Below are 57,671 nucleotides of genomic sequence, written 5' to 3' on the forward strand. Positions count from 1 at the left end.
ATGGGGGAATAGTAGAGGAGATTAAGCCAGAATCGGTCAAGATTGCAGGTAAAATTTTTATGAGAGACCAGCTTGAGTTTCGGGTAGACTTGGTAGCGGAAGAAAACCCTGAATGATTTAATAACTCCGGCTCAATTTCGAAATTGGATTCGTATGAGACGTTGAACTTCGATATTCATAATGACCTGTTATATCCCATATGACTAAGTAAGTACTTTTTTGCTCATTTAGAGGAGGGATATCATTGGATGCATTTGTTTCACGCTCATTAGATGAAATACGTTTTTGGTCCAGGATTATGAAGGAGCATTCCTTTTTTCTGGGGTTAGGCTTTAGAGCGGAAGATACTCAACTTAAAACAGAAGCCAATCGGTTTTACGCTATCTTTGAGGATATTGAGAAAAGATCGTATGAATTTAATATCAATACAGATCCTTATACAATCAAAGAGTTTAATACGGAAGTACAGAATGCGGCGACAAATATTTGGGCATTTAAGAGGATGGTATTGGGGCTTATATTACAATGCAAACTTCCTGGACAAACCAATTTTCCCTTACTGGTAGACCATGTAAGCCGGGAAGCGAATTATTTCAGAAATCGTTTAGGGGAACTCAATTCAGGAACGCTTGAACCATTACCCGATGCTATTATTGATGAAAATATTTTTTTCTTAAAGATCATGGCCGATCACGCAAAATTCATAGGCCATTTGCTGGATCCATCCGAACGCAAACTGGTTGAACAAGCTAGGGAGTTTAGTAATGACTTTGATACACTGATGTTTCAGGCGATTGATTTAAGTTATATGCGTCCACAGTCGCAGACCGTTCCACTTCTGAGTCAATTTGTGGACGAAAACCGTATCTCTGTTAAGTCCTTGCGAGATTTTAAGAAAACAGCGCGTGATTTGATTGACGAGTGCCGAATAAAAAGCATTATCCATCCTCTATTAGCTGATCATGTATTTCGTGAAGCTGAGCGCTTCCTCTTTATTCTCGAAATGTTTGATCAGTCCTTATCCGGCGTTAAGGTGAATAAGAAAGAAATCATGCACTGAGATTCCCAGCAAAACGAATATAGTTTCTGTAAAATGTGCATTGGAAATAAAGTTTTAGATTGAGCAAAAATTCAAACAGCGGCAGAACAAGACTTAAAAAGTAAAGTCTTAGACTGTCGCTGTTGTCATTCAACTAACGCATTCTAATAGGTTGTCATAACTTTTCTTTTCCATTAACTTTCAAGACCAATATTCATTAAACTTAGATATCCTCTGATGGATTGATAATCGCCAGAACCTGATGGTCCTCCCACTTTCCATTAATTTTTACGTTGCTTCGAGAAATGCCTTCTTTGTGAAAGCCAGCCTTCTCAAGCACACGGATGGACCCTGGATTCCGAGGAGAGGCTTCTCCGACGATCCGATGAAATTTTAGTTCATCGAAAGCGTAGCGAACCACCTGCTTCACCGCCTCCGTCATATAACCCTTGCCGTTATAGGCTTGGTCTAGGCTGTATCCGATCATACAGCTCTGAAGTGGTCCCCTTACTACAAAAGATAGACCTATGCTGCCTATAATCTGGTCGTCCTCCTTGTGGCACACCACGAAGGAATATTTCCGATCCTCTACCATGTCAGCCTTACTCTTAATAATCGTTTGGAGCTGGTGCTCCTCCGTATAGTGCTCTTCTTGGTGGTTTGGCGAAAACGTATCAAAGAACTCCCGATTGCGTTTGTACATTGCTGTCAATTCTGTGACGTCCACTTCTTCTGGGAACCGGACGTATACTTGCTGCTCCGACATCTGCACCATCCTTCCATACAATGATATTGAAGGAATTATATCACAGGATGAAGATGTAGAATTGATTGGATGAGTGGTGTATGTCAGGTAGCATTTCTCTAGATTTCAACTAAAAATATATAGCGAAATGATCATATTGGATATAGTATTTTCTAAAAAGGGAGGCTAGAAAGTATGAATAGTGCCTACGAAATGCTCGAAGCGCGTATATCCGAATGGGGAATTTCTAATGATGAAATTATTGCTATTTATATCGTAGGGTCCCGGGCAAGAGAGAATAAGCCCTTTGATGAGTTTTCTGACTCGATAAGACGGGAAATGGAAACCAAAATCATCCCTCAGACCACAACAATCTCAGGTACTCCTCCGATATCTGAAGAGGCTTATCTACAGGTTGTTAATATAAGAGTATAAATATACGTATCCGGTTGGATTGTTTTCCCATATTCAAACCTAGGGGGGCAACATGATAAGCATAGATAAGAAGTCGGACACCCTCATTGTCGTGCTGCATGAGATTTATGGAATTAACCAGCATATACAAAATTATTGCAGCTTATTATCAGATGAGGGTTATGACGTGATTTGTCCAAATTTAATAGGCAAAGAAACGCCTTTTGACTATTCGCAAGAGGAAGCTGCCTATGCCCATTTTATGAAAAATATAGGATTTGAATACGCTTCCTATCATATTGAAAGTTTATTATTAAGTATTCGAGCTCGCTATAAAAAGGTATTTATCGTTGGATTTAGCATCGGGGCAACGATTGCCTGGCTGTGTAGCAAAGAAAAATATGTTGATGGAATCGTAGGATACTACGGCTCTCGTATTCGAAATTATTTGGAAATAACTCCACATTGTCCAACACTACTTTTTTTCCCACAGGAAGAAATATCATTTAATGTGGATGAGCTCATTTCAGCTTTAGACAACCATAATATCCGGGTACATAAATTCAGCGGAAAGCACGGATTCAGTGATCCGTACTCTCCCCGATATCACGTACATTCAGCTCAGCAATCATTTATCGAAATGGTAGAGTTCTTTAGGAAGACTGATCAATAAAAGCAGTCGTTTGCTTCCAGCCCACACCTTTTTCACTGTTCTGGGGAAACGCACAGTCATAATGTGTGGATTAGTCATATGTATATACATCATTGACTATGAAAAGGAGATGTATGTGGCTGTGGCTACCTTTTATCAAGCCTTCAAGCTGAAGAGTCGGATATGGCGAACGATGCTCAAACGGAACGGAGTAACAGGGATTGGAGTAGGTTATGCTGATCCCAATAGACCGGCAAAGGGCGCGGCGATTGTGGTATACACCTTGAGAAATCTTTCGGCTGTGACGCAAACCAAATTGCAGGCAGTAACCCATAATATAAGTCAGGCTTCTGCGGTACCTATCCGAATTTTAGGTGTGGGTTCTTTCAAAAGGGAAGCGGCGACTCCTACCCAAACGAACCCACGCCAAAGATGGCGCCCCGTGCCCGGTGCGGTCAGTGTAGGAACGACGGTTCCCACCACTGCAGGAGGAACCGGAGGACTCATTGTTATTAAGAATAATACTTTGTTTATTTTGAGTAATGCCCATGTCCTAGTCCCAACGAATACAAACCAATTTCACAATACCATTCAGCCTTCTCCGGCAGATGGTGGCAGAACGGCGGATCAGATCGGGAGAGCCTTTCAATTTGTCCCGCTTACTACGACAGGTGTTAACTTTCAGGACTCTGCCATAGCTATTGCCAATTCAAATAGTCTGCTTAATCCGAGGTATCTGATTAACCAAAGTGGTGGTCTCATTACCGTACCTGGGCACTTATTGAGTTATCGTCTGGGGATGACGTTTAAAAGAATGGCTAAAACAAACGGCTTCGCCAGAGGAGTCGTGGAGGCGATTGGCGTGGAACAAAGAGTGAGGGGCGATTCGGGAATCGAGATTTTCCGTGATCAAACCGTCATTCGTTTTACCCAGGGACGAACTGGACCTGGAGATTCGGGTTCCGTATGGCTGAATGACAGTAACGATCGGCTGAACAATTATGCAGCCGCAGTTCATTTTGCCGGATCTACCGATGGAATGCGTTCTGTATCTTTCCCAATTGAACGGGCGATGAGAACCTATGGAACCTTGGTTGCCATTCCGGCTGCTGCTGGAGGATATAAAGCAGGTGTGGCAAAAGGAAAGGCTCCAAAAAACAATTATGCCTATGTCCGGCCATTGACGAGGAAACAAAGGTCCTTGTCCCCAGTCATAACATTCAATGCGGGACAAAAAAAGCATTAGAACTATGATTATCTAGCTGATCTCTATCGAAAATACCTCTTTAAAACCTCTTTTACCCTCGGCTGTAATGCGTATCGCTCGGGTTGTGGGCAGATGCTCGACCCAATGTAATTCGAATAATCTGTCCAGAAGAGCACTTCCTAAAGCACCGGCAAGATGATGGCGTCGTTCACTCCAATCCAGGCATTTATGTGAGAAGGAGCGACGCTTTTGTCTTGTATTCTTGAGGTTGATCTGAAAGTCAGCGAAGAAAATCTCTCCTTGTTGGGTGATATGAAGTCCGTCTTGATCCTCGGAAAGAATCCCCTTTTGCATGAAAAAACTCATGATCTGTACGCCTAAATGACCCGCAACATGGTCGTAGCAAGTTCTTGCCAACCGTATGGCCTCGTTTTCGGAGGCTTGCTTGAATGACTTGATTGGAACAGGTGGAGCTATGGACAAAAGTGACTCCATCACCTGGGCAACCTCGGGGTCTTGAATGCCATAGTAACGGTGCCGCCCTTGTTTTTCTACAGTAATGACTTGTGCTTCGGTCATTTTAGCCAGATGGAAGCTGGCGGTTTGCGGTTTGATACCTGCCATATGGGCTAATTCACTTGCCGTGTGGAATCTGCCGTCTAATAGAGCGGTGAGAATGGCTGCACGGGAAGGCTCGCTGACAAGAGAAGCAATCATGGCTACATTCGATTGGGTGCTCATGGCACGGTTATCCCCCTTTGTAATCCATACTTCGATGAAGGTTGAAATGTTTACATTTTACAATAAGGAGGCAGATCTGAACAGAAGGAGAATAAAACATGGACTCAATGAATCAAATAAATCAATCGAATGTCAGCCCAAGCATACAAACGATAACCCCTAGCATTTTATATTACGGAACCCCTGTGATTTTACTCAACACGCTGAATGAGGATGGAACGACCAATATTAGCCCTATTTCCTCCTCGTGGGCATTAGGAGATTGTGTGGTGTTAGGTATTGGAACAGGTGGCAAAGCATTAGAAAATATGGAGCGGCATCCCGAATGTGTAATCAATGTTCCTGGGCCTTCCATGTGGGAAAATGTAGAGCGTTTGGCTCCTTTTACAGGCAAGAATCCCGTTCCAGCGGAAAAAGAGAAAAATGGATTTTCATATCAAAAAGATAAGTATGAGATCAGCGGACTGACTGCGATTGAATCGAATAGGGTCAAGCCCACCCGAATCAGGGAGTGCCCTATTCAAATCGAAGCCACAGTGAAGGAGATACGGATTCCTGACCATTCTCCTTATTTTGCGATCGTCGAAACTCAAGCCATACAGGTGCATGTTCATCAGGATATGATCCTCGGAGAGAATCATATTGATCCAGCAAAGTGGAGTCCGCTCATCTATAATTTCCGCCATTATTTTGGTCTGGGTGAGCATTTGGGCAAAACCTTCCGAGCGGAAACCTGATTATTCAATAAAATAATAATATCCTACCTGAATAATGAGAATTATCTTCCCAAATCGTTCTTTTTGTGCGAGAATAGTTGGAAAATCATCCAAGACTACGCATACAGGAAGAGACGATTCATACAGCACGTATAACAAGGGAGGCAATAATCATGTCAGAAGAACGCAAGCTGTCATTCGAAACCCTCGCTGTCCATGCCGGACAAGAGATTGATCCTAATACCTTTGCCCGCGCCGTTCCGTTGTACCAGACCACTTCATATGGATTTCGGGATGCCGAGCATGCGGCTGATTTGTTCTCGCTGAAAGAATTCGGCAACATTTATACGCGTCTGATGAATCCGACTACGGATGTATTCGAGCAACGAATTGCCGCACTGGAAGGCGGAGCTGGCGCGTTGGCCACAGCTTCTGGAATGGCGGCGATTTCCTTCTCCATTCTGAACATTGCGGGAGCTGGAGATGAAATTGTATCTGCCTCCAGCCTGTATGGCGGTACATATAATCTGTTTTCTACTACACTACCGAAATTGGGTATTAAGGTGCATTTTGTCGATTCGGATGATCCGGAGAATTTCCGCCAAGCCATCACGGATAAAACGAAGGCCATATTTGCCGAAACGATTGGCAATCCACAGGGCAATGTGCTGGATGTAGAAGCTGTAGCAGCGATCGCACACGAATATGGTATTCCGCTGATTGTGGATAACACGTTCCCAAGCCCCTATTTATTACGCCCTATCGAACATGGAGCGGACATTGTTGTGCATTCGGCAACCAAGTTTATTGGCGGACACGGTACGTCTCTTGGTGGGGTAATCGTGGACAGTGGCAAGTTTGACTGGAAAGCGAGTGGTCGTTTCCCCGGACTGACTGAGCCGGACCCAAGCTACCATGGAGTTGTATACACCGAGGCGGTGGGACCTATCGCGTACATTATCAAGGCACGGGTGCAATTGCTGCGTGACTTGGGAGCAGCCATTTCTCCGTTCAATTCATGGCTACTGCTTCAAGGCTTGGAAACATTGCATCTGCGGCTGGAAAGACATAGTCAGAATGCCCTGAAAGTAGCGCAATACCTCGAAAGTCACAAGGATGTGGAGTGGGTCAGCTACTCTGGATTGCCGAGCCATCCATCCTATGAGTTGGCCCAAAAATATTTGCCAAAAGGACAAGGGGCAATCTTGACCTTTGGTATCAAAGGCGGGAGTCAGGCGGGAAGCAAGCTGATTGCGAATGTAAAGCTGTTTTCTCATCTGGCGAATGTGGGCGATTCCAAGTCTTTGATTATTCATCCGGCAAGCACAACCCATCAGCAGCTGAGCGCAGAAGAACAGGTGGCTGCTGGAGTAAAACCGGAGCTGTTACGTTTATCTGTCGGGACCGAAGCGATAGACGATATTTTGTATGATCTGGAGCAGGCAATCGCGGCCAGTCAACAGTAATAAACAGTAGTTGGCGGCTTGTTAGCCCAGTGAGATAGGGCATTTTTGCAGCAGTCGCAAGTGATTTGTGATTCCAATCGGGTTTTGTTTAGGGTTTGAGCAGGCGGGGGGTAACCTCTGCCTTTTTTGTTTGTTGACATCATACCCCCATAGGTATATATTATACCCCATAGGGTATATGAGGAGGGGAAGAAATGGGTAAGAGGATAGTTATTATTGGCGGGGTAGCAGGTGGAGCTTCTGCTGCGGCGAGATTGCGTAGATGGAATGAGGAAGACGAGATTATTCTGTTTGAACGCGGTGAGCATGTTTCTTTTGCAAACTGTGGTCTTCCCTACTATATTGGGGGGACAATCCAGGCACGGGAGAAGCTGTTTCTCCAGACGCCTCAAGGCATTAGAGACCGATTTAATATAGATGTTCGGGTGCTGAAAGAAGTAATACAAATAGACCGCGAGCATAAGCTTGTCCGTTACCGCGATATGATCACAGGAGAGATGGATGAGCAGCCGTACGATATTGTGGTATTGTCGCCGGGAGCCAAACCGATGATACCAGACATTCCCGGACTACATGAAGCTACAAATGTATTTACGTTAAGAAACATTCATGACACCGACCTTATTAAGGCATATGTAGATGAAAGGCAACCCAAGCATGCCACGATAATTGGTGCTGGATTTGTTGGGCTGGAGATGGCTGAAAATTTGCGGGAGCGTGGACTTGCAGTAACCGTTATGGATAAAGGACAACAAGTGTTGAATCCGCTTGACCCTGAAATGGCCAAACTGGTGAAACAGCATATGCAGCTGAACGGGGTGGAGGTGCGTTTAGAGGAAGGAGTCGCAGCTTTTGAAGAACAGGGTACACGGCTACGTTTGACCTCTGAGGAGATGCTTCAGACGGATATGGTTATTTTGGCGATTGGCGTGGTGCCTGAAAATGAGTTGGCCAAGCAATGCGGATTGGAACTAGGTTTTCGCGGCGCTATTCAGGTGAATGCACAGCTGCAAACCAGTGATCCGTCCATTTATGCGGTAGGTGATGCCATCCAGGTCAAAGACCGCAATCATGGGTTTGCAACGATGGTATCGCTGGCCTGGGGAGCCAATCGGCAGGGGCGTTTGGCAGCGGATCATATTAATGGTCAGCCGATTTCCTATGATGGTGCGCTCGGAACATCCGTAATTAAGACCTTTGCATTGACCGCAGCTTCTACAGGTAACAATGAAAAAACATTGCAGCGGCTAGCTGTTCCTTATCAGGCTATTCATATTCATCCTGGTTCACATGCCGGTTATTATCCCGGCGCATCACCCATTTCGATGAAGCTGCTCTTTCATCCGAAGACCGGGATGATCTACGGAGCGCAAGCTGTTGGTGCTGATGGCGCAGACAAAAGGATCGATGTTATTGCGACGGCGATTCGCGGCCATTTAACCGTCCGTGAGCTGGCAGATATCGAGCTTGCTTATGCACCTCCTTATTCTTCAGCTAAAGATCCAGTGAATATGGCGGGTTACGTAGCTTCGAACATCCTGGATGGGCTGGTCCAGACGATACAGTGGCATGAAGTTGACGATTTTTACCGCAATGGTGGTCTTGTTATTGATGTCCGGGATGCGATGGAGCTACAGGGAGGAGCGATTCCAGGTTCTATTCATATTCCTCTGGCCGAGATCAGAGAGCGGATGTCGGAAATTCCCCGTGATCTAGAGATCGCGGTATCCTGCCAAGTCGGGCTACGCGGCTATCTAGCGGCCAGAATTCTAACCCAATCCGGATATCGGGTGAGAAACGTTGATGGCGGCTACAAGACGTATTCAGTTATGGCTAAACGTGATCATCTTTTAAAATAGTTCATCACCCATCCAATTTGATTCAGATGATCCGTTACTTCGCCGTGTAGCGCACCAAAGAAGGTATCTTGTAGTTCTACAGTGATGGTGCCTTTTTCGGATAGTGCATGGTAAGCCTGTTTAAGCTCATCCTCACTCTCACAGTCGAGAATGATTTGGACATGCTGTGCTTTCAGTGGTTTACCATAGGAATCGGAAAAATGGATATGGCTGCTGCCCAGGTGCAGTTCGGCATGTAAGAGCCTGCCGTCCTGCTTGTTCAGTACTTTGATTTTCCCGCCTAAAACAGATTGGTAGTAGTCAACCGACTGCTGCACATCGTTCACAATGACAAAAGGACTTGCACTTCTCATAAGATCAATTCCTTTCATTTCTTCTATGTAGGGTTGTCTGCTACTATACATTATTTACATTGTCGGCAGGGTTTAGCCCTTTTCTAATCAAATTATGGCTTGGTTCACTGTGTGACGTCTGTTACAATAGAAGAGGTATATATGATGGATAGAAAAGAGGTCGAACAGGTGGGCACTTCAGCGATTTGGGAAGCAGTTATCTATTGGGTGATCTTGGTGATTTCTGCTCTGTGTGTGATTGCAGTATCTGGTAGTCGTAAGACCGCAAGCACAATTATTTTGGCACCCGTTGTTTTGTTCTGTACCATATTTATGATGCAGGGCTCGGTGTTTACTGCTATGAAGCACCCGACCATGGGGGCTAATGTCGGCTTGGGTATGGCGTTTCTGACCACATGGGTAGTCAGCGGAATATTGTTTGCTATAGCGCTTGTGATTGCTTTTATTAAATATAGCAAAAAGAACAAGGCGTAGTTCAGCCTTAACCTCAGATGAACAAAGGCTTTCGGTGATGTACCGAAAGCCCTTTTTGTATTCTCAGTTAACCATAGAGGATGTCTTCGTTCATCTGCGTCTTCTCATGAGCAAAACAACGATCAGCGCAATGATGATCACGATCAATAGAAACTTCATATTCGATAACCTCCTTGATCTGTCTCCTATTTGATATTAACCATTTTTGATAAGTGTGCACCGATGCATCCTAAGCAAGTATCTATTGTCAAATGTTTGGCGAAAATGTGATTGTGGGATCAAAAAGAGGTTTACAGGCTTAGCCGGAAAGTGTATACATAAAGTAAGGAGGCGATTGCCATGAGTGATCGTACATTTCATTTGTTTTATATTATTTTCTTGACGGTTTTGGCGCTTGGAAGCGTTGGAGGAATCTCTTGGTGGTTGCGCTCTATCGGTCGTCAGGAAAAGGAAAAAAACTAAATTCAGCATGGGCATACAAGCCCGTATGCATCTTCCAGTAGGAGGGTGCATTTTTATGTGTTATAATAGGAACATATGTTCTTTGGGAGGGGTAACGATGTTGCCGGATTTGGAACGGAAGCTACTACGTATTTTGTATAATTATTTTGCTCAGCATCGCCATATGCCTACAATGGCTGAATTGTCAGCAAAAACGGGTAGGCGAGACCCTGAAATTACAGCTGCATTGCGACATATGGAACAAGAACGCTATATCACATGGGAAACTAACACAGGTACCCAGCATATTGTTTTACTGGAAGGATGGGAGCGTCCTTCCAGCTACAAGCCTGCCCAAGTGGAAGCTGGACGCCCTACTACCCAAAAGATACAGTCCGGTAGTATGGAATATTGGACGAATTATTAGTAGCCATATAAAGCTGGAAAATTAATGAGTTTTTAAGGTGCATATCATTTTGTTTTAAGAAAGCAAGACTATAATGACCCTATTAACCCCTTTTTGATCAAGCTATAGGCCCTGTCGATGTATCGGCAGGGTCACTTTTTTGTTCATAGATGCGTTTTCCGTATATGAAAAATCCCCCGGGGATCATCCGGAGGATCTGCGCAGCTTGCGTATACTGCACGGCCTGCTCAAACTTCATCGTTTGACGGCATAATATATATTTAACCCCTGCTACCTTGTATTATATGGTCAGCATGTTCATAAGGGGCAGTCTGATTCCTCTGTTTATTTTCCAAACGACAAAAGCCCTACCTCTCTTTCGTCCTTGCGGCTCCGATGACCGCGCCAGTGTGAATGTGAAAATCTTCGGCAAAAGCTCAAAATTCTACATTAGGGTTATACATAAAATTTGGAGAAGCTCCATGCGGTGATAGGAGTATAGCTTCTTGCGTGGAATCCTATGGGGTTAATACATACTAATACAGTATAACAATAATGATTCTAAAACACAAGGGATTTTTGGTTTTTTTGATTGTAGACTGGAAATAATGCACTTTCTGCAATGGATTAGACTTATTTTCATTTGCAGAGAATAGAGGCTGTGATAAATTGCCCTGACAGAGCGTGCGAATTTTGAAATAGTGTAGTTACACGAAAGATGGAAGGAAACAAGAACTATGACTGCCTCAAGGAAAGACAAAAAAACATCACAGAATAACTCGCCCTCAGTCTGCACATGCATTAATCTGCGTCGTGCCTCGATGGCTGTAACAGGGCTGTATGACCAGTATCTGGCTCCAAGTGGACTCCATATCAGCCAGTTTTCGCTGCTCAAGCACTTAACGGTACTGGGACCCGTAAGCGTAAGCGAATTAGCATCGGAGATGCGACTCGACCGAACCACGCTTGTGCGCAATTTGAAGGCCCTGGAGCAAAGTGGGTATGTGGAGGATACATCCGCTGAGGGAAGCCGGAACCGCTGCCTTACCCTGACAGAGAGAGGAAAAGCGTTATATAACGATGCAGCAGAGCTCTGGGAGGAGGCGCAGTTATTTTTACAGGAGTCACTGGGAAGCGCCGATTTGCAGATATTGACCGCACTGTTATCCAAAATTGAAAAATTGAGACTGTGATTAGCCTTCGCCTAATAAGGGAGGCCATGCTGTCCTATTCGTGTATATACACGTATAGGGGGTTCAGATATGTAACGCAGTCACTCATCGGTCACCGGGTATCCGCCAGGAATTCGAGAGAATCACAATAACTTAAGAAGAGGGATGTGGATAGGATGGTAACGCCCGTACCAGACATGAAAGAACTTATCGCAGCCGAGATGAAGACCTATGTGAGCGAAGACAAGTGCAATTTCTGCGAAGAATTACAGAGCCCTTACTACGAGGAACCGATTATTCAATTTGCAGAGGCCAATGATCCTTTGTTTGAGGATTATAAAAGAGTGGTGGGCCCCGACCATGCTACGCCGCAGGAAGCCTTCGAACGGACCTTCGGCACAGGAAGTTTTGGTGGAGGCACCGTTGTCAGTGTTGTGCTGCCGATCAGTGAGACGATTCGCAAGGCCAATCGTGCGCAAAAAGCAAGAGCCTCCAGAGAGTGGGCGCTACTACGGACCTTTGGCGATGAATATTTTGTGCGGTCGGCAAGGCACCATTTGGCGGGATATCTGACTGGACTTGGCTATCGAGCTGTGGCGCCGCTGGATACGGATTGGTACAACATCCACGGTGCCACAGGTGGTCCGGTCTCTAATTGGTCGGAACGGCATATCGCGTATGCAGCCGGTCTCGGCACCTTCAGTATCAACGATGGCTTCATCACCGAGAAAGGAATTGCCATCCGCCTGCTGTCTGTAGTAACGGATCTGCAGGTGCCGCCTGATGTCAGAGTATCCTCGAACCTGAGCCATACCGGTAACTGTCTGCTGTGCAGCAAAGGCATTTGCGGTGTGTGCATTACCCGCTGTCCTGTGCAGGCCATCAGCAAGGAAGGCGGTCATGACAAAATCGCCTGCATGAAATTTGTGTACGGCGAGGAATCTCGAAAGTGGGCCGTTTTAAACGGCGGTGAGGCTGAATCGGGTGCCGGCTGCGGACTTTGCCAGACCAAGGTGCCCTGCGAAAGCCGCAATCCGATGCGGACCGCTCGCTAGTGTTATTTTCCTAGGATTCATGCAAATTGCTCATGGAAGAAGGTTAACTTTTGACGGCTGGACTCCGATATTGAATACAAAGATATTTTATGAGCGTACGGATGAAAAGAGGGGTAGCATTTTGCCGATCTATAAGCGCTTTATTCAGCATGTTATCCTGAACTATATTATAGGTTCATTTATTGCTGTACTACTGGTATGTATGATTTTTGTGTTTTCCACGTTAAATGTAGCCCACTATGAGCTTCTGGGTCTTGTCAAAATTGTTGCATTTTCCAGCGTCATTATGATTGTCTGTGAAACCATAGTGTTTCGAATGCACTTAAGACCCGTTCATCGTTTTTTTCAAGGCAATCAGGAGACGCTCAAGGATGTAGAAGCGGTGTATATCCGGGTTCATCATCTGCCTAATTTGTCAGTTTTACGTATTGTTGGACCGCATTTGCTAGGCTTCTCTATCCCGGCAGCCGTCATTGCACTATGGATGATACATACTGGACAACTTACCTTTCCCTTTTATTATGTAGGAATCGCCTGTATAGGAGCTTGTTTGGTCGCTTCCATGCATGCACTGGTTGAATTTTTTCTGACCATGAGAGCAATCAAACCGTTGCTGGAGGAGATTCGGGATCGAACCTATCAGCAATATGGATTGAACCTGTCCCTGCGAGGTCGAGTTCTGCTGTCACTTCGGCATAAATTTCAGTTAAGTGCAACGTTAATTGGTGCTTTTCCACTATTTCTGTTTTGTTTAGCTACGCAGATTCGGCTGGAACGTTTGGAGGCGGCGGATTCCGGCTCCTATTGGGCATGGGCGGGTACGATTTTAATATCTGGTGTAGCCTTTGCCTATTTGGGAGGCAGGCTGCTAACCCGTGAGATCGAACAGCCGATCCATCACTTGTTGGAAAAAATGAATGAAGTGAAGGAAGGCCGCCTGAACAGTAACGCCAGTGACTTGTATTCGGACGAGTTTGCGGAGCTGGTCGAAGGATTTAACATGATGATCGAGGGCCTGAAGGAACGAGAGGAAAAGAACGGTCAGCTATTAGACAGTTACTTTGCCACTTTGGCTGCAGCGTTGGATGCGCGGGATGCCTATACCGCAGGACATTCGTTGCGCGTGGCCGAATACTCTGTACTCATTGGGCGAAAGGGCGGCTTGGGCGAGACGGATCTTGACTTGCTGCGTAAAACAGCCTTGCTGCATGATATCGGTAAAATCGGTGTGGCTGACGCTGTGTTGTTTAAGGATGGCAAGCTGACGGACGAGGAGTTTGACCAGATTAAAATGCACCCGGTTATGGGGGAGAGTATTCTTCGGCAAGTGGAGCCGGCTTATGCTATGGCCCCTTATCTGCCCGGCGTGCGCTCGCACCATGAGCGTTATGATGGCAAGGGATACCCTGACCAGCTCTCCGGGGAAGACATCCCACTATTTGGGCGCATCATAGCCGTAGCAGATGCCTATGATGCGATGACGTCGGATCGTCCCTATCGGAAAGGTATGAAGGAAGAGAAGGCGGTTATGATATTGGAAGAGGGTAAAGGAACCCAGTGGGATCCTTACTTTGCCGAATTATTTGTCAAGGAGTGGCGCCGGAACAAAGGCATTCCAAGCTGACTCTATAGATACTCCCACTAGGGCGAGCCGTTGCGGTTCGCTTTTTTTATACACACACGCAAGCCTCTTGGATATGTCGAAAGATGGGGCTTCATGTTATGATGTACGAGTAAGGCAAAATCGGCTAGCATAGGCCTGGCATCCAATTTCTCGCGCAATGGGAGTGTGAATCCATGCAATTTTCAACGATGTTTATAATGAATTTGGGGATGCTGATTGCCGTTGCCTATGTGGCGAACGTGATTTATAAATATGGCTTGAGTCGTACGTCTACGCGGTTCAAATATGTCAGCTCAGTGTTGCTGGTGGTATTTGGCGGATGGGTCAGTTCTTGCTTTGGCTTTAATTTCAATGAAACGGTTATTTTCGATCTGCGTTTTGTTCCGCTCATTATCGCAGCATTGGTGTATCCCCGTTCCTACACGCTGATTATTATTGGGGTAGCAATCGGTCTTACGAGATTTACTTTCGGCCTGAATATGGCGGCGTGGGTCGGTTTTCTGAATATGAGCATTTTGGGCGTATTATGCGCCGGTTTGAACTACTGGATGCGCCGCTCCACTTGGCGCTTGATTATTAAGGCATCTGTAACCATTTTAGTGGTTAATATTGTAAATACGTTAAATATTGCCTTTCTGGGCGTCATTCCCTGGCGCTATTATGTAGTAGAGGTCGTTCCTCTTACACTGCCTATCGGCGTTATCCTCAGCTTTTTATTTGCACTGATATTACGTGATTTTCAGATGGAGCAGCAGCGAAACTATCAGATTCAGCAGGCGAATGAGTTGTTGTCAGAGCAGCGTGATCAGCTGCAAAAGGCAAAGATTATTTTAGAGGAACGCGCCAAGCAACTGATGATGGCTTCCCAGTATAAATCGGATTTTATGGCAACGATGTCGCATGAGTTACGTACACCTCTTAACAGCATCATTAACCTGGCACAGATTATCAATGAGCAGGGAAAAGAGCTGGATGAGGACGAGCTATACCAGTACAGTGATCTAATCTATGCCTCGGGCCATGATTTGCTCCAACTGATTAATGACATTCTGGACTTATCCAAGGTCGAGGCTGGGCACATGGAAATCGTAAGTGAGCCAGTCAGTGTGCGTGAAATTGCGCAGGGGATGATGATGCATTTTGATGTCACAGCGAAGGATAAAAACCTGGAATTCAGCCTGAATGTGCATGAACATGTACCGGATGAAATCCGATCCGATTCCAAACGAGTACAGCAAATTTTACGCAATCTATTGTCCAATGCCTTTAAGTTTACTCATGAAGGGCGTGTATTGCTGAAAATCAGCACACAGCATCTGGATCGAAAGGGTCAGGAGGGAGACTGGGTTGTATTTGCTGTAAAAGATACAGGCATCGGTATATCCAAGCTTCAGCAGCATGTTATTTTTGAGGCATTCCAGCAGGCGAACGGTTCGATTAATCGTAAATATGGTGGAACTGGGCTGGGGTTGTCCATCAGCCGTGATTTTTCCCGCTTGTTAGGCGGATTTATCCGTCTGGAGAGTGAAGAAGGCAAGGGAAGTACTTTTTCCCTGTACCTGCCTATGTGTCCGTCCGACAGCAAGGAGGCGGACGAACAGCCGTTTAAATTAACCTGATCGCAATCATGGGACAAGGAGCGTTAGGAGGTATATCATGGAACGTAAAGCGGTCGTTGTGGGTGGCACAGGGCTTGTCGGGGGTTATGTTGTACGGGAGCTACTGGTGCAAAAAGAATACACCCGCGTCATGGTTTTGGGCAGGCGTCCATTGGACATCAAGCATCCCAAGCTAGAGCAGGCGCTCATCGACTGGGAACAACCACAGAAGTCGGCCTTCGCCCTCGAAGGGGTGGATGATGTGTTTTGCTGCCTTGGGACAACGATGAAAAAGGCTGGCTCTAAGGAGCAGTTTCGACAGGTGGATCTGGACTATCCGGTTCTGACAGCTCAGTTGGGTAAAGAGGCTGGAGCAGTACAGATGCTTGCGATCTCTGCGATGGGCGCTGACCCGGATTCACGTGTGTTTTATAACCGTACTAAGGGTGAGGCTGAAGAGGCGCTTGCCGCGATCGGATTGCCTGCACTGCATTTGTTCCGTCCGTCGCTCATCTTGGGAGCGAGATCTGAACGACGATTTGGCGAAGCCGCTGCCACGATTGTCATGAAAGCGCTAGATGGCCTAATGACGGGCAGGTTCGCTTCCTATCGGGCCATTCCCGCTTCGTTCATCGCACGAGCTATGGTACGAATTGCTCTCGCGCAGGCGAGCGGCGTACATATTTATCCGAATGACATCATTCGGGTCATCGGTGCAGAACTAACCTCCGATGATGGGGAGCCTGGTACAGGAACAACTCCTGATGACAATGTCTAAAACCACGCTTAGGATTAGAAATGATAATAACGCCGCTGTTGCCCGATCATTCGGACAGTAGCGGCGTTATTCGTGTTTTATGGGTGGTTTGTATTTTGCGGCACATCGATCGTAATTTCTAATTCATCGATGTAATGGCGTGTCCAGTTACCTTTAGCATCGAGTAGGGCGCTACCTCCTGATTGGGTTGGCAAGATATATGGCTTGAAAATGATCTTCTGGGGAGTGTCCACAAAAGGAGTAAACAGTGTGATCATTTTGCTATATTTGGTATGGGGAACTCCAGAACCGCTCAGCAATTGAAGTTCTCTTCCCTGCTCGTCGAATACAGCATAATCGAGTATATCCAATTCCTTTTTGGTGTACTGGTTCGTGTGTCCATTCTTCATGTTATTGTACTCTCGTTCCACGGTGTACTCATCCGGCATATGTGCAATATCAGTCAGCATTTTGAACGATGTTGTAATCTTGGTCGTGATAGGGGTCATTTCTAACTTTTCTACCGTAAATGCAAGATACGGATTAGATTTGCTCATTTGCGGCTGAAGTATCTTGTTATTTATTTTAGTTTTGTGAACCGTGGTTTGTATGCGGAACGGCTCGGATACACCTTTTAACTTTGCATATACCTCTAGCTCAAACTGATCTGGTAAGGCGGCTTTACCACTGGCAGGGTCACGCATATACGCAATCAGCATAGAATTATTGTCTTTGCCCGGACGACCATACATGAGATTAAAGGCGCTACTGTTGCTGTCGACCGACGTCCCATTGATGGACAGGTCTATCTTCTCCACCATATCCTCTTCCTGCCCTTGCGTATTGGTAGTTGGGTACAGCAATTGATGCTGTGAATCCCCACCGCTTTTTTCCAACGCGACGACCAAGCGTGTCCCATCAAATATGATTTGAGGTACCTTCAATGTAATACCGTCATGGGTAACGCTGAGATTCGATGAAGTGGCCAACCCTTTCTGGTCAGCGGTTTGCAGCCCAAGATCCCCGGCTAGCTTGAACACGCTATCGACAAGGGGGACCTGTTTCAATGATTCCGCCATTGTAGGCGAAACATAGGCGCTGCCAATGATCATAACGCCAATGAGCGCTGCAGAAGCAGCGGTAATTGCAGTTCTCCGAAGAAACCTTTTAACGGGTCGATGAGAGGATGAACGGTCGGGTAGCAGGTCAGAATCTGATTCCATTTGTGCATAAAATGCGTCTAGGCGTTGCCTTACCAAATCAGGGATGTCTACCATATCTGCTTCCAAGTTTTCTTTTTCCAATTGTAATTTCTCATCCAGCTTTTGTTCCTGATTCTCATACTCTGAAGGATTCATTGAAAGGTCACCTTCCTTTCTCCGCGATTTTGTAGCAGATCCATTAATGTTCTGCGAGCACGGTGCAATCGTGTTTTGACGGCACCCTCTGATAGGTCCAGTAGCTCTGAAATTTCCCTGATCGGCATATCACGCAAATAGTGCAGGGAAATCACGGTTCGCATGGATTCCTCCAAGTGGTCGATGGCCTCGCGCAGCTCGATTTTTTCGTATCCGCCCGAGGTGGACGGTTCCTTTATAAATTCCGCGACGGGTACAACCCGTTTTTGCTTACGGATCATGAGATGGCATTCATTAATGAGAATACGAAGCAGCCATGTTTTAAAATAGCGAGGTTCACGCAGCTCACCCAGAGACTTGTATGCTTTGAGCATCGCTTCTTGTATTGCGTCCGCGCAATCCTCATTGCTGCGAAGAATGGAACGCGCCATGCCATACATATCGGATTCCATCTGTTTCATCAAGGCGACGAACGCCTTGCGATCCCCGTGCCTTGCTTGGTATACGTTTGTTTCGAGATTCAAAGGATGGTGCTCCTTTCCCGTCTATACTAGCTATGATCAATGTAATTGTACCTGTATTTGAATTTGTACAATCTATTGTGTAGCAGGTTACAAGAATTAGATGATACATGGGCTCTAAAGGTTACAGCGGAAATAAAAAAATATAGCACCATCGCAATAAGGTTTCTTTAGAGAAACCAACGTGTCAAACCGTCGCACGGAATAGTGGCTTTGGACTTCACATGCTATAATACGGTGAACCAGTATCAGGAAGGAGAATCCAACCCATATGAAAAAAACAATTGCTACTGAAAAAGCCCCCGGCGCGATCGGGCCCTATAGCCAAGCGGTAGAGGCAGGCGGGTTTATTTACACCTCAGGACAGCTTGGGCTGAATCCGGCAACAGGTGAGTTCGGCAAGGATGTACAGGAGCAGGCTCGCCTGTCCTTGAGCAATGTACAGGCCATTCTGGAAGCGGCAGGCAGCAACATGAACCAGGTTGTGAAAGCGACTGTATTCCTGAAGGACATGAACGATTTTGTCAGTGTCAATGAGGTGTACAGTTCCTTCTTCGAGCAACCATACCCAGCACGGAGTGCGGTGGAGGTAGCTCGTCTGCCTAAGGACGCACTGGTGGAGATTGAAGTCATTGCATTGAAGGGCGAATAAGTTACCAGGGTTCGTTCATATAATAAATAGTTTGCATGGAACCGGGTGTCACTACTATAGTGGCATCCGGTTGTTTTGAATGTAATGAGTGCTGTTCTTTTATATACAAGTGGAGGTGGAGATGATGAATAAAAAAATAATGTTCACTGGTGGAGGTTCTTCAGGACATGTAGCAGTAAACCTAGCTTTGATTCCTCACTTATTGGAACAGCATTGGAGTGTCCAATACATAGGCTCTGAACAAGGGATTGAAAGAAAACTGATCTCTGGATTAGAAGACGTGTGTTATTTTAGTGTCGCAACCGGGAAATTACGCAGATATTTTGACTGGAATAATGTTAAGGACCCTTTTAAAGTGCTAAAGGGCGTTTCTCAAGCATACCGAATTATAAAGAAAGAAAAACCAAATATTATTTTTTCAAAAGGCGGGTTTGTTTCCGTTCCTGTGGTATTGGCTGGGTGGTTGAACAGAGTCCCCGTCATCATCCACGAATCCGATCTTACCCCTGGATTAGCGAATAAAATTTCCAGCATGTTTGCTACCGAAATTTGTACTACTTTTCCTGAAACAGCTGAATATTTTCGCTCTAGGAATACCCGATATATTGGTGTTGTTGTGAGAGATGAGCTAAAAGAGGGGAAGGCGGCCAAAGGGTTAGCCTACTGCGGTTTTACTCGAAATAAGCCCATCATGCTCATCATGGGTGGGAGTTTAGGCTCCAAGAAGATCAATGAGCTGGTTTGGCTGAATTTAGAGGCTTTGCTCGCTCAATTTCAAATCGTGCATATTTGTGGTAAGAACCAAGTGAATGATTCTATTCATACGAATGGTTATCAGCAATTTGAATACATAAACGATGAACTGGCGGATGTAATGGCGATGGCAGATATGGTTGTTTCCAGGGCAGGTTCAAATTCCATTTTTGAATTCTTGACATTGCGCAAGCCTATGCTGTTGATACCTCTTTCAAAGGCAGTCAGCAGGGGGGATCAGATTCTAAATGCAAAATCATTTAAAGCACAAGGCTTGTGTGAGTTTTTAGAAGAAGAAGAGTTGGAATCTGAACGCTTTGTCGATATGATTCTTCGTTTGTATGAAAAAAGGTCGGATTACATTCACAATATGGAGAAAATTAATACGGATCAATCGACAAGCAAGCTTTTAGATTTGATTAAAGTCTATGCCTGATCATATTTTATAAAAAACAAAGCAAGCGAGCTTGGGCTAAATGATTCCGACCCATGCTCGCTTGTGCTTGTTGCTAGGAGATGATATTCGTTTCCTTTAATCCCGGTCTCGATTACGGGCAAAGAATAGCCACAGCGCGTACACCAGGATAATTGCCGACAAGATCCATGCAGCCAGCCGTACATTTTCATTGTTCGGATGCTCGACGGCGATAGCTACATAGGCCCATACAAATACAAGTGGATAGATGCTATCACGATAAGGAAAGCTGACCAAGATGGCCAATACGGTGCCAATAAACAGGATGATGATCGCCCATATCGTATCGCTGAGACCCCAGCCACTCCATTCATTCTTTTCCAAAGCTACAGTAATGTTGATGATGGTAGCCACAGATACCCAACCGAGATTCAGACTGAAAGGAAGCTTGACGAACCACATTTCTCCGCGAGTTGGCTGCGGTGTACGAGTACGTGTATATACGATGAATAGGGAGAGCAAGTATAGAATAATGACGATCACGCACAGTTCTACGTATACATACTGCCATAGGAAAATCCAGATGATGTTGAAGAGACAGCTCAAAATAAAGAAAATACCGATAGATTGAACGCTTGTCTTGGCTTGCCCTGTAGATGTAGCTTGGTACACGGCAAAACAGGCGAGTAGCACGTAGATGACCGACCAGATGGAAAAAGCGTAACCTGCTGGCGTAATTAAGGTAGGATACATGTTGGATACAGCAGCGGTGCTTCTTCCGCCAATAGGAAGTGTAGAAGCCAAAATATTAACGAGAACGACAGCGATGAATGCAATAATATTCCACCATTTATACGGATGGCTTCGTGACATAGGAATAACTCCTCCTCAACGAATGATATTCAAAATGACCGACTGGTCACTATCTTCTACTATGAATATACCCACTTTGCTTTCAAATATGTCCGAACGGGGAAAAGTTTCTTGATCCCAATAAAATCATAAAAAGTTGTATGTATATGCATTCATATGTAGTACAATGGTAAAAATTTTAAGCACTATATAAGCTGAAGGAAGAGTTCACATGGCGTGCCAACTATGCAGCCAGAAGATGCTTCCGATGTGCATTTTCTTAAATCAGCTTATATAGAAGTAAGGGGATCAGTAGAATGAGAGGATTAGAGAAAGTAGGAAAATTTGTAGGTGGGACCTTTTCCGTCTGGGTGCTTTTATTTGCATGTTTGGGATTTTTCTTTCCTACGGCGTTTACAGGGTTGAAAGGATACATACAGTTATTTCTGGGCATTGTCATGTTCGGGATGGGGCTGACTTTATCTGCGGCCGACTTTCGTGAAGTGTTCCGGCGTCCAGTGGATGTGGCTATAGGAGTGGTAGGGCACTATCTGATCATGCCGTTTCTCGCCTTTGTATTGGCATTAGTATTGCAGCTTCCACCGGATATTGCGGTGGGTGTCATTTTGGTCGGCTGTTGTCCAAGTGGAACTGCATCCAACGTAATGACGCTCTTATCCAAAGGTGACGTGGCGCTTGGCGTATCGATCGCTTCAGTGTCGACGCTGATTGCTCCACTGGCAACCCCAGCGATGATTAGTCTGCTTGCCGGACGCTGGATGAATATTGATGCGAAGTCGCTGATCATGGATATCCTCATCGTGGTTATTGTCCCTATTGTGCTGGGTGTAATCGTCAAATCGCTATTCCGCAGACAAGCGGAAGCCAGTGTCAAGGCGCTGCCGCTCATTTCAACCATGGCGATTGTACTTATCGTGGCTATTGTGGTTGCAGGCAGCAGAGGCAAGATTTTGGAGACAGGTCCGATTATTTTTGCTGTGGTTATTTTGCATAACGGTATCGGCTTTCTGCTCGGATATTGGTTTGCCAAGTTATTCGGCATGGATCTTTCCAAGCGTAAAGCCGTTACGCTGGAAACAGGAATGCAGAATTCCGGGCTGGGCGCTGCGCTGGCAGCGGCTCATTTTAATCCGATTGCTGCTGTACCGAGTGCGATTTTTAGCGTGTGGCATAATATTTCCGGCTCGTTGCTCGCGACCTGGTTTTCCCGCCGGGAGGAGAAAGATAGCATAGCCGGAAGCAGATAAGCGACTGTCAATAGCTGATGTAAAGTGGCTAAAGTTCGGACTTTTCGGACAGTTTAAGGGAGGTCAAAAAGGTTGGATTTGACTTTATAGGGGCGGATCATTATACTGTGGTTATTATAACCACTGTATTTAAGTAAGCAACAGCAAAGAGGCTTCGTCATGGAAGGAAAATGACATTGAATTCGTATTCGTTTCATGCTCAATAGCCCTATATGATCTGATCTGACTTAAACTGAAGGAGAGAGAACGAATGAACCCGAAATATAATCCTTTATTTGAAGCTTATACCCTGCCATCCGGTGTTACATTGAAGAACCGCATTACGATGGCCCCTATGACTAACTTTGCTTCCCACGAAAATGGCGAAGTCAGTGACCAGGAACTGGCATACTACCGTGAACGCTCCGGTGGTGTGGGCGCGGTTATTACCGCTTGTGTGTATGTAACTCCAGATGGCAAAGGATTTGTTAATGAGTTTGGTGCGGACAAGGATGAAATGATTCCTAGCCTGCGTCGTCTGGCGGATACGATTCATCAGGAGGGCGCGAAAGCGATTCTGCAAATTTATCATGGTGGCCGCCTGTGCCCACCGGATCAGATTCCAGACGGACAACCAATCAGTGCAAGCGCAGTAGCTGAGGAAAAAGAAGGCGCACCTGTGCCGCGTGAAATGACATCTGACGATATCCACCGCGTCATCCGCGCCTATGGCGAAGCAACTCGCCGCGCGATTGAAGCAGGCTATGATGGTGTAGAGCTTCACGGAGCGAACGGTTACCTCGTGCAGCAATTCTTCTCTCCGCATTCCAACATTCGTACCGATGAATGGGGAGGAAGTCTTGAGAAACGCTTGACCTTTCCGCTGGCAATTGTTCACGAAGTGAAGAAAGTAATCGCAGAGCATGCGAAGCGTCCATTTATCTTCGGATACCGCTTGTCTCCTGAGGAAGGACACACGCCAGGCATCACGCTGGATGATACGATGGTGCTTGTAGACCGTCTGGCGGATGAAGGGCTGGATTACCTGCACATTTCCGTAAATCATTTCTTCGGCGGTTCGTTCCGCGACCGTAGTGACGAACGTTCACGTACGGTTCTGATTCATGAGAAGGTTGGGAACCGTGTACCAGTCATGGGAGTGGGTTCCCTGAATACACCAGACGAGGCGCTTGCAGCACTGGAGACAGGTGTACCGCTTGTTTCACTGGGACGTCCGTTGCTGATGGAGCCGCAATGGGTTCAGAAAGTGCAGAACGGCACAGAGGATACCATTCGCACGACATTGTCCAAGCAAGCCCAGCAGGAGCTGGTCATTCCTGACTACTTGTGGGGTGCGCTGACGACTATACCTGGCTGGATGCCTGTTACGGACTAAATTTTGAATAATAATACCCTAGGCTGCTTTTATGCGCCTGGGGTATTTTCTTGTCTGGTGACTGTGAATTACAATTACGTTGAATAACACAGAGAGAAGGTAATGATAATGTCCCATGAAACGAATGGTGTGATTTCGATGAAGTCCACCCATCCAGGTCTACAGATTCGGCTTTTACAAGTAAAGGATGCAGAACGTTTATTAGAAATTAGACGCCAACATTTTGAGTTTTTCAAACCATTCGAGCCAGAACGACCTGAACATTACTTTACCCTGGAAGAACAGGTGCGTCTGATTTCCAACGGCTTGGAAGCTGCACAAGCCGGACAGGGATATACGTTTGGACTTTTTTTACCGAAAAATGATAAGCTGATCGGCAGAATGGAGCTGTCTGGTGTCGCTAGAGGTCCCTTCCAAAATGCCAATCTGGGCTACTTCGTAGATCCTGCATATCATGGACAAGGCTATGCTACCTCCGCAGTGAAGGATATTGTCCGCTACGCCCTGAATGAGTTGGAATTACACCGTATTCAAGCTGGAGTCATGCCAAGAAATTCGCCTTCCCATCGAGTGATGGAAAAGGCGGGATTTCGCCGCGAGGGGCTGGCTCTCAACTATTTGAAGATTAATGGTGTGTGGGAAGATCATGTGTTATATGCGATAACGGCTGAGGATCTGCAGAATGGCGCCTTCTGAATTCGCCAGGCGTAACTCCCTCAAGTTTTTTGAACACCTTGCCAAAGTATTTCTCATCCTGATATCCGACCATACCAGCAATATGGTGAAGGCGCAGCTTGTCATTCAGCAGTAACAGCTTTGCCTTGCTCATCCGGATCTGGCACAAATAATCGGACAGATTAACCCCGTACTCCTGCTTGAACTTACGAGAAATGTATTCCCGGCTGAGGTAAAAGCGGCTCGCTATATCCTGTAGGGAAATATCCTCGTCATAGTGAGCATCCAGATAGCGGGCAATATCACGGATCGTCGGGTTGTTTGGGCTATGGCTTGGCGTAAGTGCCTGACCGGCTGCCAGCAATCGATTTTCGATCTGTTTTGTCCATAAAGGTAGGGAAAGCACCCCACGGTTGTCGACTGGCAAGGCAGGTATGGAGTTGGACTCATCTGTCAGCTCCTCGCCTTCGGCATCTCCAGGTCTGTCATTCAGCCAGCGAGCTAGCATCCAATCCAGCTCTTGATTCCAGCCAGCGAGCTGCTCTGCTGTAACCGAAGGCAATACGGCTACGGCTGCCACCCAGTCGCCTACCGCTGTAGATACGCGACTGGCATTACAGCTGAGCGCACTAAGCCGTAGTTCCTCTTCCATTTCAGACAACTGGGGAAGACGAACGGTCTGCCGGGCCGGAGAACTCTCATGTATCCAGTCGGTGGCCTGCAACATATCCCGTTTCCAGAGCGCTTGCCGTGCTTCTTGGTAGGCTGTGGCTGCCCCCATCGGAAAGGTTCCGAAAGAACCAACCCCGATGTGCATATAGCAGCGTAGCGCCGTTCTAATCCCTGTGTGAATGTCCTGTAAGAGCACTGGCCAACGAGCCGGCTCGGCCCAATACAGCAGAATAATTTCGTCCGTACGCTCCAGATGACGGAATGCAATTCCGGTTTGAGAAGTACCCAGAAATTCGTTGCAAATGTTAATGAGGGAAAAGCCTAGAAGCGCGCGGCGCGTTTTATATTTGTCCAGTATATCGGCATCCAGTTGAGTGGTACTCATCACTGCTGCATTACAGATCTGAATAGCTGTGGGAAGACGCAGCTCCTCACGTAAGGGAGTGATGGAGAGCGCCGTACCGGAAATGAGTTCGGTCAGGAGTTTATCAGCATAGTGCGGCCTCATCCGGTTGACCTCCATAGCCTGCATGGTCTGCCTGTTCCGGTCTTGCTCCGCTGTCCGCCAAGCTTGAGTGGCTTTACTGAGCGCCTCATTGATCTCTACCGGATCTACGGGCTTAAGGATATAGTCCATGCCTCCCCGGCGAATGGCCTGCCGAACCAATTCAAAATCATCATAGCCGCTGACCACCACGACTCTGGTAGCTGGAGAATTGGCTTGAATCCACTCCATCAAGGCTACTCCATCTTTACCAGGCATTCGCATATCTGTGAGTACCACAGGCGGGGAAAGTGCGGTAATAACCTCAATCGCCTGGTCGCCCGATTCAGCCTCAATCACCTCGCTCACACCGTAAGCTTCCCAATGTACAAGCATCCGAATGGCGTGACGTACATGCCTTTCATCATCCACAATCAGGACCTTCATTGACAGATCACTCTCCCTTAATATGAATTTCTGTATGGGGCTCGGTGCGAATTTCAAGTGTGAAACGAACGCCATGAGGCAGAATATTGTCTACACACAGGGTATTAGAACCATCATCCGAGTGAAGCTGGATACGTAATAGAACATTACGAAGACCAATAGAGTTTTGCTCATCAGTGTCTGATTCTTCATGGGCTTTCAGCGGACGTTGCAGCATATGCTGAAGCTGCTCCAATTCGTTTTCTGGAATCGATGCCCCGTTATTTTCCACTTCAATCCTCACAATGCCTTCCCGGATTCGGCAGGCTGTAATACGAATCTTACCGGGCCCCAGCCGGGGATCGGCACCGTGTTTAAAGTAGTTTTCCACCAACGGCTGGAGAATCATTTTAGGCACCCGATCATTCAGAACTTGATCATCCCATTGATAGGTGACTTCTAATTGCTCACCGAAGCGTTCCTTTTGCAAATCAAGATATTGTTTTACATGCTCAGCCTCTTCCTTGAGTGTAACAATCGTATGGTCCCGCATGTTATAGCGGAGCATTTTCGCAAGGGAAGAGAGTAGCGAATAGATTCGCGGCACCTCATGCTGTAGAGCCAGTGTTCCAATAGACTGTAGCGTATTATATAAAAAATGAGGATTAATCTGTGCCTGAAGCGCTTTCAATTGGTGTGTCTTGTTTGCCAGTTCCAGCTTGTATTCCCGCAAAATGAGGTTGTTGATGGTATCCATCATCTGTCTGAAACGACGCGACAGCACTCCAATCTCATCGTTGCTCATGGCCCGGATGTCTACATCCAGCTGACCAGACTGAATCTGGTTTATGTAGCGAGTCAGCCGCTTAATCGGTTCCGTAATTTTTATTGAAATCCATAACGTGGCGACAATAACGAGCAGCAATGCTGCGCCTGTAATGACCGCATTGATCTGGGTCAGTTGGGTAGCTCGCATATAAAGCGTCCGATGAGGGATTTTCTTGACGAGTGTCCAGCCTGACAGGTTGGCATCCAGTTTGCCATATACGTGCAGTGCTGTATCATCTTCAATTACACCGTGCTCGTCTTCTTTAGAAATTCGCTTGAGTAGGCCAGATTCCTTCCAGTGTGTTCCAATGGATGATTCTTTTCCACTATAGATGATCGTTCCGTTCCGATCAATTAAAAACAGCTCCTCTGTATCTGCATCATACAATTGACGGCAAATACTGCGCAGTGCCTCCAGATCAACGTCTATAGCCAGTACCCCAAGCGTTTCTGAAGACGGAATGTTCCGAATCGCCCGGTGGAGTGTAAATACCTGCCGCTCTGTGCTGTGCTCCGCATAGGAAACCGCCGAAAAGCCGTACAAATGCTTTATATGCGAGGGTTGTATGAACAGTCCGGAAGGGCCGTAATGGATAGAACCGGTAAAGGGCTCCAGCCGGAACTCCCGTAAAGGAACCGTGCTGGTAATCAGCGTAGATTGCCCAGCCTCAAACGAATGCAAGTACACCTGGTCAATACCTGAGGAAGCATTCATCATCGTTTGCAGCGTGGTGTAAATCTCGGCAACGGCCCGGTAATCATCCGGAATTTTAGCCAGGTTGCGCAGAAAATGAGGGTCATTATAGACTCCGATCGATGCGCGATTTAATCCCTGTAAATAGTTATCCAGATTCGTAATTCCCTGAAAAATAAGCCGCTCATTTTCTTGGGTGGCCTGCTCCCGTAAGGATTGTTTGGTGAGGATGAAGGTCATGGTCATTGAAAGCAGCAACGGAATGGTGACCGCAATGAGTAGAAACCAGATTAGGCGAGAACGAATGCTATGAAATTTCATGCAGGTAAGCTCCTTTCACAATTCAAGGCAGGCCTGAGGTCAATATTTTCCCCCTTAATGGTTCACGATCTTGCGTGTTCTCCAGAGCACTAATTCGACATAATGAACATGTGAATCGCATATCCATACGGATTCAACGTCCACACTGCTTGCAAGGATGCCGTAGAGGAGCGTTCCAGACACCAAAGAGAACAAAGGGGGGATCGGTTTGAATCGCGCCAAGTCGTCGCAATGGCTCCAGCAATGGATTTTTGTAGGGCCATCGACGTTATTTTTCGTTATCATTATTGTAATCCCTTTCATGCTAGGAATGTACTATTCTTTTACAGAGTGGAATGGGGTAGCCAATCAGGCAAAGTGGGTCGGGCTGGATAATTTCAGTCACATTTTATTAAATGACGACAAATTCGGGACAGCGTTCTGGTTTACCGTCCGTTTTACGGTGATTGGAGTGGTGGCAGCCAATATCTTTGGTTTTCTGCTGGCGTATTTTCTAACCAAGCCGCTAAAAACAAAAAATGTGCTTCGAACTATTTTTTTCATGCCTAATGTGATCGGAGGTCTGTTGCTCGGTTTTATCTGGCAGTTTATTTTCGTCAAGGGATTTGCAGCGATCGGCGAGAGTACGGGGTTATCCTTCTTCAACCTGTCCTGGCTGGGAGATGAGATTACGGCCTTCTGGGGCATTGTGATCGTGTTTATCTGGCAAACAGCCGGTTATTTAATGGTGATTTATATCTCTTCCCTGACCAACGTGCCCCGGGATATGCTGGAGGCAGCCGAGATTGACGGAGCGAGCCGGATGCAAATCTTGCGGTCGATTATACTGCCTTTGATCATGCCCGCCATTACGGTATGTCTCTTCCTGGCGATATCATGGTCGTTTAAAATGTTCGATCTCAACCTGTCATTGACGAAGGGTGGTCCTTTTGGTTCAACAGAGTCAGTGGCGCTCAATATATACAATGAAGCGTTTGTCAATAATCGTTATGGGTTGGGAACGGCTAAAGCACTTATTTTCTTTATCATTGTTGCTCTCGTTACGAGCCTTCAGGTACGCCTGACGAAAAGCCGGGAGGTGGAATCGTAGATGGAAACAAACAATCGCTACCGCGTTGGAACCTGGGCGACTGAGTTGGTGATGATCCTCGTCGCATTGGTATTCCTCGTCCCGTTTTACTTTTTGTTCGTGAATTCGGTCAAAAGCTTTGGTGACCTGCTCACGGATTCTGCGGCCTGGCCACAAACATTTGTATGGAGCAACTATGCTAGAGCTTGGAGCATTACGCGTTTTCCTGAAGCGTTATGGAACTCATTCGTGGTTACGGTGGTCAGCAATCTGCTGCTCGTACTGATCAGCTCAATGGCTGCTTATCGAATGGTTAGGCATCCAACACGTTACAATCGGGTGCTGTTCAGCCTGTTCGTGGCCGCGATGGTCATTCCTTTTCAATCGGTGATGATCCCTTTGGTCAAGGTTGTAAGTACGCTGGATTTAATGAACAGTATTAGTGGTCTGGTAATCTGTTATCTGGGATTTGGGGCTCCTATGTCCATCTTTCTCTTTCACGGATTCGTCAAAGGTGTGCCAGTCGAGGTGGAAGAAGCAGCTACAGTAGACGGTTGCACGCCTTACGGGGTGTTTTTCCGGATTGTATATCCGTTGATGCTGCCCATGATGGTAACAGTTATTATTTTGAATACACTCTGGATTTGGAATGACTATCTACTGCCTTCTCTCGTGCTGCAAAAGGCTGAATTGCGCACCATTCCGATTGCAACCTATGCCTTTTTCGGACAATATACGAAGCAGTGGGATTTGGCATTACCTGCTCTGGTGCTGGGTATCTTGCCGGTCATCGCGTTCTTTCTGGCCATGCAAAAATATATTATACAAGGGATTATGGCAGGTTCGGTTAAAGGTTGAGTGTTGATTATGGTGCTATGAAACCTAGAATAGAAAGGAACATAAATATGAAAACGCATACTTTTAAAAAGAAAGCCCAAGCACTGATTTTGCTTTTTGCAGCTTTTGCTCTGGTTTTGGCGGGATGTAACAGCAGCGGGGGGCAAAATGCAAGCAATGAGGAAGTTAAGGAGAAAACCATTCACATTTTTCAGTTTAAAGTAGAGATTGCAGAAGCACTAAATCGCATGAAGGGGGAGTATGAAGCGACTCACCCGGGGATTAAACTCGACATTCAGACCGTAGGTGGGGGTAGTGACTATGGGGCGGCGTTGAAGGCCAAGTTTGCTTCTGGTGAACAGCCGGATATTTTTAATGTCGGCGGATATCGTGAGCTGGATACGTGGATGGAATATTTGGAGGACCTATCCGACCAACCTTGGGTTGGTGATGTGGTCGATGTCGCCAAAGAACCGATGACCAAGGATGGCAAGCTGTACGGTCAGCCAATGAACCTGGAAGGATACGGCTTTATTTATAACAAGGATTTGTTCAAAAAGGCTGGAATCACCGAGCCTCCTAAAACGCTGTCTGAGCTGGAGGCTGCTGCGCAAAAGCTGCAAGCCGCAGGGATTACACCTTTCTCCAATGGATACCAGGAGTTTTGGGTGCTGGGCAATCATTTGCTGAACGTGGCATTTGCTAATCAGCCAGACCCGTCGGGCTTCGTCAAAGGACTGAATGATGGCACAGCCAAAATTCCGGGCAATGCTGTATTCGCCGAGTGGATCAAGCTGCTCGATCTGACGCTCAAGTATGGCAATTCGAAGCCGCTCACGACTGATTACAATACGCAGGTAACGAACTTTGCCACTGGCAAGGCTGCCATGATGCAGCAAGGGAACTGGACTCAGGTCCAAATTGACGGAATTAATCCGAAGCTGAATCTGGGTATTCTGCCTATGCCGATTGGTGAAGATGCAACAGCCGGAGATAAGCTGTTTGTAGGTGTCGCCAATAACTGGGTGGTTAATAAAAATTCGTCTGTCAAAGCTGAGGCCAAAGAGTTCTTAAATTGGATGGTGACATCCGAGCAAGGGAAAAAGTATATCACCAAGGAATTTAAGTTCATTCCAGCGTTCAAGAGCATCAAAGGAGAAGAGGCCGATATGGGCCAACTGGGTGCCGAAGTGGTGAAATACAGTCAGGAAAATAAACTGCTGGGCTGGTTCTTTAGCCGTTATCCTGAAGGAGCGCAGCAAGAATTCGGAAGTCAGATGCAAGCTTATGTGGCAGGTAAATCGGATGCTGGGAAGCTGTTCGAGGATTTCCAGAGAACATGGGATAATTTGAAGACCAAATAATTAAATAAAATACGCAGAAGAGCCTTCGTATGTCAGGGAGATTGCATGATCCTGAACATCCGAAGGCTTTTTTGTTAACATAATTATACATTATAATAAAGCAGTACAATATCCCCGCGGCGTTCTATTTCTTGGAGTTCAAATGTACTTGGCAGTGTTCCTTCTGGAAATAACGGTATTCCTTGTCCAAGCACTTTAGGAATGATCGCAATGATCGCCTTTTCTAGCAGTCCAGCCTGCATGAAGGCCTGAACTAACTGACCTCCACCTACTAGCCATACCAAACCTTCCGATTGTTTTTGCAGACGCGGAACTAGCTCAGACAGATCCTCGTCCGTAAATGTAACATGCGGTGCTTGCTCATGCTTCGCTAATGACCGGGTGAGTATATAACAAGGCTTGCCAGCATAGGGGAAATCATCGGAAAGCTTCAATACCTCTTCATACGTCAGCCTGCCCATCAGTACCGTACCTACAGTGTCGTAAAAGTCGGCATATCCATTGTCGCCACCATCCCCTTTGACATCAAACAGCCAGTCTACCGAGCCATCCGGCAGTGCAATATACCCGTCAAGACTCACGGCAATATACAATACGACTTTGTTGGATTTTATAGCATCCATGGTTCATCACTCCTTTCTATCACCTATGTTACAATCTATTTATGACATACTTTGTCGTAGTAAAATAATCGTTTAAACTTTATTTTTATTAGAGGAGTACCTGATGAACGAACGCAGAATCGCACTTATGAGGATACTGGATTCCCGAAAAAAATATACGGCACGTGAGCTGGCCGAGCGGTTTGGTGTCTCCGTCAGGACGATTCAAAGAGATCTCGACTATTTGCAGCAGACCGGGTTACCCCTGTATACCGAAACCGGACCTCATGGCGGCTATCGGGCACTTCCCAATCGACTTCTTCCTCCCCTTCATCTTGCTCGTGATGAGGCTTTTGGTCTTTTTCTCATGCTGCAGCTGCTGGAAAATATCCCGGACATCCCCTTCGGGTCGGTGCGGGAGCATTTATCCGAGCACTATTATGCCGAGCTTCCTCAGGATGTGCGGGATAGCATTGATCAATTCAAGGACTATATCGCTTTTCGGATGATGCCGACTCACGCAGAGTCACCCTACACCTCGCTCATTTTGGAGGCTGCGTTGAATAAACGCCGGGTGAACATGCTTTACCGCTCCGCTTCTGGGGACAAGTGGACGAAAGTATATCCGGTGGGGCTCTATTTTGATCACGGATATTGGTACATGCCTGCGCAAAGCAGAGATCGGATCATTTTGTACCGCTCAGACAGAGTGATGACAATGTCCATACTGGAAGACACCTTATCCGGCCTTCCCACCCTTAAGGAATGGTTGACTGCGGAGGATTCGCGTACGGGAATTCCGTCCAAAATAAAATTTACACCATTAGGTGCTCGGCTGGCGGAATCAGACCCCCTCTTCCAAAATGTTTCTCATGAGAAATCGCGGGGTCAGGAATGGTACGGACATATCCCGGTCGAAGAGTTTAAATATGTATCCAGACTTCTGTTAAAATACGGGCCGGAGGCCGAGGTTATATATCCGAAAGAGCTGCGTATGCAAGTCAAACGGCTGCTGCAAGACAGCCTGAATCCTTATCTGAAGGATGATGAGGCCGATCAGGAAGGATAAGTCTCTTAATTGTTAATTACATGAATATTTAAGGTTATTAACGTATGACTTTCCAATTATTTTTGTGATAAAGTTTTGAAAAGAGCCCGTTTTCGTATATGATGAAGAGTAATAATTCAAAAGGCTGGACGGGAGACAGATATGAATCAACCGCTTTATGGAATATGGCTCGGAGATGTGTTTTTTTGCTTTTCTGGTGAGACGTCGGAACCACGTATTGATGCGTGGAGCAGTGTGATCCGCAGGCTGACGCTGAAGGGAGACCTTCGGCCGTTTCGGCAGGCTGCGTTGCGTCTTGCCGAGGTGCGGATACCTAACAATGCTCGCGTGGAAACCGCGGGCAGAGGTGGCAAAAGACGTTCCATGCTGGGGCGTACGCTGGAGGGTCTGGCACTGGAACCTCGCGAGACGATGGCTCTGCTGACTCGCATGGACGAGAAGGGCTGTGCGGCTTCGGGCATTACGCTTGGCGAGGAAATGCAATATTGGCAAAAGGCTGCTTATTTTGCGCTAGAGCTGATGCAGCGGGGCGAAATCGTGCCATCACTTACAGAGGCGCGTCCCTCTGGACCGCGACGACGCGGTCCGGATGCGGCGGTAGGGGTGTGGATTCCTCGGCTTCGCGAAGAGGAGGACATCCGCCGCTTTCATGAGCTGGCAGCTGCGATGCCGGCTGTTTGTATGGCAGCTCCGGCCGTTTTTGCGGGCAAGGAGCCAGAAACACGTGAGGATGCAGCTGGAATGGTGCTGTATTCCTTCTTGTGTGCGGTCGTTCATGCAGAAACGACCGCGGTGCTGGCTGCGTCAGATCGTGAGCTGGGACGATATCGGGCAGATTATCGGCGCGGAGGATCACCGCTGGCGGAGCTGTGGTGGAACAGTCTGTTGACGGGTTCGCGTCAGGTTGCGATTCAGGGAACGCCTGCTGAGATGGAGGAGCTGGTTCTTCAGGCGTCCTCTCTTGAGGGAAGCACGATGCCTGTCACCGAACGGGAAGCCAAGGAACCCATTGAAGGGCAATTGCGTCTGTGCCTTCGTTTGGAGCCTTCTTTGGAAGAGAGTATCCAGGAATGGCGCATTACCTTTTGGGCAGAAAGCGATGCAGAGCCCGGATTACGACTGCCTGCTCTGGCATTGTGGGCATATCCTGAACGTGATCTGGTTCGCGGTGAAATTGTGTACCGTCAAGTGCAGGCGCAACTGCTGACGAGGCTCGGACAGGCGGCTGAAGCGGCACCTATATTGCAGGAAGCATTAAACCGCCCTTATCCCGAGGGGTTGACCCTGGAGCCGGAGATGTTCTTCCGCTTCCTGACGGAAGCCGTACCTTCTTTACAAAAGAACGGTATTACTGTGCAAATGCCTTCACGCTGGAGCCGGGAGGGGCGAAGACGTGCAGGCTTGCGGCTTAAAATGCGCTCGACAGAGCAGGGGACCAAGCCAGATGGTGTGATCGCCGATACATCGTCTGTTGGCATTAACCGCATGATTTCGTTTGATGCCGAGGCTGTGCTGGGGGATACGGCCTTGACGATGGAGGAACTGGAAAGCATCGTCGCGGCCAATTTGCCATACGTACGTCTCGGAGGGGAATGGATCGAGGTAGACCCCAAGGAAATTCGTCAGGTGCTGCGCTTTATCAAGCGTGGAGAAAACGGTGAAATGAGCTTGTCCGAATGGATGCATTTGGCTGCGGAAAATGAAAGTGCAGGCGAGGCCTCATGGAAGGGCTTGTCTATCTTTGGCGCGGAATCCGCCGGATTGCTTGCGTCGTTGGCTGAGGGAGGGGTACTCCGTTCCGTAGAGCCGCGTCCTGTGCCGGAGACGCTGCATGGTGCACTACGGCCGTATCAAGAGCGGGGTTTTCAATGGCTGGCTGCGATGCGCGGATTGGGCTTTGGTGTGTGCCTGGCGGACGACATGGGGCTGGGTAAAACGATTCAGGTTATTACCTGTCTGCTCGATGGTGGCATCGGAGCAGAGGATCAGCGTCCGGCGTTAATCATCTGTCCGACGTCCTTGCTTGGCAACTGGCAGCGGGAATTGAAGCGCTTTTCACCGGATTTGTCGCTTTATATTCACCATGGCAACCAGCGACTCCACGGGGAGCAGTTTCAGGAAAATGTACGCGAGTATGATATCGTCCTCACTACCTATCATTTGGCGGGCCGGGACGGCAGCGATTTATCTGCGGTCTACTGGTCTTCCATCGTGTTGGATGAGGCGCAATATATAAAAAATGCACGCACTAAGCAGGCACAAAGCGTCATGAAGTTGTCCGCCCCACATCGGATTGCCATGACAGGTACTCCGGTAGAGAATCGCTTGAGCGAACTGTGGTCTATTTTCCAATTCCTGAATCCAGGGTATCTTGGTACAGCGTCTTCATTCCGCCAGCGGTACAGTCTGGCAGGAGAGGAACGGGGGTCCGCGTTGCGTGAGCTTCATCGTCTCGTCTCCCCGTTCATGCTGCGTCGGCTCAAAAGCGATCCGGATATCCGCAAGGATTTGCCAGAGAAGCTGGAGTTGAAGTCCTATTGCGTACTGACACCAGAGCAGGCCGGATTATACCGCGGCGTGGTGGATCAATTATTGGGAACACTGGATGGACAAGTCGGTATGGCCCGCAAAGGGCTTGTCCTGTCGTCGCTGACCAAGTTGAAGCAAATCTGTGACCATCCGGGTTTAATTATTCCAGGCCGTGCTGACAGCAGTAAAGCCGAAAACTCGGGCAAAATGGAGCGACTGCTGGAATTGGTAGAAACCATTCGCGAGAACGATGAATCGGCGCTGATTTTCACCCAATATGTGTCGATGGGAGAACTACTGGTTTCCCGTTTGGCCAAAATTTTGGGAGAAGAGCCATATTTCCTGCATGGGGGACTGGCGAAAACCAGACGGGACGAAATGGTTCACAACTTCCAGCAGGGAAAAGGACCGAATATATTCGTACTTTCCTTGCGTGCAGGTGGCGTGGGTCTGAACCTGACGCGTGCCAGCCATGTCATTCACTATGATCGCTGGTGGAATCCTGCGGTGGAAAATCAGGCGACAGACCGGGTATTCCGTATTGGTCAAAGTCGCAATGTACAAGTGCACAAGTTGATTTGTCAGGGGACACTGGAGGAAAGAATCGATGAGCTGATCGAGAGCAAAAAGGCACTGTCCGAACAGGTTGTCGGCTCGGGTGAACATTGGCTCACCGAAATGTCTGATGATGAACTGCGTGGTCTGATTGCGTTGCAAAATGATGTATGGATCGAGTGAGCAGAGAAAGGATGAAGGCGATGACGAGACCGCGAGTGAAGCTGGACGTAACTGACGGTCGATGGATCGTGGGATTTGACGGAAATGGGCCGGAAGGTGAATCGACGGGTGTACCTTCCGCACAACCCGTCCAATGGACTGGCCCAGTGCCTGTACTGAACCTGGAAGAGCGAGAGGCATGGCTGGAGCAGCTAAAAGCGGAGCCTTTGGACATCTACCGTCTCCTGAAAGGAGAAGCCTGCCTGTCGCTGGATGAAATTATTCAACTCGCAGCTGAGACCGCCGTTTCCAGCAGAGAGAATGGAGTGGGGGCAGTCGAAGACGTGAAGGAAGCTCTTCAGGCTGGACTGAAAAACGAGCCCCAACACTGTCCGGCGTTGATCGGAATGACGCCGGAAGAGCTGCTGGAGTACGTGTTTAGTGCTTGGGCTGGAGAGTTATCCCATGTGCAGAGAACCTCCCCCGCGCTTGAGCCTACCTCACGCGCGGAGGGCGGACGCAGCGGATCGGCAGCAATTAGCGAATGGATTGCAGAATCCGCAGCTGAAGGAGCATTGCATCGTCCCGGAGCAGGCTTTCATGCCATTGAAATCCATCTGCCACAGAAACTTGCTTTCAAGAAGGAAACTGATATTACGTCTTTGCTGCCGAGGTTACCCCGTGCTGAAGAAGCATTGAAACTCATACGTGAACGGGTAGCCGAGCGAGCTCGGGCTGCAATCCCGCAAAAACGTCATAATCCGTAACAATTCGGGGATATGCTTCCTTTTTCGAGACTGTTCACCTTCATTGGATAGGATAACAGCTTCGAAGTGTGTCCAAAGTTCAGTTACAATGGGGAAACGGAAAAGTCACTGCAAGTCATGTATCAATTGCAATATTGGAGGAGATACCAGCATGAAACGACATATACAACAGATGCGCACATCTCAGCGATGGACTAAAGCGCTTATTCCGGGGCTGATCCTGCCGGGTCTATTGCTAGCAGCGTGCCAGCAAGGAGGATCAGGTGGACAGGAAAGTGAGCCATTAAAATCGTCTACAGCGGTACAGGAGAATGTACAGCCTTCCACCCAGCCGGATGCGGGGAATGGCAGCGCTAGCGCTGGACAAGCCACCGCGGGTACTGGAAGCGGACAAGCCGACCCTGTAATGGCGTTGCGGAGCCAGAGTGCGCTGCAAGCTACGGTTAAGGAAGAGGATGGAACAGCGGTTGTCACCAATGCGACTTCAGATACAGTCGTTGTGAACAAAAAGCGCAGCTTGCCCGTGGGCTATGTCCCGGATGATCTGGTGGAGCCGCAGGTGCCTTTTTCCTTCGAGGGACCGCATGAGAAGCGGCATTTGCGTAAGGAAGCGGCAGAGGCACTGGAGAAGCTGTTCGACGGTGCGAAAAAGGACGGCATTGAACTGCGTGCGGTATCGGGATACCGATCCTATAAGCGTCAGGTGTCTATTTTCAACAACAATGTAAAGACAAAGGGGCAGGAATATGCCTCTAAAGTCAGCGCCGTACCAGGTACGAGTGAGCATCAGACGGGATTGTCCATTGACGTATCCAGCCCCAGCGTAGGCAATGAGCTGGAGCAATCCTTCGGTGCTTCTAAGGAAGGTGAATGGCTGGAACAACATGCACCGGAATACGGATTTATTATTCGTTATATGAAGGGTAAAGAAGATGTGACTGGCTATGTGTACGAGCCTTGGCATATCCGTTATGTGGGAGTAGATATTGCAGAGGATGTTGCCAAGCAGGGGCTGACACTTGAGGAGTATTTCGACGAAAGCAATATCAAACTATAGGCGTTACAACCAAGCCGTAATCCTGGGGATTGCGGCTTTTTGTCGTATTTTTCTTCCAAATTGAACCTTTTCAAGGTAGAATCTCGTATAGTGAACGACGACAGATGCTTGGATTTATAGTAAACCTCATGACAGAAGCGTACAGGAAGGGAAGGGAATCATCATCTATTATTCATTAACGTATCGCGAATGGTCAGAAGACACTCAAAAGGAACTGCGCAGCCTAACACGGGAGTCCGTATCGGGAGATGAGCTGTTCCTGCGCAAGCTTGTAGACGCTACGCGTCTCCATGACAAGCTGTGGGCGCATATCTCGAATGAAAGTGAGGAGCATACGGATCATTCCGTCTATGTAACCGAATTTACGGGGGAACGTGCGAAGCCTTACGGCGCGTCGATCACAGACCTCGTCCTGGCTAGTGAGGGAGGCTACAGCTCCACATTCAGCGCATTGTACTGGGTATGGCATGAGCCTGCGTTCCGAAGTATGGATCAGCGGGAAGGCTCGGTATTTACCTTGGAGCTGGCCCAACGGCTACTGGATCACTATACGGTTTTGGGTGGCAAAACATACGAATTTATATATTCAGTATTGGACCCTCAGCTGAAAAAGGTGCATTTGTTTGTGAAGGAGGTCGATCTGTGATGGAGCATTCTTGGGAAACCATGAAATCCAAGCCCGGCTCTCGTGCACGGATGGCGGCCTTTGCCCTGATGTTGGCTGTCCCAGCCGCTCTGACGGGTTGCGGTGACGACGAATATTATGACTGCGACGAGCTTCCTGTATCGGAGCAAACGGCCTGCCGGGATTCAGGCAGCAGCGGGTATTATTATGGCGGATCGACCTATTATAGCGGAGGCTCCTCATATCATAGCAGCCGTTCATCTTCCAGTTCTTATCGCAAGAGCTCGTCTTCATCTTCCAGCTCACACAGTGGTTTTGGCAGCAGCGGCTCACGCAGCGGCTTTTTTTCTGGGGGTTAAGATGAGCATACGTACGATTCGGCAATTGCCTTATGAACATGACGAGCTTTTTCAGGGTGAAATTAGCCGTATGATTCCGTATCATCGCATGTACGGCAAGTCCTATTGCGTGCCGGCCTTAACGGTGTATCGGGAAAGCGAGCTGGCAGAGCTTCAGGCTGCTTCTGAGGCGGTACATCGTATTTATCGCAAGGTTCAGCAATTCATCCAGCGCTATATGCCGGATGAATACCTGGTGGAGCGGTTGGGAATTCATCCAGGCTTGCTGCGTGCTGCACGTATGGAGGCCACGCCGGATGGGATCACCCGACAGGACTGGATTGTGGGGGAAGCGGGGATCAAGTGCATTGAGAATAACACCGATACCCCAACCGGGATTCCCGAGGTGGCTTATCTCGAAGGAAAGCTGCTTGAGGTGCTGCATAGTGAGGGAATGTCAAGGGATGATATTGCTCTACATGGACCCTCATCTGGAATGGATGAGGCGATTCAGTCTGCTTTGACGGAGCTCATTCATTTTTATAGCCGCAAGGGTTTAGGGACAAAGGTGCACTTCACTTGCTATGATTGGCATATCGAGGATCAGACGAATACCAAATATATCATGCGTTTATGTGAACAAGCCGGGTTTGAAGTGGTTTATGCGCCATTGGAAGAACTGGAAATTATCCCGAATGAAGGATTGTATCACCGGGGAGAGCAGATTCACATCCTCTATCGCCTGTATCCGCTGGAATACCTGATTGATGATCGGGAAGAGGACACGGGTCTTGAGGTGGGGCAGGCGTTAATGGATATGGTGGCAGACGGGAAAATAGGACTAATTAATCCGCCGCAGCATATCATTACCCAGAGCAAGGGGTTCACCGCAACCGTATGGTCGCTGTACGAGCGCAATGAGCAGACACCAGCGTTCTGCGGTTTTCGTTTATTTGACGACCGGGAGCTGGAGGTCATACGAACCTACCTGCTACCTACATATTTTGAGCCATCCGTGTTTCTACAAAATCAAGAGCCTTATGTCGCCAAAGGTATATGGGGACGAGAGGGTAAAGGGACGCATTTGATTGAGCAGCCTGAACCCGAGGAGAGACTGGAAGGCGTCTTGGGAGTGGTTGAAAATGTGAAGGCTGACCAGCCTGATCTGCTTCATCAAGTTGATGCTCCACTAACGCCTGAACAGGAGGAAGCCGCACATATTGCCGCTTATTACGAGGGACAGCCTAAGATTTATCAGCAGCTGTGGCCCATGCAGAGCGCAGAGGTGCAGACGGAGGAAGGGCTATTTCACGGCTACGTGCTGACAGGCATATTCGTGATCGGGGGGCGTTTTGCGGGGGTCCTGCCGCGAATCGGTGAAAAGGTAACAGGGGATATGGCCTATTATTGCGCTGCCTCCGTTGCCAACGAACCTTCTAATCCACCCGCTGTATAGGCGAATTGCACAATGTATACTATTCGAACAGATCTGTTCCCTATTCATAAGTATCATAAGGAGGAAAAAAATTGGACTCTCATATCAGTTTGGGCAACGCATTGGGCAATGTAGGTATCGGCCTGCTTATCTTGTTTGCCATCTTAATCGTAGGTTATTTTGTGTTCAGCTTGCTGACACGTTATAACGATAATCAGGAAATCGCACGCGGCAATGAAGCGGCAGGTATCTACATGGGGGCAAAGCTGCTAGGCCTGTGTATCATCGTGGGAATGGTGTCGTATAGCAGCCATTCATGGCTCGATATGCTGACCTGGTCGGCCGTAGGCATTGTAGTGCTGTGCCTGGTCTATGTGATTTTTGATCTGGTAACGCCGCGTACCAAGGTGTGCGAGGAAATTGCTAAAGGCAATGTGGCTCTGGCACAACTGCTACGCTCAATCATCATCGGGGTATCTTTTGTCGTAGGTACATTTTTGATGTAGTCGAAATGATGTAGTTAATATAGAGAAGAGGTACAAAGAATCTGCAAAACCGAACAACGGAGCTGCAGATTCTTTTTTTTACGGGGAATTGTATTCACTTGGTGGGGACTATTCTACAAAGGTAAGGGTGATACTGCATAGCAAAAAGAAATGTGCTCCAGATATCAAACCAAATTGCAAAGAAGGGAATTCTGAACATATGAGTACCTTTACCTCCCCAATCCTACCCATTCGGGTGGGGATCATCGGCTTGGGCTTGATCGCTGAATATCATATCAGATCATTACACAGCATGTCGGGGGTATCGATTGTGGCCGTTAGTGATGTAAATGCGAACCGCCTTCAAGTCATCGGAGAGCAATTGCAACTGCCTGCTTCCAAGCGGTACTCCCATTATGAAGCATTGATCCGTGACCCAAAGGTAGATGCGATTCTGTCGCTGACACCCAATGATGTGCATTTTGACATTATTAGGATTGCGCTGGAAGAACACAAAGCTGTACTGGCAGAAAAACCATTGACGCTCACGTGGTCTGAGGCAGGTGAATTGAAAAAGCTGTATACTGCGAATCCAGTGCCTTTGCTGGTTCACTACAAGCATCGCTACGGAGCGGCCTTCCAATATGTCAAGCAGCTGCTGGAAGAGCATAAGCTGGGTAAAATCTACAATATTCAATTCCGCTATCTAATGGATTCATTTTCACCGTATCGTCAGCATCCGTATACATGGCGACACAATTTAGCCAAGGCCGGCTCTGGAGTCGTGGGGGATACTGCCTCACATATTATTGATCTGGCCCGTTTTCTGATTGGTGAATTTAAAAGCGTCGCGGCGCTGCTACATATCATTACACCTGAGCGGCCCGATCCGGTCACGGGTCTGCCTGTAAAAGTGGATGTGGAAGATCTCGCCGCCTTTCATGGCATCATTGGCGATAATACCGTGGGTACCTTCATCACTCACAAAAATGCCATCGGCAAACGTCACGATATCGAAGTGGATATCTACGGCGAGCTCGGTACGCTGCACGCTAGTCTCAATAATCCGGAAAGTATTCGCATCGTGCTGCGTGACCTGGAACACCCGGATGCCGAATACGAGAATTGGGCTGTTCCACCAATCTATAATCATACAGCCGATGGCGATTTTGTTAAGCTGGCAAGGGGGGAGTTCGTGGACCGAGCCCCATTGTTCGATGACGGATACAAGAATCAGTGGGTACTTGAGAAAATACTGCAATCCTGGAGAGAGAATGGGCGTTTAGTAGAAGTGTAAGGAGGCCCTATCTCTTATCTTGTTGCGTTCTTGCCCGTTTAGCCCCGATCAGCCTCCAGCCTGTTAACAATGCCGACACAAGACAGATGGAGGCAGACGTCATAAAGACTACATGCATGCCTGACAGAAAAATTTCAGGATGACCCGGAACTAAGCCGGTGACCCGATAACCAGCCTCTTTACTCATAATATAAAAGAGAATGGATGTGGCCAGCGTAATCCCTACAACCATACCGACGTTGCGCACCAGCGAATTAACACTTCCGGCTGAGCCGAGCTGTGTGCGGGGTACCTTGGACATAATCAGCGAGTTGTTCGGCGATTGGAATAAACCACTGCCAATACCCAGCATGGCAATCCACAGACCGACGAGCGGGATGGAGCTGCCTGCATGCAGCTGGGCTAATCCAATTTGGGCAACGACCATAACGACCAGCCCGGCGAAAGTGAGCAGTTCAGACCCGATTTTATCGGAAAGCGCACCGCTGAGCGGGGCCACAATAACCATAGAGATGGGGAACAACATCAGCAGAAATCCGGCATAAAAAGGCGACAAGTTCAGCATATTCTGCGCATAGAAAGGCGAAATGATGTTAAAGCAGAAGTTAGCGACGAACACCAGAAAAGCACACAGGATACTGAGTGAGAACAATGGATTTTTGAATAATGCGAGCTGTAACAGCGGCTGCGGACGACGCAATTCCAACCGAATGAATACAGCAAAAGCAACTACAGCCACCACCAGTGAAGCAATAATACGTGCGTCTCCATACCCGACCTGCTGTCCCAGCAACAATCCGACGAACAAGGTCAGAATAAAAATGGCAAACACCAGGCTGCCGGGAATGTCAACCTTATCCTTCACCTTGATCAGATCCTTCGGTAGAAGCTTCCAGCCAAGAAAGACTGCGACCAGGCCTATCGGTACATTCACCCAGAAAATGTATTGCCAGCCCAGCGAGGAGACAATAATACCGCCCAAGCTCGGCCCGGCGATACTGCCCAGAGAAACGAAGGTTCCAATGAGGCCAAGCGCTTTGCCCCGTTCAGTGGACGGGAAGATATCTGTTACGATCCCTTGGCTGTTCGCCATGGTCATGGATGCTCCAATGGCCTGAATGATGCGGGAAATCAGCAATAGGGAGAGTGAAGAGCTAAGACCGCACAATAGGGAGCCGAGAATGAATATGATTGTGCCGATTTTGAATATTTTGATTTTACCGACCATATCCCCCAGCTTGCCGAAAAATAAAATAGCGGTACATATCGCCATTAAATAGGCGGTTGTCACCCATTCAATTTGTGCCACGGGTAAATGTAACGTGCGAGACAACACAGGAAGAGCAATATTAACAATGCTTCCATCCAAAGTGGACATAAACGTAAACAGATTTAAAACAATCAAAATCATCCAACGTTTCTTCTGAACTTCGATATTCTCTTGATAGGTTGCAGCAGTTGTAGCAGTTGAACTCATTATGAACACCTCTTTATCGTTGAAAGCCCTTTTTATTAGTTGCATGCGCAACTAAATGAACGGTTCTAGTGTACAGCAAATTAGTTGCGTGCGCAACAATAGTATTGTAAACTTTGTTTTGGTCCCAGCTGGGGATTGCCATTTTCAAGCCAATGAGGTGTATTTGATGAGAAAAAAACCGATTGGAAAGCTAATTTCCCACCTGTACCGTCGAAATCAAAAAATACTGTCCAAAAAACTGGCTCCTTATGGAATCGGCAGTGGGGGACAACACAGTTTCCTAAAGCTGATTTTGCAGCGGCCGGGCATTACACAGGAGCAGCTGACGAATGAACTTAAATTTGACAAGGCAACCACGACACGCTCTGTAAAACAATTAGAGGAATCAGGCTACATTGAACGTAAAACGGACCCCAATGATCGTCGTTCCCAACTTGTGTCTCCTACGGCCAAGGCGTTAGAATTCGCTCCTGTCTTACAAGGGATATTGGACGAGCTCAATGCCGGTCTTGCCCGCAATTTATCCGAAGAGGAAGAGGACCTTCTAATCGACTTACTGCAAAAGATTAGTACAGATCCTGACGAATAAATAAATCAGGAGTTAGCATAGAGGATCGGCGGGTAAAAGAAAAAAGAAAAAAGAAAAAAGCAGCCATTCTCAGAGAATACTCTGTGGTGGCTGCTTGGTGCAGTCTGAGGGTTTATTGCACGGGAGAACGGTCGCCGCTTATATGGCATTCGTAATTCAGTCCAAGCTAATCCCTTCGAACGCATTCATGACTAATTGTCGCACATAGGCATCGTCTAATGGATAACCAGTTACCAGCAATCGATAAAAAATCGGCCCATAAATGAGATCGATACATAATTCAACATCGAGATGCTCCTTCAATTCCCCGCGCTCTATTCCCCGCTCAATTAGATGCCTGGCTTCAAGTCTTCGAGGATGAAAATATCGTGTTCGGTATGCCTCTGCTAATCCTGGATCAAGTTGCCCTTCACCAATTAACTCCGTAATGATTTTACCTTCTCGACTGGTTAGAAACCGTACTAAATTCGTAGCATGAATAAGAATATCGTCCAATACACGACCTGTGTCGGGTACGGGCAATCTTGCCATGGTAGCTGACAAGAAACCATCCATTACTACGGCAGCTTTGTTAGGCCACCATTTATATATGGTGGCTTTGCTCACTTTTGCTCGCTCAGCAATTTTTTCTACCGTAACAGCCCCAAATCCTTGCTCCAACAGTAGTTCATAAGAAGCGGTAAGGATAGATTTTTGCGACTCAACATTACGCGGACGTCCTCTTTTACTCTGCACTGGAATGCTCACCTTCTTACATAGATATAAGAAAACATAGAAAAGTAAACTATACGTTCAGTATATCAAATATCGGGTAAGAATAAAAATTTGAATTTGCCTATTTACAAAACGAAACGTTCAGTATATTATTTGATTATCGAATTAACGAACTATACGTTCAGTATTTAAATTCTTGAGGAGGATTATCATGCAAAGAGAACAACAAGCCGTAGAAGGTAACCGTATTTCAAATTGGATGATGTTTCTGTTGGCAGCAGCATGTGGCCTTATTGTTGCCAACCTTTACTATGCTCAAACTCTGGTAGGGCCTATTCATGTGGCGCTGGGTCTTTCTTCCACAACAGCGGGCTTCATTGTCACCTTAACTCAAATCGGTTATGTTGTGGGATTGCTGTTTATCGTACCGATTAGTGACATTATTGAAAATCGACGTCTAATGATCGTATCGCTCATCATTACAGTCTGTGCATTGCTCGTTGCTGCCTTCGCCCCCAATGCCACGTTGTTCCTTACTGCATCCTTGTTCATTGGAGTTGGATCTGTAGTTGCCCAAATACTGGTGCCGTATGCTACCTATTTAGCATCCGAAGAGCAGCGCGGACGGGTTGTAGGGAATGTTATGAGTGGACTCCTGCTAGGGATTATGTTCGCACGTCCATTGGCAAGCTTCATAACCAGCATCTGGGGATGGCAAGCCGTATTTATTATGTCAGCCATTGTTTTGACGTTGTTGACGATTCTCCTGTCGAAAGCACTTCCGGAGCGCAAGCCTGTGCCTACGGTATCTTACAGTAAACTGATTTTCTCACTAGGTACCCTGTTCAAACAAACGCCTGCATTGCGCCGGCGTGCCCTGTATCAAGCCTGCTTATTTGGTGCCTTCAGCCTGTTTTGGACGGTTGTCCCTCTACGCTTGGCGGATGATTTCGGCATGTCTCAGCAAGGGATTGCACTGTTTGCTTTAGTAGGTGTAGGCGGCGCAATAGCTGCTCCGATTGCCGGGAGATTGGCTGACAAAGGCTGGAGCAAAGTATTAACCGGGCTAGCTATGGTCATTGCCGCCTTGTCCTTTTTGGTCATCTATATTTTTCAAAGTCATTCGACGGTTGCGCTCATACTTCTCTTTATTTCAGCCATTACACTGGATATGGCTGTATCGGGAAATCTTGTGCTTGGGCAACGTGTTATTTATTCCTTGGGAAGTGAAGCGAGAGGGCGTCTGAACGGATTGTTCATGTCTATCTTTTTCATCGGTGGAGCGATTGGATCATCATTAGGCGGTTGGTCTTATGCGTTAGGTGGTTGGAATTTCAGTGCTCTGATTGGAGTCATCTTGCCTGTGCTGGCTTTACTGTACTTTTTCACTGAGAAAGAAACGAGTGGAGACGTACGAAAAAAACAAGTCGGGTAAAGATCAGCTTTAAAATTACGCCGTACGTAAAAGCATCATCATTAAAATGGCTGTTCCCAAGAGAAAACAAAGGGGCGAGTAGAGCACGGTGTCCCATTTTGTAAAAACCGTTCCTTTTTTTCTCTTGAAGAACCCAACCCATTTGAAATCTCCTATTGAACGTAAAATAAATAAGCTCGACAACAAGCCTGCACCGTAGGAATAGAAGGAATGAAAAAACCGAAATGGTGCAACTCCCCCTAGCTGCAGGACGAACCAAGCGGCTAAAGCTAGTAAAATGGCAACAATCGATGTCCCTATTTTGGAGGGTGTAAAGAGCAAATCCGTTCCCGTGCTTGGGATCGCTGCCTTAGCACCTTTTTGTCCGCCGAATACCCAATATACATGCATGCCGCTCAGTATAAATAAAATTCCGCCAACTGCCCATGTAAGTAACTCCAACATCTGACTTCCCTCCTTAATTTGAAATCCACTCTGTCCAAATCATATGAATATGCTGCTGAATGGCTTCTTCACTTAACGTCTCTTGCTTGTGACGCTCATACCAACCCAAGTAGTAATGGTACAATATCCATGATCTCTGAAAGGCTTTTTCTGGCTGCATTCCCTTCTGGATTAAAAGCTCTTTCATAAACTCCATTCTCATCTGTTCAACTTCATCGAGTAAAGCACGGTAACTATCATCCTTCAATGACAGCCTGCGTAGATAAAACAGAAAATCTCCCCGTTTCGTCTTGCCGAACATCTGGGTTAGCACTTCTCGAATCCGCTCATCTGCGGCAGCATGGGTGATGGACGCGGCCATAACCTGTTGCGTCGTCTGTGCCTTCCATGTCTCTACAATCTGTCGAATATAGCTGCTGCGATTGTTAAAATACCAATAAAAACTGCTCTTACTGCACCCTAAAGCAGCGGCCATTTTTTCAACAACAAGTTGATCGATTCCACCCTGCTCAAAACGTTCCATTCCTTTTTGAATCCATTGTTCTTCTGTGACAATAATCTTAGGCATCTCTCGCGCTCTCTTTCTGTACGGTATCGTCTAGATAAAATGATTTTACAATGGTTTTAGTGGTGTGTAAATATAAGCCGATTCGTCTCCACAGCCAGATGATCAATAACGGGCATAAAATTACATAAACGCCCACTTGAAATACCTGTGAATTTGAACTATAATGCTGTAGCATATAGTAATATTCAAGGCATTGACCAAAGACATGATTTCCTTGAAGGGCCGTTCAGAGAGAAAAGCCAAGGCTGAGAGCTTTTCCGGCAACCGCATGTGAAGTTACCCCTTTGTAGCCGTGACGTTGAACATGTAACTGTGCAAGTTAGCAGTGACATCAGTAAGCGCCCACCGATTTATCCCCGTTAACGGATACCAATGGAGGGCCACGCAGGTCGTGCATGAGCATGTTCCGATGAACATGAATGTACGTACAGCAGCGAGCCGAACTAGGGTGGAACCACGAGCTGAACGCACTCGTCCCTTGAGGGAGAGAGGCGTTTTTTTGCGTTCAATTTTGATATAGCACACAATTTGAAATGGAGGCTTTAATCGTGAGTATTCAAGTGAAATTGCCGGATGGAGCCGTACGCGAGTACGAGCAGGGTGTATCCATCGCCGACGTGGCGGGTTCGATCAGCTCCGGTCTGAAAAAGAATGCAGTAGCAGGTAAAGTGAACGGGAAGGCTGTAGATCTGAACACCGTTTTGGATCAGAACGTTGACCTTGAAATTATTACGCTGGACAGTGCGGACGGCCTGGAAATTTATCGTCACAGTACAGCGCATTTGCTGGCACAGGCGCTCAAACGCATTTACGGTGAGAAAAACGTGAAGCTGGGTATTGGTCCGGTCATCGACAGCGGCTTCTACTATGACATTGATATCGAAAACCCATTGTCCGTTGACGATCTGGCGAAGATCGAAAAGGAAATGACGAAGATCGCGCAGGAAAATCTGCCGATTACACGTCGTGTGGTCAGCCGTGAGGAAGCCACTCGCATTTTTGGTGAACTGGAAGATCCATTGAAGCTGGAACTGATCCGTGATTTGCCGGAAGAAGCGGAAATTACGATTTATGATCAAGGCGAATTTTTTGACCTGTGTCGTGGTCCACATCTGCCATCAACTGGCCGCATCAAGGCTTTCAAACTGTTAAGTGTAGCGGGTGCATACTGGAGAGGCGATTCCAACAACAAGATGCTGCAACGGATCTACGGAACAGCATTCCCGAAGAAAGCGCAACTGGATGAGCATCTGCACTTGCTGGAGGAAGCGAAAAAACGCGACCATCGCAAGCTGGGTAAAGAACTGGAACTGTTCATGTTCTCCGAAGAAGCACCTGGCATGCCGTTCTACCTGCCTAAAGGTATGGTTGTCCGTACTGCGCTGGAAGATTACTCCCGTGACATTCAACGTTTGCATGGCTATGAGGAAGTACGTACACCGCTGATGATGAACAACCGTCTGTGGGAACAATCGGGACACTATGACCATTACAAAGAAAACATGTACTTCTCCGAAGTAGACGAAACTACATTTGCTCTGAAACCGATGAACTGCCCGGGGCATATGCTTGTGTTTAAAAATGAACTTCATTCTTATCGCGACCTGCCGATTCGTATATCCGAATTTGGACAAGTGCATCGTCATGAGCTGTCCGGTGCGTTGAACGGTATGATGCGTGTTCGTACATTCTGTCAGGATGATGCGCATATTTTTGTGACACCAGAACAGATTGAAAAAGAGATTACAGACGTAATCAAGCTGATTAACGAAATGTACAGTGTGTTTGGCTTTGAATTCACAGTGGAATTGTCCACACGTCCGGACGACTTTATGGGCGAACCAGCGCTGTGGGATCAAGCGGAACAAGCTTTGCAAAACGTGCTGGAACATCTGGGCATGAACTACCGTATTAATGCGGGAGATGGAGCATTTTATGGTCCAAAAATTGACTTCCACATTCTCGATGCGCTCAAACGCAGCTGGCAGTGCGGAACAATCCAATTGGACTTCCAAATGCCTGAGAAGTTCGACCTCACTTATGTGGGCGAGGACAACCAGAAGCACCGTCCAGTCGTTATTCACCGTGCCATCTACGGTTCGATTGACCGCTTCATGGGCATTCTGACTGAGCATTTTACAGGTGCATTCCCATTGTGGTTGGCTCCTGTTCATGCGAAGCTGTTGCCTGTATCCGAGAACTATATCGAGACTGCCAATGAGGTGCAGGAAGCGTTGCTGAAAGCGGGTCTGCGCGTCGAAGTGGATACTCGGAATGAGAAGCTTGGTTATAAAATCCGTGAAGCGCAATTGGAGAAGGTTCCATACATGTTCGTTATCGGGGAAAATGAAAAAACAACCGGTACTGTAGCTGTGCGTAAACGGGGCGAAGGCGATCTGGGATCATTCAGCATTGCGGACATCGTAGAGAAAATCAGCACAGAGATTCACGAGAAGCAGTAATATTGGATTAAAAAATATATAAAAGAGCCGTCAAAACCATGATCATAGTGGTTTTGACGGCTCTTTATTTATACATCATACATAAGTTCCTAAGCTCCAGCACGAGAGAGGGAACAGCCTCGATTGAATGCTTTAGTTATCCTGTGCCTGTATGCCTAGCACGTCTGCGACCGAGAAGTGGCGTGATCTGCGGGGAGGGAAAGTGCCTTCAAAGCTGACTCCTCGGCTCGTTTGACCGAGGTCTCTTCCACATCCTGTTCCTCGCTAAGCGATAAAATTTCGCCACGCAATTTGAGCATTTTCTGATCCAGTTCGTAGGTTGCACGTGCAGCTTCGGTCAACCCGTTAACCACGTGTTCGGGCACTTTCTTATCAAACTTATAGTACAAAATATGCTCCATACTGGCCCAGAAATCCATAGCCAATGTGCGCAATTGAATTTCGACCTTAATCCAGCGTGTGCCCTCAAACAGAATCAATGGAATCTCCACAATGACATGTAGACTCTGATAGCCGTTGGGCTTAGGATGGGCAATATAGTCCTTGACCTCTAGAATCCGAATGTCTTCCCGTGTGCGGAGGTGATCCATCAGACGATAGATATCTTTGACAAAAGCACATACCACGCGCATGCCTGCGATATCATGAATTTCACGCAATATATTGTCCAGGGTGACCTCATGCCCTTTGCGCCGAACCTTTTCCACAATGCTGTGGGGTTCTTTGATCCGGGTTTTAATGTGCTCAATCGGGCTAAAACCATCTATCAGTTTCCATTCCGTCTGGATCAGCTTAATTTTATTCTTTAACTCCTCCAGAGCGAGTTGATAAAGGACGGGAATCTTTCTCCATTCCTCTAGTTGCTTGGCGTCAACACTGTTCTGGTCCAGCTGTAGCTGAAATTCCTGCAAGGGCAAAGGGACAGCATTCAAGTGCTTCCAATCCGGTTCATTCACAGAGCATTCTCCTAAATGAGGCTTACGATGTCCTCGATCTATTTCGTAAAAATGGATTACCGTATACATTGTACACTATGTCAAAACGTACAGGCAAAGGAGAGACGGACAAAGAAATAAGAAATAAAATAATAATTATAGTGGTAAAACCGAGTAATCCGATGTATAATTGCAAAAATGCTGATTTAAAGCATTAAATTTTTTCGAAATAGCACAAATGTTGAGTAGTCGTTATTAGATCAAAAATATAAATTATAGAAAATGAGGATGAGCAAAATGGCAAAAGTAGAAAGCTTTCAATTAGACCACACGATTGTAAAGGCTCCTTATGTAAGAGCAGCAGGAGTAGAGCATGATGAAAAAGGAAGCACGGTACAAAAGTATGACTTGAGATTTCTGCAACCGAATGAAGACGCACTGCCAACAGCTGCTGTACATACGCTGGAGCATTTATTGGCGACGTATCTGAGAGACGAAATCAAAGGCATTATTGATATTTCTCCTATGGGCTGCAGAACGGGATTCTACTTGATTTTATGGAATGAACACGAGCCTGAGGAAATTGCACTTGCTTTGGAAAAAACGTTGAAGAGAATTCTGGAAACGACAGAAGTACCGGCTGTTACTGCTTTGGAATGCGGAAACTATAAGGATCATTCCCTTTTCTCCGCGCAGGAATATGTGAAGATTGTTTTGGAGGCTGGCATTAGCCGCGATCCTTTCAAAAGAGTATTTTAAAATCTATGATTTCAATAGACCTATCTCATCAGACAGCAGTAGTGACAGGCGGCAAGTCAGGTATAGGCAAGGGGATTGTAGAGCTTTTCATTCAAAGTGGAGCTAAAGTGATCTCCGCTGATATTTCTTATGAAGAGCCGTATAGAGTGATCAATTCACAGTTGGTTGAAACTCAATTGGACATATCCAAGCCGGATGATATCGAAAGATGGTGCAATCTGCTAATCAGCGAAACGGGAGTTCCTGACATATTGGTGAACTGCGCAGGTACTTCTACGATGGATTATGTCATTGATAGTGAGTTGGCTGATTGGGAGAAAGTATTTTCGATCAATTCAACCGGGCTGTATGTAGCGTCCAAACGGTTTGCCAAGGAAATGGTGGATGCGCGTAAACCGGGGCGAATTATCCAAATTGCTTCACAGGCTGGAAAAAATGGATATCGGGCTATGGGCGGATATTGTGCATCCAAACATGCGGTTCTCGGCTTGACCAAGGTGATGGCCATTGAGCTTGCTCCGCATCAAATTTTGGTGAATGCGGTTTGTCCAGGTATCGTAGAAACGCCGATGAAGCATCGTGAGCGGATTGAAGGGGGCGTCATTCGCGGAATGACCGCCCAGGAGATATATGAAGAAGATTGTTCGCAGGTACCATTGGGGAGAACCGCCGAGGTAGAGGATGTCGCCAATGTGGTGCTGTTTTTGGCAAGTCCGCTCTCCGCATATATGACAGGACAAGCGATTAATGTTACAGGTGGAATGACGATGCACTAGCATACTAGCATGATCTGGGGGAAAACAACATGAAGAAATCGTTCGTTTTACTATTAGGGATTAGTTTATTACTCGTAGCCGCAGGGTGCGGTAATAAAAGTACAGACAGTAATGGCTCCAGCTCCGCTTCCGGTGCGGAAACGCAAAAGGTAGTCATTGGCTCCATGGGGTCTGACGCGCAGATTTGGAAGCATATTGCTCAATCCCAGGCCGCCAAGGATGCCAAGCTGGATATTGAAGTAAAGGAAATTAACGGTGGAATCGAAACGAACAATGCGACTAGACAAGGCGATGTGGACGTGAATGCATTCCAATCGTGGGCATATCTGGTGAGCTATAACAAAGAGAGCAAAGCCGATTTGAAGGCGATAGCCACCACCTATCTGGAGCCGATGGGGATTTATTCGCAAAAGTTCAAAAGTATTAATGAAGTGACCGACGGAGCGTTGGTGGCTTTGGCGGACAATCCGGCGAATACAGCAAGAGGTTTGAAGCTGTTGGAAGCATCCGGTTTGATTAAACTTAAAGCTGACTTTAATGATGCTTTAGGTACAGTCAATGATATTACGAGTAATCCTAAAAACTTGAAATTTGAGCTCATCGACGACAAAACAGGTCCGCGCGTGATTCAAGATGTAGGTCTGGTGTTGATCGGGAACACGATTGCTTTAGAAGGCGGTCTGAATGTACTGAAGGATTCCTTGTTCCACGAAGAGATCAGTCAGGCGACAAAGAACAATATTAACGTTCTGGTAACTTCATCGGATAAGGCAAACGATAAGGGACTACAAAAATTAGCGGATCTCTATCATAACGAGGATACTCAAAAGTACATTAAGGATGAATTTGGCGGTACCAAAGTAGAGGTTAAAGAACCTGTTTCTTATTTGGAAGGACAAACTGCAAAATAAACATAAAAGAGGTCAGCCAGTTTTCTGGTTGACCTCTTTTATTCGTTAGAGGCTTCTACTCGTAATTTCGGCTCGATAATGTTTGGGAGAGAATCCCTTTACCTTTTTAAAAATTTTTGAGAAGAGTAAAGGGTCATTATAGCCGACTGAACGGGAAATATCGCCTATCGAAAGTTCAGCGTTACCCATCATTTCACAAGCTTTGTTGATCCTGTAGCGAATCAGATAGTCCTGAATGCTGGTGTTTACTCGTCGTTTAAATAACGAACATAAATAACTCCGATTGAGTCCGATAAAATTTGCAATATGCTCAATGGTAATTTTCTGAGCATAATTCATTTCGATAAAATCCTTCACTTTTTCAACGTAAATTTCCGCCCGACCTTCCTTTTGTCCAGAGAACGTTGCCGGACTGAACTCAATTAGCTCCGATAGCATTGAGTAAAGCAGACCGGTCAGTCTGGTTTCCCGAGCTTTATGATACTCACTTGATTCGTTCATTTGCTGCAAATACTGATAAATCAAGTGCTCTCCTTCAAAGTAAAGGATTGGGGACATCATCGTCAGGCCTGCCTGCTTGAGGAGTGTTTCTGCCAGTAACCCGTTAAAACCAAACCAGCAATAAGACCAAGGATTTACGGCATCGGCTTGATAATAAGTGATGACTTGCGGGCAGATTAGAAACCACTGACCTTTCCGCAGGCGGTAGCTGAATCCACCGACCTCAAAGGTACCCTCTCCGTCCAAAATATAATGGAGCAAGTAGTGATCTCTTATAGCAGGTCCAAAAAAGTGACCGGGTATGCATTCCTCTATGCCAAACTGAGTTAAATACAATTCAGAGTGTTGTTTACTACGTGGCAAATACTCTATCACGGTATATCTCCTTATGTAAATTATCAAGCATTATAACATAAATAGTGAGTACCATGCCATGTACTTCATATCTAAAATTAATATATGATTTCTATAGAACCTATTGCTATATCATTGAATCTTATCAAGCTTTACACCATATGGACTTAGTTGATGGCTGTTACAAAAGGGTTGTTCTAAGTGCCATTTTAGGTGTGGATATCTGATGATCATTATTTATGAGAGGGGTTATTTTCCCAATGGGTATCATTGTTCAAGAGCAACCGGGGCTGTTTCATTTGCAGTCGTCGGGCATGAGTTATATTATTCAGATTGTCGACGGATTTCCTGTACATGTATACTGGGGAGACAGGTTGAAGCACCGCGAACCCATGGCTGATCTATTGCTTCACACTCCCGCGACGGCTGGATTAGATCGGCTGCCGCAAGAATACCCACAGTATGGGAGTGGAGACTTCCGTACACCGGCGTATCAAGTAGAGCTTGAGGATGGAACACGCATCACGGAGTTAAAGTACGATGGTTACCGGATCATTAAGGGAAAGCCATCTTTACCCGGGCTTCCGGCCGTTTATACCGAGAATGAAGCCGAAGCGGATACGTTGGAACTGGAATTAAAAGATGCCTTTTCAGGTCTTAAAGTGGTTCTTCTTTACACCGTCTTCGCGGATCGAAACGTAATCGCTCGTTCGGCTCGTCTAAGTAATGCGGGGGAACAAAATCTTCGACTCCTCCGCGCGCTAAGTGCCAGTGTCGATTTCGCGGGGAAAAGCGATTTAGAGTTCATGTATCTTTCGGGAGCATGGGCACGGGAAGGGAATATTACCCGCAAACCGATTCTTCAAGGTGAAACCCGAATTGATAGTAAAAGGGGCATGAGCAGCCATCAACTCAATCCTTTTACTGCATTAGTCACGCAGGAGACCACGGAAAGCCAGGGTGAGGTATTCGGCTTTAGCCTTGTGTACAGCGGAGGCTTTGAGGCGGGAGCAGAATTAGATTCATTTGGCTCTACACGGTTTAGCATTGGTGTGAACTCGTTTGACTTTTCATGGTTACTGAATCCAGGGGAGAGCTTCCAAACGCCAGAAGCCGTTATGGTTTATTCCGGTCAAGGACTGGGAGAAATGTCGCGTACATATCATCGCTTGTATCGGACTCGGCTTTGCCGAGGGACATATAGGGATGAAGAACGCCCTATTCTGGTCAATAACTGGGAGGCTACCTATTTTGACTTCGATGCGGATAAGTTGGTATCGATAGCGAAAGAGGGGGCTGAGCTAGGCATCGAACTCTTTGTCCTGGATGATGGTTGGTTCGGAAAACGGGATTCTGACAATTCGTCTCTCGGTGATTGGTACGAAGATCGTCGGAAGCTGCCAGACGGACTGGCCGATGTCGCGAAACGCATCAATCAATTGGGGCTTAAATTCGGGCTCTGGTTCGAGCCGGAAATGATCTCCCCAGATAGTGAGCTGTACCGCAAGCATCCAGACTGGTGCCTTCACGTTCCAGGACGGCGGCGCAGCGAAGCCAGATGGCAGTTGGTATTGGACTATACTCGCAAGGAAGTGCGCGATTACATCTACGATTCGCTGGCTGCCATTTTCTCCAGCGCTCCAGTTTCTTATGTGAAGTGGGATATGAATCGGTGCCTGACGGAAATTGGTTCCGCTGATCTGCCGCCGGAACGCCAATCCGAGACTGCCCATCGCTATGTTCTTGGATTGTATGAGCTGTTAGAGCGCGTCACCACCGAATTTCCGCATATTCTTTTCGAGAGTTGCTCAAGTGGTGGAGGACGCTTTGATCCAGGCATGCTTTACTACATGCCTCAAGTCTGGACTAGTGATAATACCGATGCGGTGGAACGCCTGAAGATTCAATATGGAACTAGCCTTGTCTATCCCGTAAGCGCCATCGGAGCCCATGTGTCGGCCGTCCCGAACCATCAAGTTGGACGCATAACGCCCCTTGATTTTCGAGGTGATGTCGCCATGTCTGGAAATTTTGGATATGAGCTTGATCTCACGAAATTCACTGATGAGGAAAAAGAGACGGTTAAACGTCAAGTCACAGCATACAAGCAGATTCGTGGCTTAGTACAGAAGGGTGACTTGTATCGCCTAAAGAGTCCGTTTGAAAATAACGAGTCGGCTTGGATGTTTGTTTCCGAAGACCAAGAGGATGCCATCGTCTACTATTTCCAAGTGATGGCTGTTCCGAATGCACCTTGGCGAGCCCTGCGCCTTGACGGACTGAATCCAGAACTCGAATATGAAGTTCAGTCTGGAAATAGCGGGGAAAAGTCTATCCATGGGGGGGATAGGCTTATGAAGTTGGGCCTCCCTCTTGTCTACAGACAGAAAGACTATGAAAGTGGATGGTTCAGGCTTCGGGCCATAAAGTCCAGCAAGGCTTAGGGCTTAAAGGATCAGTACAACAGTACATTGGCGAAAGATAGAAAACAATTGATTGAGTTATGCATGCCCCTTTTTATATGAAAAGGGGCATTTTGCGCGCAGCAGCCGTACTGATCGGGGAGGGCAAGCCATGTTTTTTATACGAATGATGAATGATATGAAACTAAGGAAGAAGATGACGCTTACATTCATTTCGGTAGCTGTTCTTCCCTTGCTGTTATGCGGCCTGTTTCTGACGGGGAAGCTTCGAGAGGCCGTCATTAAGGACGCTTTTATGCAAGTATCCAACAATGTCGAGCGGGTCCAAAATCGTACAGAAGAACTGATTAAAGTACCACTGGACATCTCGTATCGGCTAACCAATGATAACCGGATGAAAATGGTGGCTAGCCAGAAGTATGACAGCTACATTGAAGTCATTCAGGCTTACCGGGAGTATACAGGTATTCGTGACTACCTCCAATTGTACAAAGAGATATCCGGCATCCGAGTCTATGTCTCTAATCCTGGAGCATTGAACAACTGGGAATTTATTCAGCCGGACGAAAGAATCACAACCGCAGATTGGTACAAGGAGGCCATCGCACAGAAAGGATTGGCTGGCTGGAACTTAATCAAGGATGAGAGAGACGATGCCGATTATCTCAGCCTGATTCGTTCATTCGCAGTGAATTCACTAGGGCAAAAAGGAGTATTGGTCATCAATGTTAGTAAGCGCCAATTAAATTCAATCCTGGATCAGGAGTCGTTCCCTACCTTGATCGTGGATAACCGGAATCAGATCGTCGCGTCCAATGAAGCAGAGTTGTTCGGGAAGAATCTATCTGAAATTCATGTCGACGAGAATATACTTTACCAACAGGAAGGAAGTTACAACACACTCATTAATGGAAAAGCGTCAAAAGTGGTGATCGCAAATCTAACTCCACAGAACAGCTGGAATGGACTTCGCATTATTTCCGTTTTTTCCGTTTCCGAGATTACCCGAGATGCCAATCAAGTGATATGGCTCGGTGGAGTCGTGATCACGGCCAGCCTGATATTTGCAGCCTTACTTATCTATGCTTCTGCTTCGCTACTATCCAGAAGGCTTCTTCG

56 protein-coding genes (2 of these 56 cut by a window edge) are annotated in these 57,671 nt (G+C 47.0%); 41 read left to right on the plus strand and 15 right to left on the minus strand.

What is annotated here, in order from left to right; translation table 11 throughout:
• Together MKX36_RS02580 and MKX36_RS02585 are read left to right on the plus strand one after the other, a co-directional pair.
• On the plus strand, positions 1–116 hold the end of the coding sequence (locus MKX36_RS02580; RefSeq protein ID WP_025363880.1) for a hypothetical protein. Its footprint begins 118 nt before the window's first position; 116 of the gene's 234 nt are visible here — the last part of the coding sequence; its start codon lies off the left edge, out of view; its stop codon occupies positions 114–116.
• Between the two features lie 128 nt (positions 117–244).
• Positions 245–1,060 (plus strand): DUF2935 domain-containing protein, encoded by an 816-nt coding sequence (locus tag MKX36_RS02585; protein ID WP_016819466.1) that lies wholly within the window; start codon positions 245–247, stop codon positions 1,058–1,060.
• Between the two features lie 202 nt (positions 1,061–1,262).
• Here MKX36_RS02585 and MKX36_RS02590 read toward each other — a convergent pair whose 3' ends face one another.
• Positions 1,263–1,805: a GNAT family N-acetyltransferase gene (locus tag MKX36_RS02590; protein ID WP_330721548.1), complete on the minus strand. Its 543-nt coding sequence runs from the start codon at positions 1,803–1,805 to the stop codon at positions 1,263–1,265.
• A gap of 174 nt (positions 1,806–1,979) precedes the next feature.
• Between MKX36_RS02590 and MKX36_RS02595 the strand changes: the two genes are divergently transcribed.
• The 3 genes from MKX36_RS02595 (at position 1,980) to MKX36_RS02605 (ending at position 4,096) form a co-directional block, all read left to right on the plus strand.
• Positions 1,980–2,219, plus strand: a complete 240-nt coding sequence (locus MKX36_RS02595; protein ID WP_330721547.1) for a hypothetical protein — start codon at positions 1,980–1,982, stop codon at positions 2,217–2,219.
• Positions 2,220–2,271: 52 nt separating this feature from the next.
• Complete coding sequence (locus MKX36_RS02600; RefSeq protein ID WP_340864158.1) at positions 2,272–2,871, plus strand: dienelactone hydrolase family protein; 600 nt, start codon at positions 2,272–2,274, stop codon at positions 2,869–2,871.
• Positions 2,872–2,980: 109 nt separating this feature from the next.
• Entirely contained in the window at positions 2,981–4,096 is a 1,116-nt protein-coding gene (locus MKX36_RS02605; protein WP_340866059.1) for a hypothetical protein, read from the plus strand.
• 12 nt (positions 4,097–4,108) lie between these two features.
• Here the strand turns inward: MKX36_RS02605 and MKX36_RS02610 are convergent, their stop codons facing one another.
• Positions 4,109–4,798 (minus strand): ArsR/SmtB family transcription factor, encoded by a 690-nt coding sequence (locus tag MKX36_RS02610; protein WP_025363884.1) that lies wholly within the window; start codon positions 4,796–4,798, stop codon positions 4,109–4,111.
• A gap of 98 nt (positions 4,799–4,896) precedes the next feature.
• On the opposite strand from MKX36_RS02610, the gene MKX36_RS02615 reads away from it, so the two are divergent.
• From MKX36_RS02615 to MKX36_RS02625, 3 genes are all read left to right on the plus strand, one after another.
• On the plus strand, positions 4,897–5,535 hold the full coding sequence (locus tag MKX36_RS02615) for a flavin reductase family protein (RefSeq protein WP_340864159.1): 639 nt from the start codon (positions 4,897–4,899) through the stop codon (positions 5,533–5,535).
• Positions 5,536–5,687: 152 nt separating this feature from the next.
• Positions 5,688–6,980 (plus strand): homocysteine synthase, encoded by a 1,293-nt coding sequence (locus tag MKX36_RS02620; RefSeq protein WP_019686007.1) that lies wholly within the window; start codon positions 5,688–5,690, stop codon positions 6,978–6,980.
• A gap of 194 nt (positions 6,981–7,174) precedes the next feature.
• A complete protein-coding gene (locus tag MKX36_RS02625; RefSeq protein ID WP_340864160.1) occupies positions 7,175–8,839 on the plus strand; it encodes a CoA-disulfide reductase in 1,665 nt (554 codons plus the stop codon).
• On the opposite strand, the gene MKX36_RS02630 is transcribed toward MKX36_RS02625, so the two are convergent.
• Positions 8,824–9,192, minus strand: a complete 369-nt coding sequence (locus MKX36_RS02630) for a VOC family protein (protein ID WP_016819474.1) — start codon at positions 9,190–9,192, stop codon at positions 8,824–8,826. The two genes, MKX36_RS02625 and MKX36_RS02630, sit on opposite strands and share 16 nt — an antisense overlap.
• A gap of 141 nt (positions 9,193–9,333) precedes the next feature.
• Here MKX36_RS02630 and MKX36_RS02635 point away from each other — a divergent pair, with 141 nt between their 5' ends.
• The 8 genes from MKX36_RS02635 to MKX36_RS02670 all read left to right on the plus strand — a co-directional run bounded on the left by MKX36_RS02635 (position 9,334) and on the right by MKX36_RS02670 (position 16,740).
• On the plus strand, positions 9,334–9,666 hold the full coding sequence (locus MKX36_RS02635; RefSeq protein ID WP_016819475.1) for a hypothetical protein: 333 nt from the start codon (positions 9,334–9,336) through the stop codon (positions 9,664–9,666).
• Positions 9,667–10,005: 339 nt separating this feature from the next.
• The gene (locus tag MKX36_RS02640) at positions 10,006–10,128 is read left to right on the plus strand and encodes a hypothetical protein (RefSeq protein ID WP_016819476.1); all 123 of its coding nucleotides are present in this window, start codon (positions 10,006–10,008) and stop codon (positions 10,126–10,128) included.
• 97 nt (positions 10,129–10,225) lie between these two features.
• Complete coding sequence (locus MKX36_RS02645) at positions 10,226–10,534, plus strand: hypothetical protein (protein ID WP_277376300.1); 309 nt, start codon at positions 10,226–10,228, stop codon at positions 10,532–10,534.
• Between the two features lie 716 nt (positions 10,535–11,250).
• A complete protein-coding gene (locus MKX36_RS02650) occupies positions 11,251–11,706 on the plus strand; it encodes a MarR family winged helix-turn-helix transcriptional regulator (RefSeq protein WP_017428040.1) in 456 nt (151 codons plus the stop codon).
• Positions 11,707–11,861: 155 nt separating this feature from the next.
• Positions 11,862–12,740 carry a (Fe-S)-binding protein gene (locus tag MKX36_RS02655; RefSeq protein ID WP_340864161.1) on the plus strand — a complete coding sequence of 293 codons (879 nt, stop codon included), beginning with the start codon at positions 11,862–11,864 and terminating at the stop codon, positions 12,738–12,740.
• Positions 12,741–12,861: 121 nt separating this feature from the next.
• The gene (locus tag MKX36_RS02660) at positions 12,862–14,364 is read left to right on the plus strand and encodes an HD-GYP domain-containing protein (RefSeq protein WP_031462759.1); all 1,503 of its coding nucleotides are present in this window, start codon (positions 12,862–12,864) and stop codon (positions 14,362–14,364) included.
• Between the two features lie 173 nt (positions 14,365–14,537).
• Positions 14,538–15,983: an ATP-binding protein gene (locus MKX36_RS02665; RefSeq protein WP_340864162.1), complete on the plus strand. Its 1,446-nt coding sequence runs from the start codon at positions 14,538–14,540 to the stop codon at positions 15,981–15,983.
• Between the two features lie 37 nt (positions 15,984–16,020).
• Entirely contained in the window at positions 16,021–16,740 is a 720-nt protein-coding gene (locus MKX36_RS02670) for an NAD(P)H-binding protein (RefSeq protein ID WP_340864163.1), read from the plus strand.
• Positions 16,741–16,817: 77 nt separating this feature from the next.
• Here the strand turns inward: MKX36_RS02670 and MKX36_RS02675 are convergent, their stop codons facing one another.
• Together MKX36_RS02675 and MKX36_RS02680 are read right to left on the minus strand one after the other, a co-directional pair.
• Entirely contained in the window at positions 16,818–18,077 is a 1,260-nt protein-coding gene (locus tag MKX36_RS02675) for a DUF4179 domain-containing protein (protein ID WP_340864164.1), read from the minus strand.
• Complete coding sequence (locus MKX36_RS02680; RefSeq protein WP_016819485.1) at positions 18,074–18,601, minus strand: sigma-70 family RNA polymerase sigma factor; 528 nt, start codon at positions 18,599–18,601, stop codon at positions 18,074–18,076. Before MKX36_RS02680 ends, MKX36_RS02675 begins: the two co-directional genes overlap by 4 nt.
• 268 nt (positions 18,602–18,869) lie before the next feature.
• On the opposite strand from MKX36_RS02680, the gene MKX36_RS02685 reads away from it, so the two are divergent.
• Both MKX36_RS02685 and MKX36_RS02690 read left to right on the plus strand, forming a co-directional pair.
• Complete coding sequence (locus tag MKX36_RS02685) at positions 18,870–19,250, plus strand: RidA family protein (protein ID WP_013308546.1); 381 nt, start codon at positions 18,870–18,872, stop codon at positions 19,248–19,250.
• A gap of 124 nt (positions 19,251–19,374) precedes the next feature.
• Positions 19,375–20,439, plus strand: coding sequence for an undecaprenyldiphospho-muramoylpentapeptide beta-N-acetylglucosaminyltransferase (locus MKX36_RS02690; RefSeq protein WP_340864165.1), 1,065 nt, complete (start codon positions 19,375–19,377; stop codon positions 20,437–20,439).
• A gap of 96 nt (positions 20,440–20,535) precedes the next feature.
• On the opposite strand, the gene MKX36_RS02695 is transcribed toward MKX36_RS02690, so the two are convergent.
• Positions 20,536–21,291: a tryptophan-rich sensory protein gene (locus MKX36_RS02695; protein WP_340864166.1), complete on the minus strand. Its 756-nt coding sequence runs from the start codon at positions 21,289–21,291 to the stop codon at positions 20,536–20,538.
• A 296-nt stretch (positions 21,292–21,587) separates the two neighbouring features.
• Here MKX36_RS02695 and MKX36_RS02700 point away from each other — a divergent pair, with 296 nt between their 5' ends.
• From MKX36_RS02700 to MKX36_RS02710, 3 genes are all read left to right on the plus strand, one after another.
• Entirely contained in the window at positions 21,588–22,538 is a 951-nt protein-coding gene (locus tag MKX36_RS02700) for a bile acid:sodium symporter family protein (protein WP_340864167.1), read from the plus strand.
• 250 nt (positions 22,539–22,788) lie between these two features.
• On the plus strand, positions 22,789–23,913 hold the full coding sequence (locus MKX36_RS02705; RefSeq protein WP_019686018.1) for an NADH-dependent flavin oxidoreductase: 1,125 nt from the start codon (positions 22,789–22,791) through the stop codon (positions 23,911–23,913).
• A 108-nt stretch (positions 23,914–24,021) separates the two neighbouring features.
• Entirely contained in the window at positions 24,022–24,609 is a 588-nt protein-coding gene (locus tag MKX36_RS02710; protein ID WP_167440981.1) for a GNAT family N-acetyltransferase, read from the plus strand.
• On the opposite strand, the gene MKX36_RS02715 is transcribed toward MKX36_RS02710, so the two are convergent.
• Both MKX36_RS02715 and MKX36_RS02720 read right to left on the minus strand, forming a co-directional pair.
• Positions 24,539–26,191, minus strand: coding sequence for a response regulator (locus MKX36_RS02715; RefSeq protein WP_340864168.1), 1,653 nt, complete (start codon positions 26,189–26,191; stop codon positions 24,539–24,541). The genes MKX36_RS02710 and MKX36_RS02715 overlap by 71 nt on opposite strands.
• Positions 26,192–26,198: 7 nt before the next feature.
• Positions 26,199–28,013, minus strand: a complete 1,815-nt coding sequence (locus tag MKX36_RS02720; protein ID WP_340864169.1) for a sensor histidine kinase — start codon at positions 28,011–28,013, stop codon at positions 26,199–26,201.
• 208 nt (positions 28,014–28,221) lie between these two features.
• On the opposite strand from MKX36_RS02720, the gene MKX36_RS02725 reads away from it, so the two are divergent.
• From MKX36_RS02725 to MKX36_RS02735, 3 genes are read left to right on the plus strand one after another with little or no spacing between them, the layout of a single operon-like run.
• Positions 28,222–29,103, plus strand: coding sequence for a carbohydrate ABC transporter permease (locus tag MKX36_RS02725; protein WP_016819491.1), 882 nt, complete (start codon positions 28,222–28,224; stop codon positions 29,101–29,103).
• Positions 29,104–29,940, plus strand: coding sequence for a carbohydrate ABC transporter permease (locus MKX36_RS02730; RefSeq protein ID WP_016819492.1), 837 nt, complete (start codon positions 29,104–29,106; stop codon positions 29,938–29,940). It begins immediately after the preceding gene.
• A 47-nt stretch (positions 29,941–29,987) separates the two neighbouring features.
• Complete coding sequence (locus MKX36_RS02735; protein WP_016819493.1) at positions 29,988–31,283, plus strand: ABC transporter substrate-binding protein; 1,296 nt, start codon at positions 29,988–29,990, stop codon at positions 31,281–31,283.
• Positions 31,284–31,366: 83 nt separating this feature from the next.
• Here MKX36_RS02735 and MKX36_RS02740 read toward each other — a convergent pair whose 3' ends face one another.
• On the minus strand, positions 31,367–31,906 hold the full coding sequence (locus tag MKX36_RS02740; protein ID WP_025363900.1) for a dihydrofolate reductase family protein: 540 nt from the start codon (positions 31,904–31,906) through the stop codon (positions 31,367–31,369).
• Between the two features lie 103 nt (positions 31,907–32,009).
• Between MKX36_RS02740 and MKX36_RS02745 the strand changes: the two genes are divergently transcribed.
• From MKX36_RS02745 to MKX36_RS02785, 9 genes are all read left to right on the plus strand, one after another.
• On the plus strand, positions 32,010–32,954 hold the full coding sequence (locus MKX36_RS02745; protein ID WP_039276688.1) for a helix-turn-helix transcriptional regulator: 945 nt from the start codon (positions 32,010–32,012) through the stop codon (positions 32,952–32,954).
• A 141-nt stretch (positions 32,955–33,095) separates the two neighbouring features.
• Complete coding sequence (locus MKX36_RS02750) at positions 33,096–36,221, plus strand: DEAD/DEAH box helicase (protein ID WP_016819498.1); 3,126 nt, start codon at positions 33,096–33,098, stop codon at positions 36,219–36,221.
• Positions 36,222–36,241: 20 nt separating this feature from the next.
• Positions 36,242–36,967: a phosphoribosylglycinamide synthetase gene (locus tag MKX36_RS02755; protein ID WP_340864170.1), complete on the plus strand. Its 726-nt coding sequence runs from the start codon at positions 36,242–36,244 to the stop codon at positions 36,965–36,967.
• Positions 36,968–37,118: 151 nt separating this feature from the next.
• Positions 37,119–38,024 carry a M15 family metallopeptidase gene (locus MKX36_RS02760; RefSeq protein ID WP_107734792.1) on the plus strand — a complete coding sequence of 302 codons (906 nt, stop codon included), beginning with the start codon at positions 37,119–37,121 and terminating at the stop codon, positions 38,022–38,024.
• Between the two features lie 487 nt (positions 38,025–38,511).
• On the plus strand, positions 38,512–38,670 hold the full coding sequence (locus MKX36_RS02765) for a hypothetical protein (RefSeq protein ID WP_225164838.1): 159 nt from the start codon (positions 38,512–38,514) through the stop codon (positions 38,668–38,670).
• On the plus strand, positions 38,670–39,008 hold the full coding sequence (locus MKX36_RS02770; RefSeq protein ID WP_013369194.1) for a hypothetical protein: 339 nt from the start codon (positions 38,670–38,672) through the stop codon (positions 39,006–39,008). The genes MKX36_RS02765 and MKX36_RS02770 overlap by 1 nt, the downstream gene beginning before the upstream one ends.
• Before the next feature lies 1 nt (position 39,009).
• A complete protein-coding gene (locus MKX36_RS02775) occupies positions 39,010–40,443 on the plus strand; it encodes a glutathionylspermidine synthase family protein (RefSeq protein WP_340864171.1) in 1,434 nt (477 codons plus the stop codon).
• Positions 40,444–40,514: 71 nt separating this feature from the next.
• Complete coding sequence (locus MKX36_RS02780; RefSeq protein ID WP_016819503.1) at positions 40,515–40,928, plus strand: DUF350 domain-containing protein; 414 nt, start codon at positions 40,515–40,517, stop codon at positions 40,926–40,928.
• A gap of 199 nt (positions 40,929–41,127) precedes the next feature.
• Positions 41,128–42,204, plus strand: coding sequence for a Gfo/Idh/MocA family protein (locus MKX36_RS02785; protein WP_123796768.1), 1,077 nt, complete (start codon positions 41,128–41,130; stop codon positions 42,202–42,204).
• Between the two features lie 7 nt (positions 42,205–42,211).
• Here the strand turns inward: MKX36_RS02785 and MKX36_RS02790 are convergent, their stop codons facing one another.
• Positions 42,212–43,681 carry an MFS transporter gene (locus MKX36_RS02790; protein ID WP_044787064.1) on the minus strand — a complete coding sequence of 490 codons (1,470 nt, stop codon included), beginning with the start codon at positions 43,679–43,681 and terminating at the stop codon, positions 42,212–42,214.
• 166 nt (positions 43,682–43,847) lie between these two features.
• Between MKX36_RS02790 and MKX36_RS02795 the strand changes: the two genes are divergently transcribed.
• Complete coding sequence (locus MKX36_RS02795) at positions 43,848–44,270, plus strand: MarR family winged helix-turn-helix transcriptional regulator (protein WP_017428023.1); 423 nt, start codon at positions 43,848–43,850, stop codon at positions 44,268–44,270.
• Between the two features lie 156 nt (positions 44,271–44,426).
• Here MKX36_RS02795 and MKX36_RS02800 read toward each other — a convergent pair whose 3' ends face one another.
• Complete coding sequence (locus MKX36_RS02800) at positions 44,427–45,005, minus strand: TetR/AcrR family transcriptional regulator (protein ID WP_017428022.1); 579 nt, start codon at positions 45,003–45,005, stop codon at positions 44,427–44,429.
• Between the two features lie 190 nt (positions 45,006–45,195).
• Here MKX36_RS02800 and MKX36_RS02805 point away from each other — a divergent pair, with 190 nt between their 5' ends.
• Positions 45,196–46,419, plus strand: a complete 1,224-nt coding sequence (locus MKX36_RS02805; protein ID WP_340864172.1) for an MFS transporter — start codon at positions 45,196–45,198, stop codon at positions 46,417–46,419.
• A gap of 15 nt (positions 46,420–46,434) precedes the next feature.
• Here MKX36_RS02805 and MKX36_RS02810 read toward each other — a convergent pair whose 3' ends face one another.
• Together MKX36_RS02810 and MKX36_RS02815 are read right to left on the minus strand one after the other, a co-directional pair.
• Positions 46,435–46,863 (minus strand): DUF3995 domain-containing protein, encoded by a 429-nt coding sequence (locus MKX36_RS02810; RefSeq protein WP_340864173.1) that lies wholly within the window; start codon positions 46,861–46,863, stop codon positions 46,435–46,437.
• A 13-nt stretch (positions 46,864–46,876) separates the two neighbouring features.
• Positions 46,877–47,431, minus strand: a complete 555-nt coding sequence (locus tag MKX36_RS02815; RefSeq protein WP_016819511.1) for a TetR/AcrR family transcriptional regulator — start codon at positions 47,429–47,431, stop codon at positions 46,877–46,879.
• A gap of 548 nt (positions 47,432–47,979) precedes the next feature.
• Between MKX36_RS02815 and thrS the strand changes: the two genes are divergently transcribed.
• Positions 47,980–49,893 (plus strand): threonine--tRNA ligase, encoded by a 1,914-nt coding sequence (gene thrS, locus MKX36_RS02820; protein ID WP_016819512.1) that lies wholly within the window; start codon positions 47,980–47,982, stop codon positions 49,891–49,893.
• Positions 49,894–50,048: 155 nt separating this feature from the next.
• Here thrS and MKX36_RS02825 read toward each other — a convergent pair whose 3' ends face one another.
• Positions 50,049–50,849 carry a GTP pyrophosphokinase gene (locus MKX36_RS02825; protein WP_340864174.1) on the minus strand — a complete coding sequence of 267 codons (801 nt, stop codon included), beginning with the start codon at positions 50,847–50,849 and terminating at the stop codon, positions 50,049–50,051.
• Between the two features lie 276 nt (positions 50,850–51,125).
• Between MKX36_RS02825 and MKX36_RS02830 the strand changes: the two genes are divergently transcribed.
• Genes MKX36_RS02830 through MKX36_RS02840 form a run of 3 tightly spaced genes read left to right on the plus strand, consistent with a single transcriptional unit; the run spans position 51,126 to position 53,274 of the window.
• On the plus strand, positions 51,126–51,587 hold the full coding sequence (locus MKX36_RS02830) for an S-ribosylhomocysteine lyase (protein WP_013369209.1): 462 nt from the start codon (positions 51,126–51,128) through the stop codon (positions 51,585–51,587).
• A gap of 5 nt (positions 51,588–51,592) precedes the next feature.
• Entirely contained in the window at positions 51,593–52,363 is a 771-nt protein-coding gene (locus tag MKX36_RS02835) for an SDR family NAD(P)-dependent oxidoreductase (protein WP_016819514.1), read from the plus strand.
• Between the two features lie 29 nt (positions 52,364–52,392).
• Positions 52,393–53,274: a MetQ/NlpA family ABC transporter substrate-binding protein gene (locus MKX36_RS02840; RefSeq protein WP_340864175.1), complete on the plus strand. Its 882-nt coding sequence runs from the start codon at positions 52,393–52,395 to the stop codon at positions 53,272–53,274.
• Between the two features lie 45 nt (positions 53,275–53,319).
• Here the strand turns inward: MKX36_RS02840 and MKX36_RS02845 are convergent, their stop codons facing one another.
• Positions 53,320–54,150 (minus strand): AraC family transcriptional regulator, encoded by an 831-nt coding sequence (locus MKX36_RS02845; RefSeq protein ID WP_340864176.1) that lies wholly within the window; start codon positions 54,148–54,150, stop codon positions 53,320–53,322.
• 239 nt (positions 54,151–54,389) lie between these two features.
• Between MKX36_RS02845 and MKX36_RS02850 the strand changes: the two genes are divergently transcribed.
• Together MKX36_RS02850 and MKX36_RS02855 are read left to right on the plus strand one after the other, a co-directional pair.
• A complete protein-coding gene (locus tag MKX36_RS02850) occupies positions 54,390–56,573 on the plus strand; it encodes an alpha-galactosidase (protein ID WP_340864177.1) in 2,184 nt (727 codons plus the stop codon).
• Positions 56,574–56,703: 130 nt separating this feature from the next.
• Positions 56,704–57,671 carry the 5' portion of a sensor histidine kinase gene (locus MKX36_RS02855; protein WP_340864178.1) on the plus strand. Its footprint extends 814 nt past the window's final position, so 968 of the gene's 1,782 nt are visible here — the first part of the coding sequence; the start codon lies at positions 56,704–56,706; its stop codon lies off the right edge, out of view.

The organism is Paenibacillus sp. FSL W8-0439 (assembly GCF_038008995.1).
Lineage (GTDB): Bacteria > Bacillota > Bacilli > Paenibacillales > Paenibacillaceae > Paenibacillus > Paenibacillus polymyxa.

Bases quoted from the DNA above. Each gene is read 5' to 3' on its own strand.
- MKX36_RS02590 (WP_330721548.1), bottom strand. From the start codon at position 1,805: ATGTCGGAGCAGCAAGTATACGTCCGGTTCCCAGAAGAAGTGGACGTC.
- MKX36_RS02595 (WP_330721547.1), top strand. From the start codon at position 1,980: ATGAATAGTGCCTACGAAATGCTCGAAGCGCGTATATCCGAATGGGGA.
- MKX36_RS02600 (WP_340864158.1), top strand. From the start codon at position 2,272: ATGATAAGCATAGATAAGAAGTCGGACACCCTCATTGTCGTGCTGCAT.
- MKX36_RS02605 (WP_340866059.1), top strand. From the start codon at position 2,981: ATGTATGTGGCTGTGGCTACCTTTTATCAAGCCTTCAAGCTGAAGAGT.
- MKX36_RS02610 (WP_025363884.1), bottom strand. From the start codon at position 4,798: ATGAGCACCCAATCGAATGTAGCCATGATTGCTTCTCTTGTCAGCGAG.
- MKX36_RS02615 (WP_340864159.1), top strand. From the start codon at position 4,897: ATGGACTCAATGAATCAAATAAATCAATCGAATGTCAGCCCAAGCATA.
- MKX36_RS02620 (WP_019686007.1), top strand. From the start codon at position 5,688: ATGTCAGAAGAACGCAAGCTGTCATTCGAAACCCTCGCTGTCCATGCC.
- MKX36_RS02625 (WP_340864160.1), top strand. From the start codon at position 7,175: ATGGGTAAGAGGATAGTTATTATTGGCGGGGTAGCAGGTGGAGCTTCT.
- MKX36_RS02630 (WP_016819474.1), bottom strand. From the start codon at position 9,192: ATGAGAAGTGCAAGTCCTTTTGTCATTGTGAACGATGTGCAGCAGTCG.
- MKX36_RS02635 (WP_016819475.1), top strand. From the start codon at position 9,334: ATGATGGATAGAAAAGAGGTCGAACAGGTGGGCACTTCAGCGATTTGG.
- MKX36_RS02640 (WP_016819476.1), top strand. From the start codon at position 10,006: ATGAGTGATCGTACATTTCATTTGTTTTATATTATTTTCTTGACGGTT.
- MKX36_RS02645 (WP_277376300.1), top strand. From the start codon at position 10,226: ATGTTGCCGGATTTGGAACGGAAGCTACTACGTATTTTGTATAATTAT.
- MKX36_RS02650 (WP_017428040.1), top strand. From the start codon at position 11,251: ATGACTGCCTCAAGGAAAGACAAAAAAACATCACAGAATAACTCGCCC.
- MKX36_RS02655 (WP_340864161.1), top strand. From the start codon at position 11,862: ATGGTAACGCCCGTACCAGACATGAAAGAACTTATCGCAGCCGAGATG.
- MKX36_RS02665 (WP_340864162.1), top strand. From the start codon at position 14,538: ATGCAATTTTCAACGATGTTTATAATGAATTTGGGGATGCTGATTGCC.
- MKX36_RS02670 (WP_340864163.1), top strand. From the start codon at position 16,021: ATGGAACGTAAAGCGGTCGTTGTGGGTGGCACAGGGCTTGTCGGGGGT.
- MKX36_RS02675 (WP_340864164.1), bottom strand. From the start codon at position 18,077: ATGAATCCTTCAGAGTATGAGAATCAGGAACAAAAGCTGGATGAGAAA.
- MKX36_RS02685 (WP_013308546.1), top strand. From the start codon at position 18,870: ATGAAAAAAACAATTGCTACTGAAAAAGCCCCCGGCGCGATCGGGCCC.
- MKX36_RS02690 (WP_340864165.1), top strand. From the start codon at position 19,375: ATGAATAAAAAAATAATGTTCACTGGTGGAGGTTCTTCAGGACATGTA.
- MKX36_RS02695 (WP_340864166.1), bottom strand. From the start codon at position 21,291: ATGTCACGAAGCCATCCGTATAAATGGTGGAATATTATTGCATTCATC.
- MKX36_RS02700 (WP_340864167.1), top strand. From the start codon at position 21,588: ATGAGAGGATTAGAGAAAGTAGGAAAATTTGTAGGTGGGACCTTTTCC.
- MKX36_RS02705 (WP_019686018.1), top strand. From the start codon at position 22,789: ATGAACCCGAAATATAATCCTTTATTTGAAGCTTATACCCTGCCATCC.
- MKX36_RS02710 (WP_167440981.1), top strand. From the start codon at position 24,022: ATGTCCCATGAAACGAATGGTGTGATTTCGATGAAGTCCACCCATCCA.
- MKX36_RS02715 (WP_340864168.1), bottom strand. From the start codon at position 26,191: ATGAAGGTCCTGATTGTGGATGATGAAAGGCATGTACGTCACGCCATT.
- MKX36_RS02720 (WP_340864169.1), bottom strand. From the start codon at position 28,013: ATGAAATTTCATAGCATTCGTTCTCGCCTAATCTGGTTTCTACTCATT.
- MKX36_RS02730 (WP_016819492.1), top strand. From the start codon at position 29,104: ATGGAAACAAACAATCGCTACCGCGTTGGAACCTGGGCGACTGAGTTG.
- MKX36_RS02735 (WP_016819493.1), top strand. From the start codon at position 29,988: ATGAAAACGCATACTTTTAAAAAGAAAGCCCAAGCACTGATTTTGCTT.
- MKX36_RS02740 (WP_025363900.1), bottom strand. From the start codon at position 31,906: ATGGATGCTATAAAATCCAACAAAGTCGTATTGTATATTGCCGTGAGT.
- MKX36_RS02745 (WP_039276688.1), top strand. From the start codon at position 32,010: ATGAACGAACGCAGAATCGCACTTATGAGGATACTGGATTCCCGAAAA.
- MKX36_RS02750 (WP_016819498.1), top strand. From the start codon at position 33,096: ATGAATCAACCGCTTTATGGAATATGGCTCGGAGATGTGTTTTTTTGC.
- MKX36_RS02755 (WP_340864170.1), top strand. From the start codon at position 36,242: ATGACGAGACCGCGAGTGAAGCTGGACGTAACTGACGGTCGATGGATC.
- MKX36_RS02760 (WP_107734792.1), top strand. From the start codon at position 37,119: ATGAAACGACATATACAACAGATGCGCACATCTCAGCGATGGACTAAA.
- MKX36_RS02765 (WP_225164838.1), top strand. From the start codon at position 38,512: ATGGATCAGCGGGAAGGCTCGGTATTTACCTTGGAGCTGGCCCAACGG.
- MKX36_RS02770 (WP_013369194.1), top strand. From the start codon at position 38,670: ATGGAGCATTCTTGGGAAACCATGAAATCCAAGCCCGGCTCTCGTGCA.
- MKX36_RS02775 (WP_340864171.1), top strand. From the start codon at position 39,010: ATGAGCATACGTACGATTCGGCAATTGCCTTATGAACATGACGAGCTT.
- MKX36_RS02785 (WP_123796768.1), top strand. From the start codon at position 41,128: ATGAGTACCTTTACCTCCCCAATCCTACCCATTCGGGTGGGGATCATC.
- MKX36_RS02790 (WP_044787064.1), bottom strand. From the start codon at position 43,681: ATGAGTTCAACTGCTACAACTGCTGCAACCTATCAAGAGAATATCGAA.
- MKX36_RS02795 (WP_017428023.1), top strand. From the start codon at position 43,848: ATGAGAAAAAAACCGATTGGAAAGCTAATTTCCCACCTGTACCGTCGA.
- MKX36_RS02805 (WP_340864172.1), top strand. From the start codon at position 45,196: ATGCAAAGAGAACAACAAGCCGTAGAAGGTAACCGTATTTCAAATTGG.
- MKX36_RS02810 (WP_340864173.1), bottom strand. From the start codon at position 46,863: ATGTTGGAGTTACTTACATGGGCAGTTGGCGGAATTTTATTTATACTG.
- MKX36_RS02815 (WP_016819511.1), bottom strand. From the start codon at position 47,431: ATGCCTAAGATTATTGTCACAGAAGAACAATGGATTCAAAAAGGAATG.
- MKX36_RS02830 (WP_013369209.1), top strand. From the start codon at position 51,126: ATGGCAAAAGTAGAAAGCTTTCAATTAGACCACACGATTGTAAAGGCT.
- MKX36_RS02835 (WP_016819514.1), top strand. From the start codon at position 51,593: ATGATTTCAATAGACCTATCTCATCAGACAGCAGTAGTGACAGGCGGC.
- MKX36_RS02840 (WP_340864175.1), top strand. From the start codon at position 52,393: ATGAAGAAATCGTTCGTTTTACTATTAGGGATTAGTTTATTACTCGTA.
- MKX36_RS02850 (WP_340864177.1), top strand. From the start codon at position 54,390: ATGGGTATCATTGTTCAAGAGCAACCGGGGCTGTTTCATTTGCAGTCG.